Here is a 56,948-nt window from a genome sequence, read left to right as displayed (position 1 = left end):
GCACTTCCACCAGTTCCGGGTTCACGCGTTTGCGGAACTCACCGTCTTCATCCAGGACGTAGGCAAAACCGCCCGTCATGCCCGCGCCAAAGTTCACGCCGGTTTTACCCAGGACGCACACAATTCCGCCCGTCATGTATTCACAGCCGTTATCGCCGATGCCTTCCACCACGGTGATGGCACCGGAGTTACGCACCGCAAAACGCTCGCCCGCACGGCCCGCGGCAAACAGACGACCGCCGGTTGCACCGTACAGACAGGTATTGCCGATGATGCTTGCTTCATGGCTGCGGAAGGCTGAACCAACCGGAGGTCGCACCGCCAGCAGACCGCCCGCCATGCCTTTTCCGACGTAGTCGTTGGCATCACCGGTCAGGTATAACTCAACGCCGCCCGCGTTCCACACACCGAAGCTCTGACCCGCGGTACCGCTGAAGTGCGCGGTAATCGGATCCGACGCCAGGCCCTGGTCACCGTGCGTTTGCGCGATGTAACCGGAGAGGGATGCACCCACGGAACGATCGGTGTTGCGGATATCAAACCAGAACGTTTTGCTCTGCTTCTCGTCCACGTACGGCTTCGCCTGTTGCAGCAGCTGCGCGTTCAGCACGCCGTTGTCGAACGGCGGGTTGTTCTCGGTGCAGTAAACCGCTTTGCCAGGATGCGGCTGAGCGGTTTCCAGCAGCTTAGACAGCTCCAGCTTCTGCTGCTTGGCCGTGAAGCCCTCAAGCTCTTTCAGCAGGTCGGTACGGCCAATCAGATCCACCAGACGCTTCACGCCCAGCTGCGCCATCAGCTCGCGGGTTTCACGGGCGATGAAGTCAAAGTAGTTAGTCACTTTGAACGGGAGGCCGTGATAGTGATTCTTACGCAGCTTTTCGTCCTGGGTAGCAACGCCCGTTGCGCAGTTGTTCAGGTGGCAAATACGCAGGTATTTACAGCCGAGCGCAACCATCGGGCCGGTACCGAAGCCGAAGCTTTCCGCACCCAGAATCGCCGCTTTGATGATGTCGAGGCCGGTTTTCAGCCCGCCGTCTACCTGCAAACGGATTTTGTGACGCAGGCCGTTGGCGACCAGCGCCTGCTGGGTTTCCACCAGGCCAAGCTCCCACGGACAACCCGCGTATTTTACGGAGGAGAGCGGGCTTGCGCCGGTGCCGCCGTCGTAGCCGGCGATGGTGATCAGATCCGCATAGGCTTTCGCCACGCCGGTGGCGATGGTGCCAACGCCCGGCTCGGAAACCAGCTTCACGGAGATCATCGCTTTCGGGTTGACCTGTTTCAGGTCGAAAATCAGCTGCGCCAGATCCTCGATAGAGTAAATATCGTGGTGTGGCGGCGGGGAGATCAGCGTCACGCCCGGCACCGAGTAGCGAAGCTTAGCGATGTACGGGGTGACTTTATCACCCGGCAGCTGACCGCCTTCACCCGGTTTTGCCCCCTGCGCGACCTTAATCTGGATCACGTCGGCGTTAACCAGGTACGCAGGCGTTACGCCGAAACGGCCGGACGCTACCTGCTTGATACGGGACACTTTATTGGTGCCGTAACGGGCAGGATCTTCACCGCCTTCGCCGGAGTTGGAGTTGCCGCCGATGCTGTTCATGGCTTCCGCCAGCGCTTCGTGGGCTTCCGGGCTCAGCGCGCCGATGGACATCGCCGCGGTATCGAAACGTTTGAACAGCTCAGATGCGGGTTCAACCTCGTCAATGCTGACCGCTTCCTCACCCGGATTGAGGGCAATGAGATCGCGCAGCGTCGCCGCCGGACGGTTGTTCACCAGCTCAGCATACTGCTGATAATCGCTGTACTCGCCGCTTTGCACCGCCTGTTGCAGTGTGCGCACCACGTCCGGGTTATAAGCGTGATACTCACCCCCGTGAACGTATTTCAGCAGACCGCCCTGTTCCAGCGGCTTACGTGCCAGCCAGGCGCGTTTCGACAGGTTCACCAGATCCTGCTGGAAGTCAGCAAAGCCTGCGCCACCGATACGGCTGATCACGCCCTGGAAGCAGAGGTTGGCAACGTCGTCATGCAGACCGACCGCTTCAAACAGCTTCGAGCAGCGGTAAGAGGCGATGGTCGAGATGCCCATTTTGGACATGATCTTGTACAGACCTTTGTTGATGCCGTTACGGTAGTTCAGCATCACAGCACGGTAGTCTTTGTCGATCGCGCGGGTATCCACCAGGCGGGCCAGTGTTTCGTAGGCCAGATACGGGTAGATCGCCGTGGCGCCAAAGCCTAACAGCACCGCAAAGTGGTGCGGGTCGCGCGCGCTCGCAGTTTCAACGATGATGTTGGCATCGCAGCGCAGGCTCTTGTCCACCAGACGCGTCTGGATAGCCCCCACCGCCATGGGGGCAGGCACCGGCAGACGGTTTTTCGCGATGTTGCGGTCAGACAGCACCAGCAGAACGGTGCCGTTACGCACCATCTGCTCGGCTTTGTCGCACAGCGCGTTCACCGTCTCTTCGAGGCTCGTTTCGGTCACGTCGAAGGTGATATCGAGCGTGTCGGCGCGATAGTGCTCCTCGGTCATGGTGGTGAGCTGTTTGAAATCGGAGTACAGCAGGATCGGTGATTTAAAGGTCAGACGGTGCGCCTGGCCTTCGGCTTCACAGAATACGTTCATCTCACGGCCGATGCTGGTGGCCAGCGACATGACGTGGGCTTCGCGCAGCGGATCGATTGGCGGGTTGGTGACCTGCGCAAACTGCTGACGGAAATAGTCGTAAATAATGCGTGGCTGGCTGGAGAGCACAGCAAACGGGGTATCGTCACCCATTGAGCCGACCGCTTCCTGGCCGTTTTCGCCGAGCACGCGAATAACCGAGTCCAGCTCTTCCGCGCTGTAGTTAAACTGCTTCTGGAAGCTCGCGAGGGTGTCATCGTCCAGCTCGCGGCTACCCACTTCTTCGTCTGACAGATCTTCAAACGGCACCAGACGACGCACGTTTTTCTCCATCCACTCTTTGTACGGATGGCGGCTCTTCAGATCGTTGTCGGTTTCAGCAGAGTGCAGAATACGCCCACCGCGGGTGTCAATCACCATCAGCTCACCCGGTCCGACGCGGCCTTTCTCGACCACTTCGTCTGGCTGGTAATCCCAGATACCCACTTCAGAGGCACAGGTGATGAGCTTGTCTTTGGTAATGACATAGCGCGCCGGACGCAGACCGTTACGGTCCAGGTTACAGGCGGCAAAACGTCCGTCGGACATAACGATGCCTGCCGGGCCATCCCACGGCTCCATGTGCATGGAGTTAAAGTCAAAGAACGCGCGCAGCTCAGGGTCCATATCCGGGTTGTTCTGCCAGGCCGGCGGTACAAGCAGACGCATGGCGCGCACGATATCCATCCCGCCCGCCAGCAGCAGTTCCAGCATGTTATCCATTGAGCTGGAGTCCGAGCCGGTTTCGTTCACGAACGGCGCGGCATCGTGCAGGTCCGGGATCAGCGGGGTCTGGAACTTATAGGTACGGGCGCGGGCCCACTGGCGGTTACCGGTGATGGTGTTGATCTCACCGTTGTGCGCCAGGTAGCGGAACGGCTGAGCCAGCGGCCAGCGTGGAACGGTGTTGGTGGAGAAGCGCTGGTGGAACAGGCAAATGGCCGATTCCAGACGCAGATCCGCCAGGTCCAGGTAGAAGCGCGGCAGGTCAGCCGGCATGCACAGACCTTTATAGATGTTCACCAGGTTAGAGAGGCTACAGACGTAGAACTCTTTATCGTCCTGAAGACGTTTTTCAATGCGGCGGCGGGCAATAAACAGACGGCGTTCCATATCACGCGGACGCCAGCCCGCAGGCGCGTTGACGAAAATCTGTTCAATACGAGGCAGCGAGGAGAGGGCGATTTCACCGAGCACCCCTTCGTTGGTTGGCACATCGCGCCAGCCGACAATCGACAGGGTTTCACGCTGAAGTTCTTCTTCAACGATGCGGCGTGACGCGGCAGCTTTTTCAGGATCCTGATTCAGGAACAGCATACCGACAGCGTAGTTTTTGGCTAAGCGCCAGCCGCGCTCTTCCGCCACGATGCGGAAGAAACGATCCGGTTTTTGCAGCAGCAGACCGCAACCGTCGCCGGTTTTACCATCGGCAAGGATGGCGCCACGGTGCTGCATACGGGCCAGTGCGTGAATAGCAGTACGCACTACCTTGTGGCTAGGTTCGCCTTCTATGTGGGCGATCAGGCCGAAACCACAGTTATCCTTCTCAAGGGATTTATCGTACAACATATCAGTGAACCTCCCCAGGCTCGTCGGGCTTCCCACTGAACTTTACCGTGGCGCACAGGCGCAGAAAGAGCATGGCGACGGGGTTAGCGTTTCATACGCGGACCTCGCATTCGCCCTCTTTTTCATCCTTTCGCGCAGGTAAACAAGTTTGAGGACTTGCTTCAGAGGGAATCTCAATTACTGCATAAATATGATGAGCAGGCCGCTCATCCAGAAAGCTTCCAGCGGATTTCCAACTTATCGGGAATTGGTACACAGGTCAAATGGCAATCTTATTTATACAAAAATGTGCTAAAGAGTGGTCATATTGTTGTTTTTATTGATTATTTCACTATTTTTACAACCACTTAAAGCGCCGGGAAGGTGCAGGGGAGTGTGATCTGACTCACTATATGAAAGCGGTATTATCAATGCAGCGTGCTGAAATGCAGATTTATAGCAGAATAATAATCTGGGGTGGCATTCAAACCCGCATAAAATCACTGTTTTTCAGACCTGGCGCTATAAATGAAAAAAACCATCAGAACATAAGGAAAAGTAATTACGTTCAGGGTGAATGAAATCTCGGTAATCGTGATTATTTATTCAAATAGATAAAGGCCGTCCAGGGCGATTGATCCAGGTCATCGCCGACAGAGGCTAAAAATGGCAGGCTTGTCCCCTTTCTTCGGGACGGTCTATCAGATTATGCAGTTACAGAAATTAGTCAATATGTTTGGTGGGGATCTTTTGCAGCGCTACGGACAAAAGGTTCACAAACTGACGCTGCACGGCGGCTTTAGCTGTCCGAACCGCGATGGCACCATCGGGCGTGGTGGCTGCACCTTCTGTAACGTGGCCTCGTTTGTTGATGAAGCTCAACAGCATAAATCTATCGCTGAACAGCTCGCCCATCAGGCGAGTCTGGTGAACCGCGCGAAGCAATATCTGGCCTATTTCCAGGCCTACACCAGCACGTGGGCGGAGGTGCAGGTGCTGCGCGCTATGTATCAACAGGCGGTTGCTCAAGCGAACATTGTCGGGCTGTGCGTGGGGACGCGTCCGGACTGCGTGCCGGACGCCGTGCTGGATTTACTTAGCGAGTACAAAGAGAAGGGCTACGAGATCTGGCTGGAGCTGGGCTTGCAGACCGCGCACGACAAAACCCTGCACCGTATCAATCGCGGGCATGATTTTGCCTGCTACCAGCGCACCACGCGTCTCGCCCGCGAGCGTGGATTAAAAGTCTGCTCGCATCTGATTGTCGGCTTGCCGGGAGAAGGGCAGCAGCATGGCCTTGAAACGCTGGAAAAAGTCGTCGAGACCGGCGTGGACGGCATTAAGCTGCACCCGCTGCATATTGTTACGGGAAGCATTATGGCGAAAGCCTGGGAAGCGGGGCGGTTAAGTGGTATCGAACTCGACGACTATACGGTGACGGCGGGGGAGATGATTCGCCACACGCCGCCGGAGATTGTTTACCACCGCATCTCGGCAAGCGCCCGCCGCCCAACGCTTCTGGCACCGCTCTGGTGTGAGAAGCGCTGGACGGGGATGCTGGAAATCGACCGCTATCTACAGGAGAACGGCGTACAGGGGGCGGCGCTTGGCCGCCCGTGGGTTCCACCGCTACCGGCGACGGCCGCCTAACAGACTTCCCAGCATGCCGCGCACTATCTGGTTGGTAATCTGACGCGTCGCGCTTTTTGCCATGGTCTGCACCACGCCATCGCGTTTGCCGCCGCGCGGCCCGGTGCTGCCGAACAGAATATCTTTCAGCCCGCCGAGAATGCCGTCGTCCACGGCTACAGATTGCCCTTTGGCGGCAGGCGCATCCTGCGATTCGGCAGTCGCCTGCACCCCTTTTTGCAGCATCTCGAACGCGGATTCGCGATCCACCTCGTCTTCATACTTCCCGTACACCGGGGAGTGGTTGATCAGGCCGTTGCGTTCATCGTCCGTTACTGGCCCCATGCGCGAGCAGGGCGCAATCACCATCGCGCGCTCGACAACTGTCGGGCTGCCTTTTGCATCGAGGAACGAAATCAGCGCTTCACCGGTGCCCAGCGCCTGAATGGCGGTTTCGGTATCAAAGGCCGGATTGGCACGCATGGTTTGCGCCGCGGCTTTCACCGCTTTCTGATCTTTTGGCGTAAAGGCGCGCAGGGCGTGCTGCACGCGGTTACCCAGTTGCCCCAGTACGTTGTCCGGAATATCCGACGGGTTTTGCGACACAAACCAGACCCCGACGCCTTTGGAGCGGATCAGGCGGATAACCTGTTCAATTTTATCCAGCAGCACCTGCGGCGCGTCGTTAAACAACAGGTGCGCTTCGTCAAAGAAGAACACCAGTTTGGGTTTTTCCAGATCGCCTGCTTCCGGCAGTTGTTCGTAGAGTTCAGAGAGCATCCACAGCAGGCTGGCGGCGTAGAGCTTCGGCATCTGGTAGAGCTTCTCTGCGCTCAGAATGTTGATGATGCCTTTGCCGCTGCTGTCGGTGCGCATCCAGTCTTTGATATCCAGCATTGGCTCGCCGAAGAAATGCTCGGCGCCCTGTTGCTCCAGCGTCAGGAGCCCGCGCTGAATGGCGCCCACCGAGGCGCTGCTGATATTGCCGTACTGGTTCTGGAAGGATTTGGCGTTATCGCCAATGTACTGGGTGATGGCGCGCAGATCTTTGAAGTCGAGCAGCAGTAAGCCCTGATCGTCGGCGATACGGAAGATAATGTTCAGCACCCCGGACTGCACGTCGTTAAGATTAAGCAGACGGGCCAGCAGCAAAGGGCCGAGGTCGGAGACGGTGGCGCGCACCGGATGCCCTTTTTCGCCGAAGATATCCCAGACCACCACTGGATTACCGTGCGGCGTCCAGTCCGTGATGCCGATATTTTTCAGGCGCTCGAGCAGTTTTTCTGACGCCGTGCCTTCCTGAGCCACCCCGGTTAAATCGCCCTTCACGTCAGCCATAAAAACCGGCACGCCAGCCTCGGACAACGACTCAGCCAGCTTTTGCAGGGTGACGGTTTTTCCCGTCCCGGTCGCGCCGGTGATCAGGCCATGACGGTTCGCCATCGCGGGCAGTAAAAACAGCTCTTTTTCCAGCGTCCTGGCGATTAACAATGGTGTACTCATGATGCACGTCCTCTCGTAGTCCTGGGTGGAGTATAGGCAACCTGACGGCAAAATGTCTGCGTAAATTCCTCACTTTGCGGCGCATTATCCAGTGCGGACTATGCTTTTGCATACGGTAAACAAAATTTTGGGAAACTATGTCCAGATTCTTTTTTAACGACCGCAAACAGCTTGTCAACGATGCCATTGAAGGCATACTTCTCTCCGCGCCGCACGGTAATCTCGTCAAACTGGATATCGATCCGGCCATCCGCGTGGTGGCACGCGGCGACTGGGATAAAAGCCGCGTGGCGGTGATCTCCGGTGGCGGCTCCGGCCATGAACCGGCACATGCCGGGTTCGTCGGTAAAGGCATGCTTACCGCAGCGGTGTGTGGCGATTTGTTCGCCTCCCCAAGCGTGGATGCGGTCCTCAATGCCATTGTGGCGGTGACGGGCGATCGTGGCTGCCTGCTGATTGTGAAAAACTACACCGGCGACCGGCTTAACTTTGGCCTGGCGGCGGAAAAAGCCAAACGCTACGGCCTGAAGGTGGAGATGGTTATCGTCGCGGATGATATTGCCCTGCCGGATAACAAGCAGCCGCGTGGTATCGCGGGAACGGCGCTGGTGCATAAGATTGCGGGATATGCGGCAGAGCAGGGGAAATCGCTAAACGACGTGCGGGATATAGCGCAACAGGCCTGCGATAACCTCTGGAGCCTGGGCGTGGCGATGCAAACGTGCAACCTGCCGGGCAGCGATGATGAAGAGGGGCGCATAAAACAAGGCCATGTCGAGCTGGGTTTGGGCATTCACGGCGAGCCGGGGGCATCGGTGGTGGATACGCAAAACAGCAAAGCCATTATCGACACGCTGGTGACGCCGTTACGCGCGCAGGTGGGGGACGGGCGCTTTGCGGTGCTGATCAACAACCTCGGCGGCGTGTCAGCGCTGGAGATGGCTCTGCTCACCAAAGAGCTGGCGCATTCGGCGCTGAAAGAGAACATAGCGTATCTGATTGGCCCGGCGCCGCTGGTGAGTGCGCTGGATATGAAAGGGTTTTCGCTAACGCTGTTAAAGCTCAGCGATTTCTTCGAGAAGGCGATACACGCCGAGGTCGAGACGCTGGGCTGGCAGAAGCCCGTCGCGTTCGCGCCCCTGCGTACCGTCCCCCATAGCGCCCTTCGTGACCGCGTGGAATATACCCCATCGGACAATCCGCAGGTGAGCGAGGCCGTCGCTTCGGTAACGAAGACATTGATCCAGCTGGAAAACCGCCTCAACGCGCTGGATGCCAAAGTAGGCGATGGCGATACGGGCTCCACCTTTGCGCAAGGGGCGCGGGATATTGCGCAGCGACTTGAGGAGAACAACCTGCCCCTTAACGACGTGCCGACATTACTCCTGCTGGTGGGGGAGCGGCTGGCTACGGTAATGGGCGGGTCGAGCGGGGTGCTGATGTCGATCTTCTTCACGGCGGCAGGACAAAAGCTTCACGATGGACAGCCGCTACCAGAAGCATTGTTGAGCGGACTGGCGCAGATGAAGCAGTATGGCGGGGCCGATCTTGGGGATCGCACGCTGATCGACGCCCTGCAACCGGCGCTGGAGGCGTTAAGGGATGGCGATCTGCGGACGGCGGCGCAGGCTGCGCAGCAGGGTGCCGAAGCAACGGCGAAAATGGCGAAAGCCGGCGCGGGACGCTCGTCGTATGTCAATAAAGAGAACCTGGATGGGGTGATGGATCCGGGAGCGGTCGCGGTGGCGGAAGTACTTAACGTATTGGCGCGGCAGTGAAAGTAGGCCGGGTCAGGCGAAGCCACCACCCGGCAAACTCACATCAGAAATCCGCTTTCAACACCACGCGGTAGCGGGCTTTGCCGTCGCGCACGTGCTGGATTGCTTCGTTGATTTTTGACATCGGATACAGTTCGGTGGTCGGCGCCACTTTTGTGCGTCCGGCAAACTTCATCAGCTTGCGTAACTCATATGGCGTGCCGGTAGCAGATCCGGATACGCTGCGATCGCCGCCGATCAGGGTAAACGCCGGAACCGGCAGCGGCTTCATCACCGCACCCACGGTGTGGAAGTTACCACCGTAGGCCAGGGCCTCAAAGTATGGCTGCCAGTCGAGATCGACGTTGACGGTGTTGATGATCAGGTCAAACTGACCTGCCAGGGCGGTGAGCGCCTCGGGATCGCGACTGTTCACCACTTTATCCGCACCCATCGCCAGCACTTCCTGCTCTTTCGCCGGGTTAGAGCTGAACGCTGTCACTTCACAGCCCATCGCGTGCAGCAGTTTGATGGCAATATGCCCCAGCCCGCCAATACCGATCACGCCCACGCGGCTGGTGGCAGTTACGTGATGCATCAGCAGCGGTTTAAATACGGTGATACCGCCACACAGCAGCGGACCTGCTGATTCAATATCAATGCTGTCCGGCAGCGGGATAACCCATTGCCAGTCGGCGCGTAGTTTATCGGCGAAACCACCCTTGTTCAGGATGGTCGGCGTAGCGCCCTCAAGGCAGTTGATCTGGTTACCGCTAATACAGGCGTCGCAGTGGCCGCAGCTGCGTGCCGTCCAGCCGATACCCACGCGCTGGCCCACTTTCAGCCCTTTGTCCTGCGCGGCGCTGCCGAGCGCCACGACGCGGCCAATGACTTCGTGCCCGGCAACCAGCGGATAGCTGGAAAAGCCCCATTCATTGTCGATCATCGAGAGGTCTGAATGGCAGATCCCGCAGTAATCCACCTGTACTTCGACGTCTTCCGCTTTTAGTTCGCCCGCATCGTACTCGTACAGCTCAAGTTCTGCACCCGCCTGCGGTGCGGCGTAGCTTTTTATCTTCGACATCGCGTTTCCCCTGTTTTGGTGTGAACTGTGAGTGTAGAGCATTCAGTTTACAGACGCTTAACAGAAGACGGCAGGAACGAAACTTACAGACTTTTCAGCATCCTGACTTCGCAGTCCACGTGGCCCGTGCAGCCCAGTGGGGCATCGATATGCTCAAAGCCCAGATGCTCATACAGGCCAATGGCCTCTTTAAGGAAAGCGGTGGTTTCAAGGTAGCAACGTTTAAAGCCCTGTGAGCGTGCATGTTCCAGGGCGACCAGCGCCAGCTTTTTCGCCAGGCCTTGTCCGCGTATCGTTGGCAGGAAATACATTTTCTGGAGTTCACAGATATCCGGCTCGCTGCAGAGCAGGGGGGCAATGCCGCCGCCGCCCACGACCTGGCCGTCCTGCTCGATGACCCAATAGGCATGGCCCGGCTGGCTGTACAGCTGAAAAAGTTCGTCCAGATTGGGATCGGCCACGGTGTAGCCTTTGTCGGCGGTCAGGCCATATTCGGCCGATACCGTGCGGATAACGGCGGCGATAGCCGGGTTGTCCTGCTCAGTGATCCGACGCATTGTCGTCGCGACGGGGGTAATCACGCTCATAGCATTACTCATGACAAAAATTGACACACAACTGCTGTTAATAGCACCGCAGAAAGGGGAGTGCAAGCGAGGAGTTTTCAGGAAGGATACCCCTTACGCCCTGAAGCGTAAGGGGTAAAAGCATTACAGGGCTGCGATAACCGCCTGCTGCTCGATCAGTTTGGTCTTCGCATCGGCGAAGGCAACCAGACGCTCACGCTCTTTGGCGATGACCGCTTCCGGCGCGCGGGCCACAAAGCCCTCGTTCGCCAGTTTGCTTTCGATTTTGCCAATTTCCACGTCGACTTTCGCCACTTCTTTCGCCAGACGAGCCAGCTCAGCGTCTTTGTCGATCAGGCCCGCCATCGGGATCAACAGCTCCGCGCCATCGATGATTTTGGTGACGGAAACCGGACCTTTATTATCGGCAGGCAGCACGGTGATGCTTTCCAGACGCGCCATGGTTTTCAGGAAGGTGTTGTTCTCGGTGACGCGACGAACGGCAGCTTCGCTGCAACCGCGCAGCAGCAGCTCCAGTGGTTTACCCGGAGCGATGTTCATTTCCGCGCGGATGTTACGTACCGCAACGATCGCCTGTTTCAGCCACTCGGTATCCGCAGACGCGGCTTCATCCACTTTCGCGGCATCGAATGCCGGGAACGGCTGGAGCATGATGGTATCGGCGTTAATACCGGCAATCACCTTCACGCGCTGCCAGATGGTTTCGGTGATGAACGGAATGATCGGGTGCGCAAGGCGCAGCAGACCTTCCAGAACGGTAATCAGCGTATTACGCGTACCGCGCAGCTCTGCCTCAGTGCCGCCGTTCATGACCGGCTTCGCCAGCTCCAGATACCAGTCACAGAACTGGTTCCAGGTGAATTCGTACAGGATGCCTGCCGCGATGTCGAAGCGGTAACTGTCCAGCGCGTCGCGGAACGCTTTCACCGTCTGGTTAAATTCCGCCAGGATCCAGCGGTCTGCCAGAGACAGGGTCATTTCGCCGCCGTTAAAGCCGCAATCCTGATCTTCGGTGTTCATCAGCACGAAGCGGCTGGCGTTCCACAGCTTGTTACAGAAGTTACGGTAACCTTCGAGACGCTTCATATCCCAGTTGATGTCACGACCGGTGGAGGCCAGCGCCGCCAGGGTGAAGCGCAGGGCGTCGGTACCGTGAGATTCGATCCCGTTCGGGAACTGCTTCTCGGTACGCTTGCGGATTTTCTCCGCCAGCTGCGGCTGCATCATGTTGCCGGTACGTTTTTCCAGCAGCTCTTCCAGAGAGATACCATCAACCATGTCCAGCGGGTCGATAACGTTACCCTTGGATTTGGACATCTTCTGGCCTTCGTCGTCGCGGATCAGGCCGGTCATGTAAACGGTATGGAACGGAACCTGCGGCTTGCCATCTTCGTCTTTGATGAAGTGCATGGTCATCATGATCATGCGGGCGATCCAGAAGAAGATGATGTCGAAGCCGGAGACCATCACGCTGGTTGGGTGGAACTGACGCAGCGCGTCGGTATTTTCCGGCCAGCCGAGGGTCGAGAAGGTCCACAGCGCGGAGGAGAACCAGGTATCCAGCACGTCTTCGTCCTGGCGCAGCGCAACGTCAGCGCCCAGGTTGTTTTCCTGACGCACTTCCTCTTCGGTGCGGCCAACGTAGACGTTGCCTTCATTGTCGTACCACGCCGGGATACGGTGACCCCACCACAGCTGACGGGAGATACACCAGTCCTGAATATCGCGCATCCAGGAGAAGTACATGTTTTCGTACTGCTTCGGCACGAACTGAATGCTGCCGTTCTCAACCGCTTCCACAGCCGGTTTCGCCAGCACGTCGGCACGCACGTACCACTGGTCGGTCAGCATTGGCTCGATAACTACGCCGCCACGGTCGCCGTACGGCACGGTCAGATCGTGAGGTTTAATCTCTTCCAGCAGGCCGAGCGCGTCAACGGCGGCTACGACGGCTTTACGCGCGGCAAAGCGCTCCAGCTTCTGGAACTCAGCCGGGATGTCGCTGGAATAAACGTCGGATTCGTTGCCTTTGGTGTCGTACACTTCTGCGCTTTCGCGGATATCGCCGTCGAAGGTCAGAATGTTGATCATCGGAAGTTGATGGCGACGACCGACTTCATAGTCGTTAAAGTCGTGCGCTGGGGTAATTTTCACGCAGCCGGTGCCTTTTTCCATGTCGGCGTGTTCGTCGCCCACAATCGGAATACGGCGGTTCACCAGCGGCAGCACCACAAATTTGCCGATCAGATCTTTATAGCGCGGATCTTCCGGGTTAACGGCCACGCCGGTATCGCCCAGCAGGGTTTCCGGACGGGTGGTCGCCACCACCAGGTAATCTTTACCGTCGGCGGTTTTCGCGCCGTCGGCCAGCGGATAGCGGATGTGCCACATGGAGCCTTTAGACTCGCGGTTTTCCACTTCCAGGTCAGAGATGGCGGTACGCAGTTTCGGGTCCCAGTTGACCAGGCGTTTGCCACGGTAAATCAGGTCTTCTTTGTACAGGCGCACAAAGACTTCTTTCACGGCGTTGGACAGGCCTTCGTCCATGGTGAAGCGCTCACGCTCCCAGTCCACGGAGTTGCCGAGACGGCGCATCTGACGGGTAATAGTGCCGCCGGATTCCGCTTTCCACTGCCAGATTTTGTCGATAAACGCGTCGCGACCGTAGTCGTGGCGGGTTTTACCCTCTTCAGCGGCAATTTTACGCTCAACCACCATCTGGGTCGCGATACCCGCGTGGTCAGTCCCCGCCTGCCACAGGGTGTTTTTACCCTGCATACGCTGGTAGCGGATCATGGTATCCATGATGGTCTGCTGGAAAGCATGCCCCATATGCAAACTGCCGGTGACGTTCGGCGGCGGGATCATGATGCAGAAGGACTCTTTGCTTTCGTCGCCGTTAGGCTTGAAATAGCCCTGCTGTTCCCAGTGCTCGTAAAGCGGCTGTTCGATATCGCGTGGGTTATATGTCTTTTCCATTATTTCCAGGTTGCCGTATTCAGGTTAAAACCGGCCAGGCGGTACGCTTTGTAGCGTTCGCGCGCCAGCTGTTTCAAAGATTCTTCGTAAGGGACAAAGTCTACCACTTCTGTGAAAGCGGTGGCAAAATCTGCAAAGTCTGTCCGCAGGCTAATGAGAATGTCGCGCGCGCTGCTGTTGCGTTTTTGCGGCCAGGCAATCTCCACCGGTGCCCCGCCGCGTGGACCTTCGCCCGACAGGTTATGCGGAACAAAACTCTCCGGCGGGCGCGCCCATAGCGCTTCATCCAGACGAATCGCCTGCTGCTCATCTTCACAGGCAATCAGGACGCGTTTACCTGCGCGCCAACGTTCTGCAGCAATTTCACACACCAGTTGTTCAACGGCGCTGAGGCCATCCTGATGGGTGTCATTGTCCAGAAGGTAGAACGTTGCATTCTTCATATATGGGGTTTCTTGTCGTGGATTTAAATGCAAAGCCGGGTGGCGCTACGCTTACCCGGCCTACGGTTGAGTGACGTTGTAGGCCGGGTAAGGCGAAGCCGCTACCCGGCGTTTTTCATCACTCGTCGCCGTTAAAACCCGCGCGATTGAGCAGGAACTGCGACAGCAGCGCCACCGGACGTCCGGTCGCGCCTTTGGCTTTACCGGAGCGCCATGCGGTCCCCGCAATGTCCAGGTGCGCCCAGTTGTACTTGCGGGTGAAGCGCGCCAGGAAGCAGCCTGCGGTAATTGCGCCGCCAGGACGACCACCAATGTTCGCCATGTCCGCGAAGTTAGACTCCAGCTGTTCCTGGAACTCGTCCCCCAGCGGCAGACGCCATGCGCGGTCGCCAGCCTGCTCGGACGCGCCGATCAGCTCATGCGCCAGCGGATTGTGGTTCGACATCAGGCCGGTGATGTGATGCCCCAGCGCAATCACGCAGGCGCCGGTCAGGGTAGCTACGTCGATAACCGCTTCAGGTTCGAAACGCTCAACGTAGGTCAGCACGTCGCACAGCACCAGACGGCCTTCGGCGTCGGTGTTCAGCACTTCAACGGTCTGGCCGGACATGGTAGTCAGCACATCACCCGGGCGATAAGCGCGGCCGCCAGGCATGTTTTCGCAGCCCGCCAGCACGCCGATCACGTTGATGGGCAACTGAAGTTCCGCGACCATGCGCATGACGCCGTAAACCGCCGCCGCGCCACACATGTCGTACTTCATCTCATCCATGCCTTCTGAAGGCTTGATGGAAATACCGCCGGAGTCGAAGGTCAGCCCTTTGCCAACGAGCACGATCGGACGCGCGTCATCAGACGGATTGCCTTTGTATTCGATGACCGACATCAGGGATTCGTTCTGGGAGCCGTTACCGACCGCCAGATAAGAGTGCATCCCCAGCTCTTTCATCTGCTGTTCGCCGATAACGCGGGTGATGACGTTCTTGCTGTAGGCGTCAGCCAGCTGGCGCGCCTGTGACGCCAGGTACGCGGCGTTACAGATGTTTGGCGGCATATTGCCAAGATCTTTTGCCGCTTTAATACCGGCAGCAATCGCCAGACCGTGCTGAATGGCGCGCTCGCCGCTGGTCAGCTCGCGACGGGTTGGCACGTTAAAGACCATTTTACGCAGCGGGCGACGCGGCTCGCTTTTGGTGGTCTTCAACTGGTCAAAGCTGTAGAGGCTCTCTTTTGCGGTTTCGACGGCCTGGCGTACTTTCCAGTACGTGTTGCGGCCCTTAACGTGCAGCTCCGTGAGGAAGCAGACGGCTTCCATCGAACCAGTATCATTCAGTGTATTAATGGTTTTCTGAATAACCTGCTTGTACTGGCGCTCATCAAGCTCACGTTCTTTACCGCAGCCAATCAGCAGAATACGCTCGGACAGGACGTTTGGAACGTGGTGCAGCAACAGGGTCTGCCCTGGTTTGCCTTCCAGTTCGCCACGGCGCAGCAGGGCGCTGATATAGCCGTCGCTGATTTTATCGAGTTGCTCGGCGATCGGGGAGAGTCGGCGTGGTTCAAAGACGCCCACAACGATGCAGGCACTCCGCTGTTTCTCCGGGCTACCGCTTTTTACACTGAACTCCATGCACTACGCTCCTGAATCTTAAAGACAACGGCGGCGGCTACGGATAGAATTGAAACCTTTCGTAACTCATGTCCGCCGTTGTGGTGACTTCGTGTTAATCTTACGTTACTACGGTTTCGACACGTCAATAAATGTCATGAAGCGCGAATCCGCCGGGTTTTTTAATCTTAGCGATGATTTCGACGACTCAAGAGAATAAATGACGTTTAAGCCATGAAACAAGCTAAATTCCTGCATAAGACGAGTTTTAACGGGCGTATTTAAAGTGATAATCATAAGATATCTGGTTCGGGAGACGCTGAAGAGCCAACTGGCGATCCTCTTTATCCTCCTTCTGATCTTTTTCTGTCAGAAGCTGGTCAGGATCCTCGGCGCGGCAGTTGATGGCGAAATCCCAACGAATCTGGTGCTTTCCCTGCTCGGGCTTGGCGTGCCGGAAATGGCGCAGCTTATCCTGCCGTTAAGCCTGTTCCTTGGTCTGCTGATGACCCTGGGTAAGCTCTATACCGAAAGTGAAATCACCGTGATGCATGCCTGCGGCCTCAGTAAGGCCGTACTGGTAAAGGCAGCCATGGTGCTGGCGCTGTTTACGGGCATTGTTGCCGCGGTTAACGTCATGTGGGCGGGGCCGACCTCGTCCCGTCATCAGGATGAGGTGCTGGCGGAAGCAAAAGCTAACCCGGGGCTGGCGGCGCTGGCGCAGGGACAGTTCCAGCAGGCGACCGACGGTAACTCCGTGCTGTTTATCGAAAGCGTCGATGGCAACCGCTTCAATGACGTGTTTCTTGCTCAACTGCGCCCAAAAGGTAACGCGCGCCCTTCTGTGGTAGTGGCGGATTCCGGTCAGCTGGCGCAGCGTAAAGACGGCTCTCAGGTTGTCACGCTGAACAAAGGAACGCGTTTCGAAGGCACGGCTATGCTGCGTGACTTCCGTATCACCGATTTCCAGAACTACCAGGCCATCATTGGTCACCAGGCCGTCGCGCTCGATCCAACGGATACTGAGCAGATGGATATGCGCACCTTAATGAATACTGATACCGATCGTGCGCGTGCTGAACTGCACTGGCGTATCACGCTGGTATTCACCGTATTTATGATGGCGCTGATGGTGGTTCCGTTGAGCGTGGTAAACCCGCGCCAGGGCCGCGTGCTGTCGATGCTGCCAGCGATGCTGCTGTATCTGGTGTTCTTCCTGCTGCAAACCTCAATCAAGTCTAACGGCGGGAAAGGAAAAATTGACCCGATGATCTGGACCTGGGTCGTGAATGGTTTGTATCTGCTGCTGGCAGTCGGACTCAACTTGTGGGACACGGTGCCTGTGCGTCGTCTTCGTGCCCGGTTTACGCGTAAAGGAGCCATCTAATGCAGGCGTTTGGCGTACTTGACCGCTATATCGGTAAAACAATTTTTACCACCATCATGATGACCCTGTTCATGCTGGTGTCGCTCTCGGGTATTATCAAATTTGTCGACCAGCTGAAAAAAGCCGGGCAGGGGAGTTACGACGCGTTGGGCGCCGGGATGTACACCCTGCTCAGCGTACCAAAAGATGTGCAGATCTTCTTCCCGATGGCGGCCCTGCTGGGTGCGCTGCTGGGCCTGGGGATGCTGGCTCAGCGTAGCGAACTGGTGGTGATGCAGGCATCGGGCTTTACCCGTATGCAGGTTGCGCTGTCGGTGATGAAAACCGCGATCCCGCTGGTGCTGCTGACCATGGCGATCGGCGAATGGGTCGCGCCGCAGGGCGAACAGATGGCGCGTAACTACCGTGCTCAGGCGATGTACGGCGGTTCTCTGCTCTCCACGCAGCAGGGATTATGGGCGAAAGATGGCCAGAACTTCGTCTATATCGAACGCGTGAAAGGGGATGACGAGCTGGGTGGCGTGAGTATCTATGCTTTCAATAACGATCGTCGTTTGCAGTCAGTGCGTTATGCCGCCTCTGCTAAATTTGATGCAAACAACAAGCTGTGGCGGTTATCCCAGGTTGATGAATCTGACCTGACTAACCCGAAACAGATCACCGGTTCGCAGACCGTTAGCGGTACCTGGAAAACCGACCTGACGCCGGACAAGCTCGGCGTCGTGGCGCTTGACCCCGATGCGCTCTCCATCAGCGGTCTGCATAACTACGTGAAGTATCTGAAATCGAGCGGGCAGGATGCGGGGCGTTACCAGCTCAACATGTGGAGCAAAATCTTCCAGCCGCTGTCCGTGGCGGTGATGATGCTGATGGCGCTGTCGTTCATCTTTGGACCGCTACGTAGCGTGCCGATGGGGGTTCGCGTGGTAACCGGTATCAGCTTTGGTTTCGTGTTCTATGTCCTCGATCAGATTTTTGGTCCGCTGACGCTGGTGTATGGCATTCCGCCAATTATCGGCGCGCTGTTGCCGAGCGCCAGTTTCTTCCTGATCAGCCTCTGGATGCTGCTAAAACGCTCCTGATAAACCTTCTTCCTCGCTCCCGCTTGCCCGGGGGCGAGGCTAATCTCCTGTTTCACCCCGCACTTTTTCTCACAACCTTCAACGCCTCGCCGTGAATTTGAGTATTATTGAGCGATAAAGTCGTGAAGGGATCCTCTATGAAGCAAATTCGAATGCTGGCCCAGTACTACGTCGACCTGATGATGAAGCTCGGGCTGGTGCGTTTTTCCATGCTGCTGGCGCTGGCGCTGGTCGTTCTGGCCATCGTCGTGCAAATGGCCGTGACCATGGTTCTGCATGGTCAGGTCGAGAGCATCGACGTGATCCGCTCTATTTTCTTTGGCCTGCTGATCACCCCATGGGCGGTCTATTTCCTCTCCGTGGTGGTTGAGCAGCTGGAAGAGTCCCGACAGCGTTTATCGAAACTGGTGGATAAGCTGGAAGAGATGCGCGAGCGCGATCTTAAACTCAACGTTCAGCTCAAGGACAACATTGCCCAGCTGAATCAGGAAATTTCAGACCGTGAGAAGGCGGAAGCCGAGCGTCAGACCACGCTGGAGCAGCTGAAAATTGAGATGAAAGAGCGTGAGGTCACGCAGATCCAGCTTGAACAGCAATCCTCTTTCCTGCGCTCGTTCCTCGATGCGTCGCCGGATCTGGTGTTCTACCGTAATGAAGATAAAGAGTTCTCCGGCTGTAACCGGGCCATGGAACTGTTGACCGGGAAAAGCGAAAAGCAGCTGATCCACCTGAAACCTCAGGATGTCTATTCCGAAGAGGCGGCGGCAAAAGTGATGGAGACGGATGAAAAGGTGTTCCGTCATAACGTCTCGTTGACCTATGAGCAGTGGCTGGATTATCCCGACGGGCGCAAAGCCTGCTTTGAAATCCGCAAAGTGCCTTATTACGATCGGGTGGGTAAACGTCATGGTCTGATGGGCTTTGGCCGTGATATCACCGAGCGTAAGCGATATCAGGATGCGCTGGAGCGCGCCAGTCGTGACAAGACCACCTTCATCTCCACCATCAGCCATGAGCTTCGTACGCCGCTAAACGGTATCGTGGGGCTGAGCCGTATTCTGCTGGATACCGACCTGACCAGCGAGCAGGAAAAATACCTCAAAACGATCCACGTCTCGGCGGTCACGCTGGGCAATATCTTCAATGATATTATCGACATGGATAAGATGGAGCGACGTAAGGTTCAGCTCGACAACCAGCCGGTTGATTTTACCGGCTTCCTCGCGGACCTGGAGAACCTGTCAGGTTTGCAGGCCCAGCAGAAAGGGTTGAGCTTCGTGATGGAACCGACGCTGCCGCTGCCGCATAAAGTGGTGACGGACGGCACGCGTCTGCGTCAGATCCTGTGGAATCTCATCAGCAACGCCGTGAAGTTTACCCAGAAGGGACAGGTTGCGGTGCGCATTCGCTATGATGAGGGGGACATGCTGCACTTTGAAGTTGAGGACTCGGGTATCGGCATTCCTCAGGATGAGCAGGATAAGATCTTCGCCATGTATTATCAGGTTAAAGACAGCCACGGCGGTAAACCGGCGACCGGCACGGGCATTGGCCTGGCGGTGTCGAAACGTCTGGCGAAAAGTATGGGTGGGGATATCACCGTTGCCAGCCAGCCGGGTAAAGGCTCCACCTTTACGCTTACCATCCACGCCCCTGCAGTTGCTGAAGAAGTGGAAGATACGTTTGAGAACGATGATATGCCGCTTCCAGCCCTGCACGTCCTGCTGGTTGAAGATATTGAGCTGAACGTCATTGTCGCCCGGTCGGTACTGGAAAAACTCGGTAACAGCGTGGATGTCGCGATGACCGGCAAAGCCGCGCTGGAGATGTTCACGCCGGGCGAGTACGACCTGGTGCTGCTCGATATTCAGCTACCGGACATGACCGGGCTGGATATCTCCCGCGAGCTGACGCGCAAATATGCTCCTGACGAGTTGCCGCCGCTGGTTGCGTTGACCGCAAACGTGTTGAAAGATAAAAAAGAGTACCTCGAGGCCGGTATGGACGACGTGCTCAGCAAGCCGCTGGCAGTACCTGCCCTGACGGCGATGATCAAGAAGTTCTGGGATACCTGTGATGAAGAGGAGAGCACCATGACGTCTGTTGATAGCGCTAAAACCCAAACGATACTGGATACCGCCATGCTGGAGCAGTATATCGATCTGGTGGGACCCAAACTGATCACCGATGGCCTGGCCGTGTTCGAAAAAATGATGCCGGGCTATCTGAACGTGCTCGAATCCAACCTGACGGCGCGTGACCAGAAGGGCATCGTCGAAGAGGGACATAAAATCAAAGGCGCAGCTGGTTCAGTCGGGTTACGCCATCTCCAGCAACTGGGCCAACAGATTCAGTCGCCTGATTTACCTGCCTGGGAAGATAACGTAGGTGATTGGGTTGAAGAGATGAAACAAGAGTGGCAAAACGATGTGGCAGTGCTGAAAGCCTGGGTAGAATCCCGAAAAAAATGACCCCGGCTATACCGGGGTGCGCGAATACTGCGCCAACACCAGGGAAATCGTGGCTGCGCCTGATTTTTATGGGTTGTTTTCGCATGGACGCCGCCTGAAAATTAAGGCCGCACGCAGATAAGATAGCAAATCTTAAACAGTTTGTTACATGAATCAGTGAAATGTGTGAAGCATAGCGTTTTAATCAGAATTTTTAATGTGCTTCAGCGAGTTGCATAGAAGGATCGTCAGAATGAAGAAAGTGGGTGTCGTGCTGAGCGGATGTGGCGTTTACGATGGTTCAGAGATACATGAAACCGTATTAACGCTGCTGGCATTATCGCGCCAGGGGGCCGACGTTATCTGCTTCGCTCCGGATAAAACGCAGGCAGACGTGGTTAATCATCTTACCGGCGAGTCAATGGCGGAAAGCCGTAACGTGCTGATTGAAGCGGCGCGTATTGTGCGCGGGGATATTCATCCGCTGGTACAGGCCGATGCGGCTGAGCTAGATGCGCTCATCGTGCCGGGCGGCTTTGGCGCGGCGAAAAACCTGAGCACGTTTGCAACGCAAGGCGCGGCGTGCCATGTCGATCCCGATTTGAAAGCGCTATCGCTGGCGATGCATGCGGCAGGTAAGCCGCAGGGCTTTATCTGCATTGCGCCAGCCATGCTGCCGAAGATTTTTGATTTCCCGCTGCGGCTCACGATCGGAACCGACATTGATACTGCTGAAATTGTCGAAGATATGGGCGGCGAACACGTGCCATGTCCGGTAGACGACATTGTGGTGGATGAGGACAATAAAATCGTCACCACGCCGGCGTATATGCTGGCGCAGAACATTGCCGAGGCTGCTGCAGGCATTGAAAAGCTGGTGGACAGAGTGCTGGTTCTTACCGAATGAGCCGTAAATTATCCCCTGGCGGGTGGTTAAAACGGATCCTGCTGCGTATTGTGCTGGTCCTGGCCGTTTTTTGGGGCGGAGGCATTGCGCTGTTCAGCATCCTGCCCGTCCCGTTCTCGGCCGTGATGGCAGAGCGGCAGATTAGCGCCTGGCTCTCGGGTGATTTTGGCTATGTTGCCCACTCAGACTGGGTCGGCATGGATGAAATCTCCCCGTGGATGGGGCTGGCGGTCATTGCGGCAGAAGATCAGAAATTCCCGGAGCACTGGGGTTTTGACGTGGCGGCTATCGAGAAGGCGCTGGATCATAATGAACGTCATGAAAACCGCGTCCGCGGTGCGTCGACGCTTTCTCAGCAGACGGTAAAAAATCTGTTCTTATGGGACGGTCGCAGCTGGGTGAGAAAAGGGCTGGAGGCCGGGCTGACGCTGGGCGTCGAGACGGTGTGGAGCAAAAAACGCATTTTGACCGTCTACCTGAATATCGCGGAGTTTGGTGACGGCGTGTTTGGCGTCGAAGCGGCATCGCAGCGCTATTTTGGCAAGCCCGCCAGCAGGCTGACTATGTCCGAAGCGGCACTGCTTGCCGCCGTGCTGCCGAACCCGCTGCGTTTTAAGGCCAGCGCGCCGTCAGGCTACGTGCGAAGCCGCCAGGCGTGGATTATGCGCCAGATGCGTCAGCTGGGTGGGGAAGGGTTTATGGAGCGAAATAATCTTATGTAAAGCGGGTAAGCGCAGCGCTACCCGCCGACGTGGCGAACGTTAATCTTCGTCAAACCCGGCGTTAAACAGGGCAATCACTGCCGCCAGCGCTTCTTCTTCCTGCGGGCCGGTGGCTTCAACTTCAATCTGGCGGCCTTTGGCAGAATCCAGCATCAGCAGCGCAATCACGCTGTTGGCTTCTGCCTCGGTTCCCTCATCGTTGCGCAGCAGCACCTCAGCATCAAAACCCTGCATCAGTTCAAACAGCTTCATCGCCGGGCGCGCATGCATGCCCAGCTTATTGGTGATTTCGACGGTCTGTTTTACGGTCATGTTTTGCGTTTTTCCAGCGTGCGATGACGGGACTGAACGTTCTTCCCGCGTGAGCGGAAGTAATCGGCCAGCTGTTCGGCAATGTAGACCGAACGATGTTTACCGCCGGTACAGCCAATCGCCACCGTCAGGTAGCTACGATTGTTTGTCTCCAGCATAGGTAACCATAGCTCAAGGTAGCTTCGCGTCTGGTAGATAAAATTGTGTACTTCTGTGTGTCGGTCGAGGAACGCCGCCACCGGCTTATCCAGACCGGTCATCGGACGCAGTTTCGGATCCCAGTGTGGGTTCGGCAGGAAACGCACATCAAAAACGTAATCCGCATCGATAGGGATACCGTGCTTAAAGCCGAAGGATTCAAACACCATCGTCAGTTCGCGCTCGCGCTTGCCGAGTAAGCGAGTACGCAGCATTTCCGCCAGCTCGTGGACGGACATTTCTGAAGTGTCGACAATCAGGTCGGCCCGGGAACGCAGCGGCTCAAGCAGATCGCTCTCTTTATCGATGGCGCTTTCCAGCGAAAGATTTTTACTCGAGAGCGGATGCAAACGACGTGTATCGCTGTAACGGCGGATCAGCGTGTTGCGGTCAGCGTCCAGGAACAAGAGCTGAGGCGAGAAGCACTCCGGCAGGCTGTTCATTGCCTGCTCGAAGATTTCCGGCGATTCCGGCATGTTACGCACGTCAATACTGACGGCGGCAGAGATTTGCCTGTCCGCCAGCGTCCGCGCCAGATCGGGTAACAGCACTACCGGCAGGTTATCTACGCAGTAAAATCCCATGTCTTCCAGCGCGCGCAGGGCCACGGACTTCCCGGACCCCGAACGACCGCTGACGATCATCAGCACCATGTTCCGTTTCTCCTCAGGGAAGCCGTTCTGAAGGCCCTTTCCCGATTATGCCTCATCCTGATTGCCTTCTGCTTCAGTGATAATTTGATAAAGCTCTTCATCACTTTGAGCTGAGCGCAGTCGACGACAAATGGTTTTATCCGCCAGACGTTTGGCAACCAGCGACAGCGTGTGCAGGTGGGTTTTGGTCTGATCGGCAGGAACCAGGAGCGCGAAGAGCAGATCCACAGGCTGGTTATCGATGGCGTCAAAAGCGATAGGCGTTTCCAGTTGCACAAACACCCCCACGGCACGCAGCGTATCTTCTTCCAGCTTGCCATGCGGGATCGCAATGCCATTGCCGATGCCGGTACTGCCCATTTTTTCACGGGTCAGAATGGCTTCAAACACGATCTGCGGCGGCAGACCCAGCTGTTTTGCGGCCAGCTCACTGATGATTTCCAGCGCACGTTTTTTGCTCTGGCAGTGAACGCCACTGCGGGTACAATCCTGGTTAAGGACATTGCTCAGTTGAAGAGCGGAATCGTTGTTTATCATAATTTCACCTAAGCGCTAACTGTACAAATGGCCTGTTGTGTTTCACAACAGGCCGTCCTGCACCCGTTAACTGCCCGGACAATTAGTGTTGTTTCAGTTTATCTTTATGTTTATTGAGCTGTCTCGCAAGCTTATCAATCAAGCCGTCGATAGCCGCGTACATGTCTTGCCCTTCCGCACTGGCATGAAGTTCCCCTCCGTTGACGTGCAGGGTCGCATCCGAGATATGCGTCACTTTCTCCACTTTCAACACAACATAGACCTGGTTGATCCTCTCGAAATACTGCTCGAGTTTCGCGAACTTAGCGTTTACAAAATCGCGTAAAGCCTCAGTAATTTCGACGTTATGTCCGGTGATATTGAGCTGCATAGTGTCTTCCTTATCGGTTGTGTCAAACCAGTTGTTTACGCTGGTTAGACGGCGGAATGGATAAAGACTCTCGATACTTCGCGACAGTACGGCGTGCCACCATAATACCCTGATCGGACAGCATGGTGGTTAACTTACTGTCACTGAGTGGCTTCGCGGGGTTCTCCGCGGCGATCAACTTCTTCACCAGTGCGCGAATAGCTGTTGACGAGGCTTCGCCGCCGCCTTCGGTGTTCACGTGGCTGGAGAAGAAATACTTAAGCTCAAAAATACCGCGTGGGCTGTGCAGATACTTCTGCGTGGTCACGCGGGAAATGGTTGATTCATGCATCTCGACGGCCTGGGCGATGTCCGCCAGCACCATCGGTTTCATAAACTCTTCGCCCTGCTCAAAGAATGCCTGCTGCTGTTCGACAATACAGCGGCTGACGCGCAGCAGCGTGTCATTACGGCTTTCCAGACTCTTAATCAACCAGCGTGCTTCCTGAAGGTTGCTGCGAATGTATTGATTATCAGCGTCGTTACGGGCGCTGGTGCACATGGAGGCGTATTGCTGGTTGATTTGCAGGCGAGGAATGCTGTCGGCGTTCAGTTCAACGACCCAGCGGCCATTGTGTTTTCTCACCAGCACATCAGGAATAACGTATTCCGGTTCGCTGGTCTGGATAGATTGCCCCGGACGCGGATCGAGTGACTGGATCAGATTCACCGCTTCCTTCAGCACCTCTTCTTTGAGGCGCGTGACGCGCATCAGGGTGCGGAAGTCGTGATTTGCCAGCAAATCCAGATGCTCGCTGATGATGAGCCGGGCTTCGTCAATCCACGGTGTCTCTTTGGCAAACTGCGAAAGCTGGATCAGAAGGCAGTCGCGCAGATCTTTCGCAGCAACGCCAATCGGGTCGAAACGCTGAACGCGTTTCAGGACGGCTTCGATCTCTTCCAGTTCAATCTCGTCATCGCCGATGCTTTCCAGAATCTCGTCCAGCGTCACGGTCAAATAGCCCGTGTCGTCAACGGCATCGACAATCGAGGTGGCAATGGCGCGATCGGTATCGGAGAAAGGCGTCAGCTCCACCTGCCACATTAAGTAGTCCTGAAGCGACTGGGTAGTTTCGCCCTGGTAGACCGGGAGTTCATCGTCCTGGTAATCTGCACGCGTCCCGGAAGGGGTACCCGCGGTGTAGATTTCATCCCAGCTGGCATCCAGCGGCAGTTCCTCCGGCATCTCTTTCTGTTCGAGCGCATCTACGGAGTCGAGCGTTTCTGTGTCCTGCGTCTGCTGAGCGTCTACCTCGTCATGAAGATCGGTTTGCTCCAGCAGCGGATTGCTGTCCAGCGCCTGCTGGAGCTCCTGCTGGAGTTCTAACGTGGACAGCTGCAACAGACGGATTGCCTGTTGTAGCTGCGGCGTCATGGCCAGTTGCTGGCTGAGCCGTAATTGCAAACCTTGCTTCATGTTCAGAGCGTTTTTCTCCGGTTCGGCGTGACTTAACCTCTACCCTATCAGAGTCTGAAGTCTTCCCCAAGGTACACGCGCTTAACATGCTCATCTTCGAGGATTTGCTGCGGCGTACCGTGGGCAATCAGATGGCCCTGGCTCACTATGTAGGCGCGCTCACACACGGCCAGCGTTTCACGAACGTTGTGGTCCGTGATCAGTACGCCAAGCCCGCTGTCGCGCAGGTGCTCAATAATACGTTTGATATCGATAACGGAGATGGGGTCAACGCCCGCAAACGGTTCATCCAGCAGGATAAATTTCGGGTTTGCTGCCAGCGCGCGCGCAATCTCAACGCGGCGGCGTTCACCACCGGACAGCGCCTGACCGAGGCTGTCACGCAGATGTTCGATATGAAACTCTTCCATCAGCTCGTTCGCACGGTCAGTGCGCTGCTCGCTGGTCAGATCGTCACGGATCTGGAGCACGGCCATCAGGTTGTCGAACACGCTTAAGCGGCGGAAGATGGAGGCTTCCTGCGGCAGATAGCCGATGCCACGACGCGCGCGGGCATGCAGTGGCAGCAGACTGATATCTTCATCATCGATGATGATGTTGCCGGCGTCACGCGGGACGATGCCCACCACCATGTAGAAAGTCGTGGTTTTACCCGCCCCGTTAGGGCCAAGCAAACCCACGATTTCGCCGGAGTTGACGGTCAGACTGACATCTTCGACGACGCGGCGGCCCTTATACGCTTTCGCGAGGTTTTTTGCAGTTAAAGTTGCCATAACGAATTAGTTACTCTTTTTCTGTGCCGGAGCCTGGCCGTTGTTCTTGTCCTGCAATTGCGAAGGCACAAGAACGGTCGTGACGCGTTTGCCTTTTTCACTGGAGGCCTGCATTTTCTGCTCTTTCACCAGATAAGTGATCTTGTCGCCTTTGATATTGCTGTCCAGCTGTTCCAGGTAAGCATTACCGGTCAGGATGACCAGATCCTTCGCCAGTTCATAGTGCATATGCGAGGCATGGCCTTTCACCGGCTTGCCGTTGTCCTGCATCTGGTAGAAGGTGGCCGGGTTGCCATAACCATCGATAATCTCTTTGCCCTGCTCGCCGCCCGGTCGGGTAACGACCACTTTGTCGGCGTTGATTTTGATGGTGCCCTGGGTCATGACCACGTTGCCGGTAAAGGTGACGACGTTACCCTGCATATCCAGAGACTGGGTATCGGATTCAATATGAATCGGCTGTTCGGTGTCGCCAGTCACAGCAAGCGCGGGAAGACTGGCCGCCAGCAGCGCGCTGGCGATAACAACTTTAAGGCTGAGTTTGTTTGTTTTGAATTTCATAGGAGGTTCTAACCTTTTCAATCAGCTCGGCGTTTTTGCTGCGTAAGTTCCCGCGCATTCTTAAACCGCTGGAATTAAATGTTGTGCCATACAGGGTGACTAAATCCTGCGACGTGACATCCTGGGTGACCAGGTTGATCTGGGCGTTATCCGTCGTAATTTTTCGCAGTTGCGCGTCAGCGGTCAGGGCGTTGACTTCAACGTGACCATACAGGTAAAGCATACGGTCATTTGTCAGTTTTGCCCGGTCAGACTTGATAGACCACGTCGGCACTTTGTCCGTATCAAAGGTGGTCATGACCGGTTGGGTAAACCACGAAGTACCGTCATCTGAAAAATATTCTACATGCTGAGCAACGAGGCGATAGTTCAGCGCGCCTTCCGGGCTATAGACCACGGTGTCGCTGTGATCGCTTTTATAGGTCGGGTCGCTCGTGTTAACCACTTCCGCTTGCGTATCTTCGCGGTCAGCGAGGTTTACGCCAATCAGTACCAGGGCGACAAGCGCAAGCAGAATGATAACCCAACGTCTGGTTTTACTCATATCGATTGCCCTTTCGCCTCATCAAGCTTGCCCTGCGCCAGCAGAAGCAGATCGCAGACTTCACGGACGGCGCCGCGGCCACCGTGAATATGGGTAACATAATCAGCACGCGGGATCAGCAGCGGGTGCGCGTCAGCCACGGCGATGCTCAGACCCACCTCCGCCATGACTGGCCAGTCGATCAAATCATCCCCGACGTATGCCACATTCTCTGGTGCAATGGCCAGTTTTCCCAACAGATCCCGGAAGGCTACCATCTTATCAGACTGCCCCTGATAGAGATGGGTAATGCCCAGCGTTTCACACCGATCTTCTACCAGTTTAGCTTTCCGCCCGGTGATGATTGCAACTTCAATACCGGACGTGAGCGCACAGCGGATACCGTAACCGTCGCGAACGTTAAAGGCTTTCAGCTCTTCGCCGTTATTGCCCATATAAATCAGACCGTCGGAGAGCACACCATCCACATCGAGGATCAGCAGGCGGATATTTTCCGCCTTTGCCATCATGTGGGCGCTCACCGGGCCATAACAGGTTGCAAGGGATGCACCCGCATTACTCATTGTCTTATCCTTCATTACACTACGCCAGCGCGCAGCAGATCATGCATATGTACCACACCCAGCAGTTGGTCGCCATCGGCAACCATCACTGAGGTAATATGACGGGACTGCATCAGGTTCAGTACATCTACCGCCAGCGTGCCCGGACGGACGCGGATCCCGCCTGGTGTCATTACATCAGCGATGCCCAGCGTTCGGACATCCACACCCATATCGAATACCCGGCGCAGGTCGCCGTCGGTGAAAATGCCCTGAATCTTCATCAGATCGTCGCAGATAACCGTCATGCCCAGGTTTTTACGGGTGATCTCCAGTAACGCGTCGCGCAAAGAGGCCTCTTTGCTGACGTGCGGGATCTCATCCCCGGTGTGCATAATATCGTTGACCCGCAGCAGCAGTTTGCGCCCGAGCGCGCCGCCGGGGTGAGACAGGGCGAAATCTTCTGGCGTAAAACCGCGGGCTTCCAGCAGCGCAACGGCAAGGGCATCGCCCATCACCAGCGCGGCGGTTGTGCTGGAGGTCGGCGCCAGCCCCAGCGGACAGGCTTCTTTCGGCACCTTCACGCACAGGTGAATATCTGCCGCACGCGCCATGCTGCTTTCCGGGCGGCTGGTCATGCAAATCAGCGGTACGTGCAGACGCTTCAGCACCGGGATCAACGCCAGGATTTCATTCGATTCCCCGGAGTTGGACAGCGCAATAACCACGTCCTGCGGCGTAACCATGCCGAGGTCACCGTGCGCGGCTTCACCGGGATGAACGAAGAATGACGACGTGCCGGTACTGGCAAAGGTCGCCGCCATTTTGCGCCCGATATGGCCGGATTTGCCCATCCCCATCACCACGACTTTACCGGCGCAGTAGAACATCTTCTCACAGGCCAGACTAAAATCCTGATTAATGTACTGATCTAACTGCGCCAGACCTTCACGTTCAATCTCCAGAACGTCTTTGCCTGCTTTCTGAAAGTCAAAACCCGGCTGCAATTCTATTTGCGACATAATGCGTTTCCGTTTACCCAGAGAGAAGTGGCGAGAGCCAGTACAGCATCGCCAGCCATACGATAAATCCACCCGTCAGCAGCGCGCCCGCGCCTTTGCCGATCTGCTCTTTTCGCCGCCAGCAGAGCAGGGCGAAAATTACGCTGACCAGCAGCATCACACCGTAATCGCGCGTGAAGACCATAGGGTTAAACGGCCCCGGTGAGATTAATGCCGGCAGCCCCGTCACGATCGCGATATTGAAAATATTCGAGCCAATGATATTGCCGATGGCGATATCATCTTCCCCTTTACGCGCCCCGGCGATGGCGGTAGCCAGCTCTGGCAGGCTGGTGCCGATGGCGATGACCGTCAGACCGATTGTCAGTTCGCTCATCGCAAACGCGTTCGCCAGCACCGTCGCGTTATCGACCACCATCCGCGTGGCCATTGGCATTATAATCAGCGCGACGCCCAGCCACAGCAGGGCGACGGGTAAGGTCCCTTCCCGTGGCAGTTCGGCGAGATGCTCACGCGTGAGGCTATCGTTACCCTGTTTTTCCGCCAGACGTGCGATCTTCACGCTGTAAAGCAACCAGATCACGGCCAGGGCGAGCAGGAATATACCGTCACCGACGCTCAGCACCCCGTCATAAAGCACATAGCCTGCCAGCAGACTGACGACTAACATTAGCGGCAATTCACGACGCAAAACATCGGAATGTACGCGAAATGGATGCAGTAATGCGGCTAAGCCTAAAATCAGCAAGATATTGACGATGTTAGAGCCAATCGCGGTGCCAATAGCGAGGTCGACCTGGCCATGCAACGAGGCTGAAACAGAAACGATGATTTCAGGAAGCGATGTGCCTACACTGACCACCGTCATCCCAATAATGATGGGCGGCATGCCAATGAGTCGACAGAGAATGGATGCGGCAAAGACCAAACGGTCAGCACTGTAGACCACCAACAGTAAACCAATTATTAACAGTGCTGTTGCTAAAAGCATCAAAAGTCCTTTCTTCAGGTATACTCGCTGGTCCACTGCGCACGAATTTTAGCGCCAGATGAAGTCTGAGACGTGACGAATTCCTAATTTTGACTTTATGCGCCGGAAAAGTAAAACAAATGCCAGCTTTCGCTAACCCCAATAGTGAATATTCTGTAAAAATGCGGGGTTTAGGGCTGATTTACGCTTCATGCCAGCAGTGAAGCAAGGTAAGTAAGGAACCATAAATGAGCCAAACGATGGCGAATATAGTCGATGTCCGGGGCGTCAGTTTTTCTCGCGGCAACCGGGTGATATTTGATGATATTTCGCTGACCGTGCCGCGCGGTAAAATCACCGCCATCATGGGGCCGTCAGGGATCGGTAAAACGACGTTGCTGCGTCTTATCGGCGGGCAAATCCCCCCTGATAGCGGCGAAATTCTCTTCGACGGTGAAAACGTCCCGGAGATGTCTCGCTCGCGCCTCTACACGGTTCGCAAACGAATGAGCATGCTCTTTCAGTCGGGTGCGCTATTCACCGATATGAACGTATTTGACAACGTGGCCTATCCGCTGCGTGAGCATACCCATCTTCCTCCTGCGCTGTTGCACAGCACGGTGATGATGAAGCTCGAAGCCGTGGGGTTGCGGGGGGCTGCGAAACTTATGCCGTCCGAACTCTCGGGTGGGATGGCGCGCCGCGCCGCGCTGGCGCGTGCTATTGCCCTGGAACCCGATTTAATCATGTTCGATGAACCGTTCGTTGGGCAGGACCCTATCACCATGGGCGTGCTGGTGAAGTTAATCTCGGAGCTGAACAGCGCCCTTGGCGTCACCTGCGTGGTGGTTTCCCACGACGTGCCGGAAGTGCTGAGTATTGCTGATTACGCCTATATTGTGGCTGACAAAAAGATCGTCGCCCACGGCAGCGCTCAGGCGTTGCAGGAGAATGGCGATCCGCGCGTGCGGCAGTTCCTGGACGGTATCGCAGATGGGCCGGTGCCTTTCCGCTATCCGGCGGGCGACTATCATGACGATTTACTGGGAATAGGGAGTTAATCCACTCATGCTGTTAAATGCGTTGGCGGGTCTTGGACACCGTGGCCTAAAAACCATCAGTACGTTCGGGCGTGCCGGATTAATGTTGTTCAACGCGCTGGTTGGCAAACCGGAGTTCCGCAAGCATGCGCCGTTACTGGTGCGGCAGCTTTATAACGTCGGCGTGCTGTCGATGCTTATCATCATCGTGTCGGGTCTGTTTATTGGCATGGTGCTAGGGTTGCAGGGGTATCTGGTGCTGACAACCTACAGCGCGGAAACCAGCCTTGGCATGCTGGTGGCGCTCTCGCTGCTGCGTGAACTCGGGCCGGTTGTAGCAGCGCTGCTGTTCGCCGGGCGTGCCGGATCAGCGCTGACGGCTGAAATTGGCCTGATGCGCGCCACAGAGCAGCTCTCCAGTATGGAGATGATGGCGGTCGATCCGCTGCGCCGGGTGATCTCGCCGCGCTTCTGGGCCGGGGTTATCTCCTTACCGTTACTGACTATCCTCTTTGTGGCGGTAGGTATCTGGGGAGGCGCGCTGGTTGGCGTCAACTGGAAAGGCATTGATGCCGGGTTCTTCTGGTCTGCCATGCAGGACGCCATCGATCTGCGGATGGATCTGGTGAACTGTCTGATCAAGAGCGTGGTTTTCGCTGTGACGGTTACCTGGATTGCGTTGTTTAATGGTTACGATGCCATTCCGACGTCGGCGGGCATTAGCCGTGCAACGACGCGTACTGTCGTACATTCGTCGCTGGCCGTTTTAGGTCTGGATTTTGTGCTCACCGCACTGATGTTTGGGAATTGAGTTCATGCAAACGAGAAAAAATGAAATTTGGGTTGGCGTGTTTTTGCTTCTGGCGCTGCTGGCCGCGCTGTTTATCTGCCTGCGCGCGGCGGACATCACCTCTGTTCGCACCGAGCCGACGTATCGCGTCTACGCGACTTTCGATAATATCGGCGGCCTGAAGGCGCGCTCACCGGTCCGTATTGGTGGCGTCGTTATTGGACGTGTCGCTGACATTACGCTTGATGAGAAAACCTATCTGCCGCGCGTCGCAATGGATATCGAAGAACGCTATAACCACATTCCGGACACCAGCTCGCTCTCTATCCGCACCTCTGGCCTGCTGGGGGAGCAATATCTGGCCCTTAACGTTGGTTTTGAAGATCCTGAGCTGGGAACGTCTATCCTTAAAGACGGTAGCGTAATCCAGGATACCAAGTCAGCGATGGTGCTGGAAGATATGATTGGTCAGTTCCTTTACAACAGTAAAGGGGATGATAAAAAGTCTGACGATGCCCCTGCGCAGAGTGAAGACCACACCAACGTCGAACCGACGCCAGGCGCGACGAATTAATTTCAGGAGAAGTCATTCATGTTTAAACGACTGTTAATGGTTGCCATGCTGGTCATTGCCCCTCTAACCGCGGCGCACGCTGCGGATCAGAGTAACCCGTACAAACTGATGGATGAGGCCGCGAAGAAAACCTTCGACCGTCTTAAAAACGAACAGCCCAAAATCCGTTCTAACCCTGATTATCTGCGTGATGTGGTGGATCAGGAGCTGCTGCCGTATGTGCAGATCAAGTACGCGGGCGCACTGGTGCTGGGCCGTTACTACAAAGACGCGACCCCGGCGCAGCGCGAGGCTTACTTTGCGGCGTTCCGTGAATACCTGAAACAGGCTTACGGCCAGGCGCTGGCGATGTACCACGGGCAGACCTATCAGATTGCCCCTGAACAGCCGCTGGGCGATGCCACCATCATTCCTATCCGCGTGACGATTATCGATCCAAACGGTCGTCCACCGGTACGCCTGGACTTCCAGTGGCGTAAAAACAGCCAGACCGGAAACTGGCAGGCGTACGACATGATCGCTGAAGGCGTCAGCATGATCACCACTAAACAGAACGAGTGGAGCGATCTGCTGCGCACCAAAGGCATCGATGGCCTGACGGCTCAGCTTCAGTCCATCTCTCGTCAGAAAATTACCCTGGACGAGAAGAAGTAATGTCACAGCAGCTTAGCTGGGCGCGTGACGGCGAGACGTTGACGCTGACGGGAGAGCTGGATCAGGATCTGCTTAACCCGCTGTGGGACGCTCGCCATAACGCGATGCAGGGCGTGACGTTGATTGATCTCCATGGCGTCACGCGGGTAGATACCGCCGGTATCGCCCTGCTGGCGCACCTGGTGGCCACGGGCAAAAAGCAGGGGAGTAGCGTCACCCTGACGGGGGTAAGCGATAATGTCGTAACCCTTGCACAGCTTTACAATTTGCCTGAAGACGTATTACCTCGCTAACTTTTTCAGTACGTTACTTCCGAAAGCCCCGACAGTTTACGCGTCGGGGCTTTTTGCTTGTTTAAGACCGCGCCACTTTACTCTAAGATGTTGAGCTTGTTTTCACTATCAGATGATGTAGACCCCATGGAAAATAATGAAATCCAGACAGTGCTGATGAATGCACTCTCCCTTCAGGAAGCCCACGTCTCTGGCGATGGCAGTCACTTCCAGGTTATTGCTGTGGGTGAGATGTTCGACGGAATGAGTCGCGTGAAGAAACAGCAGGCTGTGTACGCGCCGCTGATGGAATACATTGCGGATAACCGCATCCACGCCCTGTCGATTAAAGCGTTCACCCCACAGGAGTGGGCACGCGATCGCAAACTAAACGGTTTTTGAGCTGAGGGCGAAGCGCCCGCAGCACGGTTGAATTTATAAGAGAGCAAACGATGGATAAATTTCGTGTACAGGGACCCACGCGTCTCCAGGGCGAAGTCACAATTTCTGGCGCTAAAAACGCCGCGCTGCCCATTCTTTTCGCTGCGCTGCTCGCAGAAGAGCCGGTAGAGATCCAGAACGTACCGAAGCTGAAAGATATCGACACGACCATGAAGTTGCTCGGCCAGTTGGGCACTAAAGTGGAGCGTAACGGTTCCGTCTGGATCGATGCCAGCAACGTGAACAACTTCTCAGCGCCGTATGAGCTGGTGAAAACCATGCGTGCTTCCATCTGGGCGCTTGGCCCGCTGGTTGCGCGTTTCGGTCAGGGACAGGTTTCACTGCCGGGCGGATGCGCTATCGGCGCCCGTCCAGTCGACCTGCATATCTTCGGTCTGGAAAAGCTGGGCGCGGAGATCAAGCTGGAAGAGGGGTACGTTAAAGCGTCCGTCAATGGTCGCCTGAAAGGCGCGCACATTGTCATGGACAAAGTGAGCGTGGGCGCAACGGTAACCATCATGTCGGCTGCTACGCTGGCAGAAGGCACTACCATCATCGAAAACGCCGCCCGAGAGCCGGAAATCGTGGATACCGCGAACTTCCTGGTCGCGCTGGGGGCGAAGATCAGCGGGCAGGGCACAGACCGTATCACCATCGAAGGCGTTGAACGTCTGGGTGGTGGTGTGTACCGCGTACTGCCAGACCGTATCGAAACCGGTACTTTCCTGGTAGCGGCTGCCATTTCTGGCGGTAAGATTGTTTGTCGTAACGCACAACCGGATACCCTGGATGCGGTGCTGGCGAAACTGCGCGATGCGGGTGCGGACATTGAAATCGGTGAAGACTGGATCAGCCTCGATATGCACGGGCAGCGTCCTAAAGCCGTTAACGTGCGCACTGCGCCACATCCGGCATTCCCGACGGATATGCAGGCACAGTTCACCCTGTTGAACCTGGTGGCCGAAGGCACAGGCTTCATCACGGAAACTATCTTCGAAAACCGTTTCATGCACGTACCGGAACTGATCCGTATGGGTGCGCATGCTGAGATTGAAAGCAACACGGTCATTTGCCACGGCGTTGAAAAACTGTCCGGTGCGCAGGTGATGGCGACCGATCTGCGCGCGTCTGCGAGCCTCGTACTGGCAGGTTGTATTGCAGAAGGGACTACCGTTGTCGATCGTATCTACCACATCGATCGTGGTTACGAGCGTATTGAAGACAAACTGCGCGCGCTGGGTGCGAATATCGAGCGTGTGAAGGGCGAGTAATCGTTCCGGCACCCCCCTGCCAGAACAGGCCGGGGGATTGCTGTTCCTGTAAATCCGGGTGCATCAGTCCTGATGTGCTTTCTTCGCTTTGCTCTGGCGCATCATGCGCGTTCTGTCGATAAATTCATGGGTAATGGGATCGTGATATCGTGACGGCCATATCACCCACGGATGCGTATCCAGCGCCGTCGCAATAATCAGTTCCCCCTTCGGCCATGGGCGGGTCAGGGCGTTTGCCAGCGTCGACGAGCTCAGCCCATGACGACGTGATTCGGCAGCCAGCGATGTCCCTTTTTTACGCAGTGCCGCAATAATGTCAGCAGAATGCCAGTCGATGAATTTTGTATCCATAATGCTGTCCTTGTGTTCGTTATCGTCCACGTCGTTTCGTGTGAAAAGACAGCATTACTATACTCACTTCGAACATCTGTTCTAAAAAGTTCATGTTACGAGAAGCAATATTCAGAATAAGGCACGGCTTTATACATACGGCCTGTAACCTGATGAGTTTACGCGTAAATGTAATTTATTGGTGCGTACTGGAACCTCCCTACGAAATCGCAGGGAGATGAGGAGGGGATTAACGGTCGCGCTGGACGGCGATGTGCGCGAGGCCGATTAGCGCATCACGCCATGGGCTGTCGGGAATGACCTGAATTGCGGCGATGGCTTTGTCTGCTTCTTCTTCAGCACGCTGACGCGTCCATTCAAGGGAACCACAGATGGCCATTGTTTCCAGTACCGGTTCCAGAAGATGGCGACCATTTCCCTGCTCGATAGCCTCCCGGATCATTTTCGCCTGCTCTGGTGTGCCATTGCGCATCGCGTGGAGCAGCGGCAGCGTTGGCTTGCCTTCGTTCAGGTCATCGCCAACGTTTTTACCGAGCGTTTCGCCATCCGCGCTGTAGTCCAGCAAATCATCAATCAGCTGGAACGCGGTGCCGAGGTAACGGCCGTAGTCCTGAAGCCCTTTTTCCTGAGCTTCGCTACAGCCTGCCAGAATGCCGGAGCACTGCGCGGCGGCTTCAAACAGACGTGCGGTCTTGCTGTAAATCACCCGCATATAGTTTTCTTCGGTGATATCCGGGTCGTTGACGTTCATCAACTGTAGGACTTCGCCTTCAGCGATAACGTTTACGGCTTCTGACATCACTTCCAGCACCTTCAGCGAGCCAAGGCTGGTCATCATCTGGAAGGCTCGGGTATAGATAAAATCCCCTACCAGAACGCTTGCCGCATTACCAAACGCGGCATTGGCGGTGGCTTTGCCACGACGCATGTCTGATTCATCCACAACATCGTCATGAAGCAGGGTGGCGGTGTGGATAAATTCGATCAGCGCCGCGATCGTGACGTGGGCATTTCCCTGATAGCCAACCGCGCGTGCGGCCAGAATGGCAATCATCGGACGAATACGTTTACCGCCGCCGCTGACGATGTAATAGCCCAACTGATTGATCAGCTGAACGTCAGAGTTGAGTTGCTCCAGGATTGCTGCATTCACACCCGCCATATCTTGCGCGGTTAACTCATTGATTTTTTCTAAATTCATCGCAAAAGCCGGGCTTTTTATCCTGTTTATCCCACACGAGATGGGTACACAAAGGGTTTCGGTTTATAAATAGTATTGCTGATTGTACTGAAAAAATGGCTCAGATAAACGTTACCGTACGTGTTGTGTTTTTTTTCTTCATGTATTGATGGTAGCACTTGTCAAAGGCTCGCGTTTTGCGTAATATTCGCGCCCTATTGTGAATATTTATAGCGCACTCTGAATCATACGAGGATGTGCGCGGAAGCGGAGTTTATATGTACGCGGTTTTCCAAAGTGGTGGTAAACAACACCGAGTAAGCGAAGGTCAGACCGTTCGCCTGGAAAAGCTGGACATCGCAACTGGCGAATCTGTTGAGTTCGCTGAAGTTCTGATGATCGCAAACGGTGAAGAAGTCAAAATCGGCGTTCCTTTCGTTGATGGCGGCGTTATCAAAGCTGAAGTTGTTGCTCACGGTCGTGGCGAGAAAGTTAAAATCGTTAAGTTTCGTCGTCGTAAACACTATCGTAAGCAGCAGGGCCACCGTCAGTGGTTCACTGATGTGAAAATTACTGGCATCAGCGCCTAAGACCTGAGGAGAGATTTAAATGGCACATAAAAAGGCTGGCGGCTCCACACGTAACGGTCGCGATTCAGAAGCTAAACGCCTGGGCGTTAAGCGTTTCGGTGGCGAATCCGTTCTGGCGGGTAGCATCATCGTTCGTCAGCGTGGCACCAAGTTCCACGCGGGTACCAACGTAGGTTGCGGTCGTGACCACACTCTGTTTGCTAAAGCAGACGGTAAAGTGAAATTTGAAGTTAAAGGCCCGAACAACCGTAAATACATCAGCATCGTTGCTGAGTAAGGTTTTCTCGGTCCGGTAACGGATTAAAGCCCCGCAACGTGTTGCGGGGCTTTTTACATTGGAAACCCGGAAAATTTTCTGTAGGGAAAACGGGCATGAAGCAGCAGGCCGGCATTGGTATTCTTTTGGCGCTCACTACCGCGATGTGCTGGGGGGCGCTGCCAATTGCAATGAAGCAGGTACTGGAAGTGATGGAACCGCCCACGGTGGTGTTTTATCGCTTCCTGATGGCAAGTATAGGCCTGGGCGCCATTCTGGCCGTCAAAGGTAAGCTGCCGCCGCTGCGCATCTTCCGAAAACCGCGCTGGCTGGTGTTACTGGCTATCGCGACGGGCGGTCTGTTCGGTAACTTCATTCTGTTCAGCTCTTCCCTGCAATATCTTAGCCCTACAGCGTCGCAGGTGATTGGTCAGCTATCACCGGTCGGCATGATGGTCGCCAGCGTATTCATCCTCAAGGAGAAGATGCGCGGTACGCAGATCATCGGGGCAAGCATGCTGCTTTGCGGTCTGGTGATGTTCTTTAACACCAGTCTGATCGAGATTTTTACCCGCCTGACGGATTACACCTGGGGTGTCATTTTTGGGGTGGGTGCAGCAACGGTCTGGGTGAGTTATGGCGTCGCGCAAAAGGTGTTATTGCGTCGTCTTGCCTCACAGCAGATCCTCTTTTTGCTGTACACTTTGTGTACACTGGCATTATTGCCGTTAGCTAAGCCGGGGGTGATTACCCAGCTCAGCGACTGGCAACTGGCGTGCCTCATTTTTTGTGGGCTGAACACGCTGGTCGGTTATGGCGCGCTGGCTGAAGCCATGGCGCGCTGGCAGGCAGCACAGGTGAGCGCCTTAATCACGCTTACCCCGCTGTTTACGCTGTTATTTTCAGATTTGTTATCAATGGCCTGGCCCGATGTCTTCGTCAAGCCGATGCTCAACCTGTTGGGTTATCTCGGTGCGTTTGTCGTGGTTGCGGGCGCGATGTATTCCGCCATTGGTCATCGTCTCTGGGGGCGTTGGCGCAAAAATGAAGCGGTTGTAATAGTCCCCCGCTCAGGCGAATGAGTTACGGAGAGTAAAATGAAGTTTGTTGATGAAGCGACGATTCTGGTCGTGGCAGGTGATGGCGGTAACGGTTGTGTAAGCTTCCGCCGTGAAAAATATATTCCTCGTGGCGGTCCTGACGGCGGTGACGGTGGGGACGGTGGCGACGTGTGGCTGGAGGCGGATGAAAACCTCAACACGCTGATCGACTACCGTTTCGAAAAATCTTTCCGCGCCGAACGTGGGCAGAACGGCCAGAGCCGCGACTGTACCGGTAAACGCGGTAAAGACGTGACGATCAAAGTGCCGGTAGGTACGCGTGTCATCGATCAGGGCACGGGCGAAACCATGGGTGATATGACCAAACACGGTCAGCGCCTGATGGTGGCGAAAGGCGGCTGGCACGGTCTGGGTAACAGCCGTTTCAAATCTTCCGTTAACCGTACCCCGCGTCAGAAAACCATGGGTACCCCGGGTGATAAGCGCGACCTGCAACTGGAACTGATGCTGCTGGCGGATGTGGGGATGCTGGGTATGCCAAACGCCGGTAAATCGACGTTTATCCGTGCGGTCTCTGCGGCGAAACCAAAAGTGGCGGATTATCCGTTTACGACACTGGTACCGAGCCTGGGCGTTGTCCGTATGGATAACGAGAAGAGCTTCGTGGTCGCTGACATCCCGGGTCTGATTGAAGGGGCAGCAGAAGGCGCCGGTCTGGGGATTCGCTTCCTGAAGCACCTTGAGCGTTGTCGCGTACTGTTGCACCTCATCGACATCGATCCAATCGACGGTTCCGATCCGGTTGAAAACGCCCGTATCATTATCGGTGAGCTGGAGAAATACAGTGAAAAACTGGCGCAAAAACCGCGCTGGCTGGTATTTAACAAGATCGACCTGATGGATAAAGCGGAAGCTGAAGCGAAAGCTAAAGCGATTGCCGAAGCGATGGGTTGGGAAGATAAGTACTACCTGATCTCTGCCGCCAGCCAGGTTGGCGTGAAAGATCTCTGCTGGGATGTGATGACCTTTATCATCGAGAATCCGGTTGTTCAGGCAGAAGAGGCGAAACAGCCTGAAAAAGTTGAATTCATGTGGGATGACTACCACCGCCAGCAGCTCGAAGAGCTGGAAGCGGATGAAGATGATGAAGACTGGGACGATGACTGGGATGAAGACGACGAAGAAGGCGTCGAGTTCATCTACAAGCACTAACCTCAGTATAAAGCCCCTTAACGGGGCTTTTTTTTATCCTATTTTCGCCGGTAACCAACAGCTGGCGATGAGGCCGCCCTCAGCGCCGTTCTCCAGCGTTAAATAGCCATGATGGAGCTGAACGATACGCTGTACGATGCTCAGCCCAAGGCCGCTGCCGCCGTAGCGCTGGTCGAGACGTCGGAAAGGTTCGGTGATCGACTGGCGGTGTGCCTCATCAATACCCGGCCCCTGATCGGTAACGCTCACCCGGGTACCGCTCTCCGTCGCTGTTAATGCCACTTCAATGGTTGTGCCTGCCGGGCTGTAGCGGGCGGCATTCTCCAGAAGGTTCCTTAGCATCAGACGTAACAGGACGGCGTCCCCCTGAACCGTCAGCGCGCTGTGGGCCGGCCATATCACCGTATGCTCTCTGGCTTCATGCTCCAGGCTAAGCGGAGCAATGATCGTCTCAGTCCAGTTCACGGTATCGTAATGGCCGCTGGCCATCGCCTGTCCGGCACGCGCCAGCATCAGCAGCTGTTCCACCGTGTGCATCAACTGATCGATCCGGTTTATCAGTGGCGTGGCCTGCGGGGAACCGGACTGAGCCATCAGTTCCAGATGGAGCCTGATCCCCGCAAGCGGCGTACGTAACTCGTGTGCCGCATCGGCGGTAAACAGGCGTTCCTGTTGAATAGTGTGGTCCAGCCGGGCGAGGAGTTGGTTGAGGGACGTGGTTACTGCGCCTATCTCTTCCATATCAGAATACATCGGCAGGGGAGTCAGATTATCCGCCGAACGGTTCGCAAGGCTGGCGCGAAGTTTGTTGAGTGGTCGGGTGATCCAGGTGACGGCCCAGAATGAGAAGAGCAGGGTAAAACCGACCATCACCAGAGAAGGGACTAGCAGGGAGGCAATGGCTTCGCGGATCTCTTTTTCGACATGGTTGTTGCGCGCTTTCGCAGACAACGTTTCATTCACCAGAAAACCGATTTGCTCGCGGCTCTCATGCCACAGCCAGACTACGCTAACCAGTTGAAAAAATAGCAGTATAACCGCCAGCAACACCATTAATCGCCGGCGCATACTGTTCATTTCTGGCTCTCCAGACGGTAACCCACGCCACGTACGGTTTTGATGCGATCTTTACCGAGCTTGCGGCGCAGATTATGAATGTGAACTTCAAGCGTGTTTGATCCTGGATCGTCCTGCCAGGAGTAGATGTCCTGTTGCAGCGTTTCACGGTGCACGGTCTGCCCGCTGCGCATGATCAGACGCGTCAGCAGAGCGAACTCTTTTGGGGTCACTTCCACAGGCTGAGACTGGCGCAGCACCTGCTGAGTTTGCAGATTGAGGGTGATATCCCCGTCCGTCAGCATGTTGTCGCTGTGGCCCTGATAGCGGCGGATTAACGCCCGTACGCGAGCCTGTAGCTCGGCAAGGGCGAAGGGTTTTACCAGATAATCGTCAGCGCCAGAATCCAGCCCGTTAATTCTGTCTTCAATGGCATCGCGGGCGGTGAGAATCAATACGGGATTCTCCACTCCGCGACGACGCCACTGGCAGAGCAGCGTCGCGCCGTCTTTATCCGGCAGTCCCAAATCCAGAATCACAAGGCTGTATTCTCCGCTCTGGATCAAGGCATCTGCTTCAGCCGCCGTGGCGGCACAATCCAGGGCGTAGCCCTCATTCCCCAGTGCCAGCGCTAACCCTTCCTGTAATAACAGATCGTCTTCAACTATAAGTAGTTTCATCGCTAGTTATTCTGGTAGATGTCCTTATAGAGCCTGCTTTCGAAACGCACCAGTGGAATACGACGATTGCGCTGGTCAGCCGGTTCGACGGCATAGCCGGACAGATACTGCACAAAGGCCATGCGTTGCCCGCTGGCTGTCGTGATAAAACCGGCAAGGTTGTAAACGCCCTGCAGGGAACCCGTTTTGGCTGACACTTTGCCATCCACGCCTGCAGCGTGAAGGCCCGCACGGTACTGAAGTGACCCATCGTGTCCGGCGAGCGGCAGCATTGTAATAAAGTTTAGCTCAGCGTCATGCTGAGCGATGTACTGCAACACCTGCATCATGGTGGCCGGTGAGATCAGGTTATGGCGCGATAAACCGGAACCGTCGACAGCGATCGTATTGCCCAGATCGATACCCGCCTGCTGGCGCAGGATCTGACGTACGGCATCAGAACCGGCCCGCCAGGTTCCTGGCACACCAAAGCGCGCGTGCCCGATCATACGGAACACCGTGTCGGCAATCATGTTATCCGACTTTTTCAGCATAATCTTAAGCAAATCATGCAGTGGCGCGGACTGTTTGCTGGCAATCACCGTGCCTGGTTCATTCACCTGCGTCTGGCGCAGCAGCGTTCCGGTGTAGGTTATGCCCGCCTGCTTCAGTTCATCTTTAAAAATGGCACCGGCATAGCCTGCGCCATCCTGAATGGCAAAGGCCAGCGGGAGGGGATCGGCCCGCTGGGTCAGGCAGCCGGTGAGCGTATAGCGATTGAGATCGCCCGGTACCACGTCGAGCTCACAATACTGTGCCTCCGGGGAGCCTTTCGCCAGCGTCCGCACCTGGCTGAACATCGTGACCGGGTAGTAAGACGCCACGCGGATAAACGCTAAGTCATTGGGTTTTGGCGCGCTGTAAAGCGATACGGAGAAGCAGTTACGGTCAACGATGGCGGCGGCTGGCGGGGCGCTAAAGCACTGCGTCATGTCGTTCCATGGCCAGCCAGGCGCTTTATCGTGGCTGGCGAAAATGGAGGTGTCGATCAGCACGTTGCCATCAATTTTTGTTACGCCGGATTTTTTCAGTACCGCCACCATGTTGCGGACATCCTGGCGCTTAAAGGTGGGATCGCCACCAAAACGGGCGATAAGATCGCCTTTCAGTTCGCCACCCTCAACGTTACCTCTGGTTTCAAGGGTGGTAGTAAAACGGAAGTCAGGCCCGAGCTGGAGCAGGGCGGCGAGGGCAGTGATCACCTTCTGGGTACTGGCAGGCAGCGCCATCTGTTGACTGTGATAGTCAATCTCGGGAGCCTGCGCGCCAACCTTCTGCACCATCAGGGCAAGGTTCGCGCCGGCGGGCAGTTGATTAATGTACTCATCAACATTCGCGGCCTGAACGGTGAACGTTATACTGGTAGTCAATCCGATGATAAAACTGGAAAATCGCATAATCTCGCGCTAACAACCCGAAAACAAACCGTCATACTACGGTGCATGGCACTGTAAAGTAAACGATGACCCATAGTGAACTTCGCGGTAAAATGCGTATCAAATTGAAAAATTGCTGCTGACCTGGGGCGTTGCTCCCGGGTCGGTTTTCTTTTTGCTTCTGGCCTGTTCAGGTGGGCTGGAGCAGGGAACACTGCTCCCAACAGGAATGTTTAAGAGGTATAACAAATGCAAGCTATTCCGATGACCTTACGTGGTGCCGAAAAACTGCGCGAAGAGCTGGATTTTCTGAAATCCGTACGTCGCCCTGAAATCATCGCCGCTATCGCGGATGCGCGTGAGCATGGCGACCTGAAAGAGAATGCTGAATACCACGCGGCGCGTGAGCAGCAGGGTTTCTGCGAGGGGCGCATCAAAGATATCGAAGCGAAACTGTCCAACGCGCAGGTTATCGATATCACTAAAATGCCAAACAACGGTCGCGTGATCTTCGGCTCTACCGTCACCGTCCTGAATCTGGACAACGACGAAGAGCAAACCTATCGCATCGTGGGTGATGATGAAGCGGACTTCAAACAGAACCTGATTTCGGTGAACTCCCCGATTGCTCGCGGCCTGATTGGCAAAGAGCAGGATGATGTTGTGATTATCCGCACCCCGGGTGGCGAAGTGGAATACGAAATTATTAAGGTTGAATACCTGTAATTCGCTTCTCTTCTAAGATGTTGATACATTGTAAAGAAAAGAAAAAGGCCGCATAGCGGCCTTTTATCAACTCAAGGAGCATGGCATTTTGCTCGCCTGCTGAAAGAAATCCCTCGTTTCACACAGAAAATGTGTTTGATTCAGGATATCCTTAACGTGGCAGCGAGATTTTGCGCTCTTTAGATGGGCGATAGAGCACCAGCGTTTTACCGATGACCTGTACATTACAGGCGCCGGTTTCGCGCACGATGGCTTCCACGATCAGGTTTTTAGTGTCTCTGTCTTCAGAGGCGATTTTCACCTTGATCAGCTCGTGGTGTTCCAGCGCTTGTTCAATCTCGGCAAGCACCCCTTCGGTCAAACCATTGTTGCCAAGCATCACTACAGGCTTGAGCGGATGTGCCAGACCTTTAAGGTGCTGTTTTTGTTTAGTACTCAGATTCATCGTATATTTTTGCTTACGTTGGGATTGAAAACGGTTCATTCTACCGCCATCTCCCTAATATCGCCAAATAGCTGCGTAGAAATTTACGTCACAGGCAAGTAACGATGAACCAGGACGGAAATGTTAAATGACAGGTAAAAAGCGTTCTGCCAGCTCCAGCCGCTGGCTTCAGGAACACTTTAGCGATAAATATGTTCAACAGGCGCAGAAAAAGGGGTTACGTTCCCGCGCCTGGTTTAAACTTGATGAAATACAGCAAAGTGACAAACTTTTTAAACCGGGAATGACGGTGGTCGACCTCGGTGCGGCACCTGGCGGATGGTCTCAGTATGCGGTTACGCAGATCGGCGGAACGGGCCGAATCATCGCATGCGATCTTTTACCAATGGATCCCATCGTCGGTGTCGACTTCCTTCAGGGCGACTTTCGTGATGAATTAGTGCTTAAAGCATTACTTGATCGTGTAGGTGACAGTAAGGTCCAGGTTGTCATGTCGGATATGGCACCAAATATGTGTGGAACACCGGCGGTGGATATCCCCCGCGCCATGTATCTGGTGGAACTAGCGTTAGAAATGTGTCGTGATGTACTAGCGCCTGGTGGTAGTTTTGTTGTGAAGGTGTTTCAGGGCGAAGGTTTCGAGGAGTATCTTAAGGAAATTCGCTCCCTGTTTGCGAAGGTCAAAGTTCGTAAGCCGGACTCTTCCCGGGCCCGTTCCCGTGAAGTGTATATTGTAGCGACCGGGCGAAAATGATAACCGGTAGATTTCAGGCGAAAGTTTGAATGAAACTGGATATAGAGTATCCTGACGCTGTTTTTAACACAGTTGTAATATGAGGTTAATCCCTTGAGTGACATGGCGAAAAACCTAATACTCTGGCTGGTCATTGCCGTTGTGCTGATGTCAGTTTTCCAGAGCTTTGGGCCCAGCGAGTCGAATGGCCGCAAGGTGGATTATTCTACCTTCCTGCAAGAGGTCAATCAGGACCAGGTTCGCGAAGCGCGTATCAACGGACGTGAGATCAACGTTACCAAGAAAGATAGTAACCGTTACACGACTTACATCCCGGTGAACGATCCTAAGCTGCTTGATAACCTTCTGACCAAAAACGTCAAAGTGGTAGGCGAGCCGCCGGAAGAACCAAGCCTGTTGGCTTCTATCTTCATTTCCTGGTTCCCGATGCTGCTTCTTATCGGCGTCTGGATCTTCTTTATGCGCCAGATGCAGGGCGGTGGTGGCAAAGGTGCCATGTCGTTCGGTAAGAGCAAGGCGCGTATGCTGACGGAAGACCAGATCAAGACCACCTTTGCTGACGTAGCAGGTTGTGACGAAGCAAAAGAAGAGGTGGGTGAACTGGTTGAATACCTGCGCGAGCCGAGCCGTTTCCAGAAACTGGGCGGTAAGATCCCGAAAGGCGTCCTGATGGTCGGCCCTCCGGGTACCGGTAAAACCCTGCTGGCAAAAGCCATCGCGGGTGAAGCGAAGGTCCCGTTCTTTACTATTTCAGGTTCTGACTTCGTTGAAATGTTCGTGGGTGTCGGTGCATCTCGTGTGCGTGACATGTTCGAGCAGGCTAAGAAGGCAGCACCGTGCATCATCTTCATCGATGAAATCGACGCCGTTGGCCGCCAGCGTGGCGCAGGCCTGGGCGGTGGTCACGATGAACGTGAGCAGACCCTGAACCAGATGCTGGTTGAAATGGACGGCTTTGAAGGTAACGAAGGTATCATCGTTATCGCGGCAACTAACCGTCCAGACGTACTCGACCCTGCGCTGCTGCGTCCAGGCCGTTTCGACCGTCAGGTTGTGGTCGGTCTGCCGGATGTTCGTGGTCGTGAACAGATCCTGAAAGTGCATATGCGTCGCGTACCGCTGGCGCCAGATATCGACGCGGCAATCATCGCGCGTGGTACTCCAGGCTTCTCCGGTGCGGATCTGGCTAACCTGGTCAACGAGGCAGCACTGTTTGCCGCTCGCGGTAACAAGCGTGTAGTGTCCATGGTGGAATTTGAGAAAGCGAAAGACAAAATCATGATGGGTGCGGAACGTCGCTCCATGGTGATGACGGAAGCGCAGAAAGAGTCCACGGCATATCACGAAGCGGGCCACGCGATTATCGGTCGTCTGGTGCCGGAACACGATCCGGTACACAAGGTGACGATCATTCCACGCGGTCGTGCGTTGGGTGTGACCTTCTTCCTGCCTGAAGGCGACGCGATCAGCGCCAGCCGTCAGAAGCTGGAAAGTCAGATTTCAACCCTGTACGGCGGTCGTCTGGCAGAAGAGATCATCTACGGTGCGGAACATGTTTCCACCGGTGCGTCGAACGATATTAAAGTGGCGACAAACCTGGCACGTAACATGGTGACCCAGTGGGGCTTCTCCGACAAACTCGGTCCGCTGCTCTATGCAGAAGAAGAGGGCGAAGTATTCCTGGGCCGCTCCGTGGCAAAAGCGAAACATATGTCCGATGAAACGGCTCGTATCATCGACCAGGAAGTGAAAGCGCTGATTGAGCGTAACTACGCTCGCGCCCGTCAGATCCTGAATGACAATATGGACATCCTGCATTCGATGAAAGATGCGCTCATGAAATATGAGACCATCGATGCGCCGCAGATTGACGACTTGATGGCTCGCCGCGAAGTGCGTCCGCCAGCAGGCTGGGAAGACCCAGGCGCGTCTAACAATTCTGACAACAATGGCACCCCGCGTGCACCGCGTCCGGTCGATGAACCGCGTACGCCAAACCCGGGCAACACCATGTCAGAGCAGTTGGGCGACAAGTAAGTCACTGCTGTTGAAGCGTTTGTCTGTACATCAAACCCTGGAGCGTGCTCCGGGGTTTTTCTTTTTTATATAACCATGCAAATAACAGGGATTTAGCCATGAAACTCTTCGCCCAGGACTCGCATCTCGACCTTTCACATCCGCATGTGATGGGGATCCTGAATGTCACGCCTGATTCCTTCTCTGACGGCGGCACGCATAACTCGCTTATCGACGCGGTTAAACACGCGAATTTAATGATCAACGCGGGTGCCACCATCATTGACGTTGGAGGGGAGTCAACGCGGCCTGGCGCGGCGGAGGTTTCGGTGGAAGAAGAGCTGGCGCGCGTGGTGCCGGTGGTGGAGGCTATCGCCCGGCGCTTTGAAGTGTGGATCTCCGTTGATACCTCCAAACCCGAAGTGATCCGTGAAGTGGCGAGAGTGGGCGCTCACATTATCAATGATATCCGCTCGCTGACCGAGCCGGGCGCAATTGAAGCCGCCGCTGAAACCGGGCTACCGGTGTGTCTGATGCATATGCAGGGCCAGCCTAAGACAATGCAGGAGGCGCCAAAATATGAAGATGTGTTTGCCGACGTCACCCGCTTCTTTATTGAGCATATCGAACGCTGTGAACGTGCGGGTATCGCAAAAGAGAAATTGCTGCTCGACCCGGGCTTCGGTTTCGGTAAAAATCTCTCACACAATTACGCGTTGCTTGCGCGCTTATCAGAGTTTCATCAGTTCGGCCTGCCACTGCTGGTGGGAATGTCGAGAAAATCGATGATTGGTCAGTTGTTGAATGTCGGGCCGAACGAACGTCTGAGCGGCAGTCTGGCCTGCGCGGTGATTGCCGCGATGCAAGGTGCACACATCATTCGCGTCCATGACGTAAAAGAAACAGTAGAAGCCATGCGTGTGGTGGAAGCCACACTGGCAGCGAAGGAAAACAAACGCTATGAGTAATCGTAAATATTTTGGTACCGATGGCATCCGTGGGCGCGTAGGCGATGCGCCAATTACCCCTGACTTTGTCCTGAAGCTGGGCTGGGCGGCGGGTAAGGTACTGGCGCGTCATGGCTCCCGTAAGATCATTATTGGTAAAGATACCCGTATTTCGGGTTATATGCTTGAGTCCGCGCTGGAAGCCGGGCTGGCGGCGGCGGGGCTTTCAGCTTCCTTTACGGGGCCAATGCCGACCCCTGCTGTTGCCTATCTGACTCGTACCTTCCGTGCGGAAGCGGGCATCGTCATTTCAGCTTCTCATAATCCGTTCTATGACAACGGTATCAAATTCTTCTCCATCGACGGCACTAAACTGCCGGATGACGTGGAAGAGGCGATTGAAGCGGAAATGGAGAAAGAGATCACCTGTGTCGACTCCGCTGAGCTGGGTAAAGCCAACCGTATTGTCGATGCCGCAGGCCGCTACATTGAATTCTGCAAAGGCACGTTCCCGAATGAACTGAGCCTGGCACACCTCAAAATTGTGGTGGACTGTGCAAACGGTGCGACCTATCACATTGCGCCGAATGTTTTCCGCGAGCTGGGCGCGAAAGTGATCACCATCGGCTGCGAGCCGGACGGTCTGAACATCAATGAAGAAGTCGGCGCGACAGACGTGCGTGCCTTGCAGGCGCGTGTACTGGCTGAAAAAGCCGATCTGGGTATTGCCCTGGATGGCGATGGCGACCGTGTGATCATGGTTGACCACGAAGGTAACAAGGTCGACGGGGATCAGATCCTCTACATCATTGCGCGTGAAGGCCTGCGTCAGGGGCAACTGCGCGGTGGCGCGGTGGGCACGCTGATGAGCAATATGGGTCTGGAGCTGGCGCTGAAACAGCTGGGCATCCCGTTTGTTCGCGCGAAAGTGGGTGACCGCTACGTGCTGGAAAAACTTCAGGAAAAAGGCTGGCGCATTGGCGCGGAAAACTCCGGCCACGTGATCCTGCTCGATAAAACCACCACCGGTGACGGCATTGTGGCGGCGCTTCAGGTTGTTGCCGCGATGGCGCGTAACCATATGAGCCTGCACGATCTGTGCAGCGGCATGAAAATGTTCCCGCAGATCCTGGTGAACGTGCGTTTCACCGCTGGTAAAGGCGACCCGCTGGAAAATGATAACGTGAAAGCGGTGATGGCAGAGGTGGAAGCGACGCTTGGCAGCCGTGGACGCGTCCTGCTGCGTAAGTCGGGTACCGAGCCGCTGATCCGCGTGATGGTGGAAGGTGAAGACGAAGCGCAGGTAACTGAATTTGCGCACCGCATTGCGGATGCAGTGAAAGCTGCATAATCTTTCAGAATAAGTGTTTAAAAAGGCGGCGTTTGCCGCCTTTGTTTTAAGCAATTAATGGCTTTTTGCTGTTTTTTTCCGCAGTTGATACAATGCCTCGAAAATGCCCTTGCGAAGGTGATTCGCTTTGGTTAGTATTCACACCCGCTTCAGTGGGAAACAAAATCCTGCTAATTGGTCGAAGCATTGGTATGCGGCAAATCCGCAAGGAACAGGTTGATTATGTACGAAGCTCTTTTAGTTATTTTCCTTATTGTAGCCATCGCTCTCGTAGCGCTGATTATGCTGCAGCAAGGTAAAGGCGCTGATATGGGAGCCTCCTTCGGAGCAGGCGCTTCCGGTACGCTGTTCGGTTCAAGTGGTTCTGCGAACTTCATGACCCGTACGACGGCGATTCTGGCTACGCTGTTCTTCATCATCAGTCTGGTGTTGGGCAATATCAATAGCAACAAGACCAGTAAAGGAAGCGAGTGGGAAAACCTGAGCGCGCCAGCAAAAAGTGAGCAAACTCAGCCAGCTGCACCGGCTAAGCCAACCAGCGATATCCCGCAGTAAGTATTCAGTACCGAGGTGGTGGAATTGGTAGACACGCTACCTTGAGGTGGTAGTGCCCTAACGGGCTTGTGGGTTCGAGTCCCATCCTCGGTACCAATATTCCAGAAGAAAGACGTCGCAAGACGTCTTTTTTTTCGTCTGTACATTCTGTGTTTCCGATCTATTGTAGGGCGGGTAAGCGCAGCGCCGCCCGCCGTTTTGCCCGGTGGCGCTGCGCTTACCGGGCCTACGAAGACCACAAAAAAGGCGCCCATTGGGCGCCTTTTACATGTCTTGCTGTCGATTACTTCTTATCGCTGTGTTCCAGGTTCTCAACCTGCGGCAGACCATTACCGGAATTCGCGGAGAGCAGGCCATTCTCAACATAGTTGAACAGCTTCTCACGGGTATCGGTGATGTCCAGGTTACGCATGGTCAGTTGACCGATACGGTCATCCGGAGAGAATACTGACTCACCTTTCTCCATGGTCAGACGCTCTGCTTTATAGGTCAGGTTGTCAGACACGGTATTGAGGATGGAGTAATCATTGCCGCGACGCAGTTCCAGCGTCACTTCGCCGGTGATTGCGCTCGCCACCCAACGTTGCAGGGCGTCACGCAGCATCAGCGCCTGTGGATCAAACCAGCGACCCTGATACAGCAGTTTGCCCAGCTGACGGCCATGAGCGTGATACTGCTCAATGGTGTCTTCGTTGTGAATACCGGTCAGCAGACGCTCGTAAGCGATGTGCAGCAGCGCCATCCCTGGAGCTTCGTAAATGCCACGGCTTTTCGCTTCGATGATACGGTTTTCGATCTGATCGCTCATACCCAGACCGTGACGACCGCCGATGCGGTTTGCTTCCAGCATCAGTTCAACATCGTCTGAGAAGGTTTTACCGTTCAGGGCAACCGGATGACCGCGTTCGAAACGCACGGTCACTTCTTCCGCCGGGATCTTCACGTTCTCATCCCAGAATTTTACGCCCATGATCGGGTTAACAATTTTTACGCTAGAGTTCAGGAATTCCAGGTCTTTCGCTTCGTGCGTCGCACCCAGCATGTTGGAGTCGGTTGAGTAGGCTTTCTCAACGGACATCTTATAGTCAAAGCCGCAGGCAATCATAAACTCAGACATTTCATGACGGCCACCCAGTTCGTCGATGAAGTCGGTATCCAGCCACGGTTTGTAGATCTGCAACTCGGCGTTGGTCAGCAGACCGTAACGATAGAAACGTTCAATATCGTTGCCTTTATAGGTACTGCCATCACCCCAGATGTTCACGCCATCTTCTTTCATGGCGGCGACCAGCATGGTGCCGGTGACAGCACGACCCAGCGGAGTGGTATTAAAATAGGTCAGGCCGCCGGTAGTGTTATGAAAAGCACCGCACTGGATAGCGGCAATGCCTTCAGCGACCAGTTGCTTACGGCAGTCAATCAGACGTGCGTTCTCTGCGCCATACTCCATGGCACGACGAGGGATCGCGTCATAATCTTCCTCGTCCGGCTGACCCAGGTTCGCAGTATATGCATACGGAACCGCTCCCTTCTGGCGCATCCACAGCAGTGCAGCGCTGGTATCCAGGCCGCCTGAGAAAGCGATGCCAATACGTTGTCCTACCGGAAGATGCTTGAGAATCGTCGTCATAGAATAAAACCCTGCTTGATTGACTGTTTAGAGACCGCTTTCGCTCTCTTGTGCATTTTTATGCAAAATAAGTGAGTATTCATTTAATCATCTTTTGTCGAAGACCGGAAGAGACTCGTGCGTTTTTTGTAAAAAATTTGGTCTGTTCTGTCTGGCAGAAGCTGGGTTGACAGGTGGGGTCAACTATCAATATACTAAACGCCGATTTTACGTCCCGTCTTCGGTACCAAATCCCAGCATTATTTGCAAATTCTGTCCAAAACGCGTAGAATTTGCCACGTTTCAGGCGCGGGGTGGAGCAGCCTGGTAGCTCGTCGGGCTCATAACCCGAAGGTCGTCGGTTCAAATCCGGCCCCCGCAACCACTTTCCTATAAAGTTTTTTTTCAAATATACTGTGAAGACTTAGAGCCTTCGTAGCTGGATTTGAAAAAATTCTTTCGGAAAGTGCTCCAGGCCACAGTTGTGGCTATAGGGTTCAGTTATCTAAAGCCCCGATTTATCGGGGTTTTTTGTTATCTGACTACAGAATAACTGGGCTTTACGCCCTTTTTTTATGTCTTGGGGGTGGGCTTGTCCACATTAGAGCAAAAATTAACAGAGATGATTACTGCACCGGTCGAAGCACTGGGCTACGAACTGGTCGGCATCGAATTCGTTCGCGGCCGCACATCGACGCTGCGCATCTATATTGATAGTGAAGATGGCATCAATGTTGATGATTGTGCTGATGTCAGCCACCAGGTGAGTGCGGTTCTTGATGTTGAAGATCCGATTACCGTTGCGTACAACCTGGAAGTTTCCTCACCTGGCCTCGATCGTCCGATGTTCACGGCCGAGCACTATGTGCGCTTTACCGGTGAAGAAGTGGCTCTCGTTCTGCGTATGGCCGTACAGAACCGCCGTAAATGGCAGGGAATTATCAAAGCCGTTGATGGTGAAATGATCACGGTGACAGTCGAAGGCAAAGATGAAGTGTTCGCGCTGAGTAATATCCAGAAGGCGAACCTGGTTCCCCACTTTTAACAGTCTGGATTGAGGTGAAAAGCCCGCGATGAACAAAGAAATTTTGGCTGTTGTTGAAGCCGTCTCCAACGAGAAATCACTGCCGCGTGAGAAGATTTTCGAAGCGCTGGAAAGTGCACTGGCTACAGCAACCAAGAAAAAATACGAACAAGAGATCGATGTTCGCGTAGAAATCGATCGTAAAAGCGGTGACTTCGATACATTCCGTCGTTGGGTAATCGTTGAAGAAGTGACCCAACCGACCAAAGAGATCACACTGGAAGCGGCACGTTTTGAAGACGAAAGTCTGAACGTGGGTGACTACGTTGAAGATCAGATTGAATCTGTCACCTTCGACCGTATCACCACCCAGACCGCGAAGCAGGTTATCGTGCAGAAAGTTCGCGAAGCCGAGCGCGCGCTGGTTGTCGATCAGTTCCGCGATCAGGAAGGCGAAATCATCACTGGCGTGGTGAAGAAAGTGAACCGCGATAACATCTCTCTGGAGATCAAATCCGAAGGGCTGCCGGGTAACGCTGAAGCCGTTATCCTGCGTGAAGACATGCTGCCGCGTGAAAACTTCCGCCCAGGCGACCGTATTCGTGGTGTGCTTTATGCCGTACGTCCTGAAGCACGTGGTGCACAGCTGTTCGTGACGCGTTCTAAACCAGAAATGCTGGTTGAACTGTTCCGTATCGAAGTGCCGGAAATCGGCGAAGAAGTTATCGAAATCAAAGCGGCGGCCCGCGATCCGGGCTCCCGTGCGAAAATTGCGGTGAAAACCAACGACAAGCGTATCGACCCGGTCGGTGCTTGCGTCGGTATGCGTGGCGCACGTGTTCAGGCGGTTTCTACCGAACTGGGCGGCGAGCGTATTGATATCGTTCTGTGGGACGACAATCCGGCGCAGTTCGTGATCAACGCAATGGCACCGGCTGATGTGGCGTCTATCGTTGTTGACGAAGACAAACACACCATGGATATCGCTGTAGAAGCGGGCAACCTGGCGCAGGCGATTGGCCGTAACGGTCAGAACGTACGTCTGGCGTCACAGCTGAGCGGCTGGGAACTCAACGTGATGACCGTTGATGACCTTCAGGCCAAGCATCAGGCTGAAGCCCACGCGGCGATCGATACCTTCACCAAATACCTGGACATTGACGAAGACTTCGCCACTGTGCTGGTTGAAGAAGGTTTCTCTACGCTGGAAGAACTGGCCTACGTGCCAATGAAAGAGCTGCTGGAAATTGACGGTCTGGATGAACCAACCGTTGAAGCCCTGCGTGAACGCGCTAAAAACGCACTGACCACCCTGGCGCTGGCTCAGGAAGAAAGCCTTGGCGATAAGAAGCCGGCTGATGACCTGCTGAATCTGGAAGGTCTTGATCGTGCGATTGCGTTCAAGCTGGCTGCCCGTGGTGTTTGTACGCTGGAAGATCTCGCTGAGCAAGGCGTTGATGACCTGGCTGATATCGAAGGTTTAACCGACGAGAAAGCCGGCGAACTCATCATGGCCGCACGTAATATTTGCTGGTTCGGCGACGAAGCGTAATAAACTGTAGCAGGAAGGAACAGCATGACTGATGTAACTGTAAAATCGCTGGCTGCTGAGATTCAGACCTCCGTGGACCGCCTGGTACAGCAATTTGCTGATGCAGGGATCCCGAAGGCCGCTGATGACTCGGTGACCGCGCAAGAAAAACAAACCTTGTTAGCGCACCTGAACCGTGAACACGGCTCTACGCCTGACAAGTTAACGCTGCAGCGCAAAACGCGTAGCACGTTGAACATCCCTGGTACCGGTGGCAAAAGCAAATCGGTACAAATTGAAGTCCGCAAGACGCGCACCTTTGTAAAACGTGATCCGCAAGAGGCAGAACGCCTTGCTGCGGAAGAGCAGGCACAGCGTGAAGCGGAAGAACAAGCTCAGCGTGAGGCAGAAGCCACTGCCAAACGCGAAGCAGAATTAAAAGCTGAACGTGAGGCCGCAGAAAAAGCGAAACGCGACGCCGGTGAAAAAGCGAAGCGTGACGCTGCGGAAAAAGACAAAGTGAGCAATCAACAGACCGACGAAATGACCAAAACTGCCCAGGCTGAAAAAGCCCGCCGTGAAAATGAAGCTGCCGAGCTGAAGCGTAAAGCGGAAGAAGAAGCCCGCCGCAAGCTTGAAGAAGAAGCTCGCCGCGTCGCCGAAGAAGCGCGTCGCATGGCAGAAGAAAACGAGAAGAACGGTGTGAATACCGCTGAACCAACTGAAGACAACAGCGATTATCACGTAACCACTTCTCAGCATGCGCGCCAGGCAGAAGACGATAACGACCGTGAAGTTGAAGGTGGTCGTGGCCGTACTCGCAGTACAAAAGCGGCGCGTCCTGCGAAAAAAGGTAACAAGCACGCTGAATCTAAAGCTGACCGTGAAGAAGCACGTGCAGCGGTTCGCGGTGGTAAAGGCGGTAAGCGTAAAGGTTCCGCTCTGCAGCAGGGCTTCCAGAAGCCAGCTCAGGCCGTTAACCGTGATGTTGTGATCGGCGAAACCATCACCGTTGGCGAACTGGCTAACAAGATGGCGGTGAAAGGCTCTCAGGTCATCAAAGCGATGATGAAGCTGGGCGCAATGGCCACCATCAACCAGGTCATCGACCAGGAAACCGCACAGCTGGTTGCCGAGGAGATGGGCCACAAAGTTATCCTGCGTCGTGAAAACGAGCTGGAAGAAGCAGTAATGAGCGACCGTGATACGGGCGCAGCGGCTGAACCGCGCGCACCGGTTGTGACCATCATGGGTCACGTTGACCACGGTAAAACCTCTCTGCTTGACTACATTCGTTCTACTAAGGTTGCCTCCGGCGAAGCGGGTGGTATTACCCAGCACATCGGTGCTTACCACGTAGAAACCGAAAACGGCATGATCACCTTCCTGGATACCCCAGGCCACGCAGCGTTTACCTCAATGCGTGCTCGTGGTGCTCAGGCAACGGATATCGTTGTTCTGGTTGTTGCTGCCGATGATGGCGTGATGCCACAGACCATTGAAGCTATCCAGCACGCGAAAGCGGCGCAGGTGCCTTTGGTTGTTGCAGTCAACAAAATCGATAAGCCAGAAGCCGATATGGATCGCGTTAAGAACGAACTGTCACAGTACGGCGTTATGCCGGAAGAGTGGGGCGGTGAAGCGCAGTTCATCCCTGTATCTGCAAAAGCAGGTACCGGTATCGACGACCTGCTGAACGCTATCCTGCTTCAGGCTGAAGTTCTGGAGCTGAAAGCGGTTCGTAAAGGTATGGCGAGCGGTGCGGTAATCGAATCCTTCCTGGATAAAGGTCGTGGTCCGGTTGCAACCGTTCTGGTTCGCGAAGGTACTCTGCACAAGGGCGACATCGTTCTGTGTGGTTTCGAATACGGTCGCGTTCGTGCGATGCGTAACGAACTGGGTCAGGAAGTGCTGGAAGCGGGTCCGTCCATCCCAGTGGAAATCCTCGGCCTGTCCGGTGTTCCGGCTGCCGGTGACGAAGTAACCGTGGTACGTGACGAGAAGAAAGCACGTGAAGTGGCGCTGTATCGTCAGGGTAAATTCCGTGAGGTGAAACTGGCTCGCCAGCAGAAATCTAAACTCGAGAACATGTTCGCCAACATGACTGAAGGCGAAGTTCACGAAGTGAACATCGTTCTGAAAGCGGACGTACAGGGTTCTGTGGAAGCGATCTCCGACTCCTTGCTGAAACTGTCTACCGACGAAGTGAAAGTGAAGATCATCGGTTCTGGCGTAGGTGGTATCACCGAAACCGACGCAACCCTGGCAGCCGCGTCCAACGCTATCCTGGTTGGCTTCAACGTTCGTGCTGACGCATCTGCGCGTAAAGTTATCGATGCTGAAAGCCTGGATCTGCGTTACTACTCCGTCATCTATAACCTGATTGACGAAGTGAAAGCAGCGATGAGCGGCATGCTGTCTCCTGAGCTGAAACAGCAGATCATCGGTCTGGCTGAAGTACGTGACGTGTTCAAATCACCGAAATTCGGTGCGATCGCGGGCTGTATGGTTACCGAAGGGACCATTAAGCGTCACAACCCAATCCGCGTACTGCGCGACAACGTGGTTATCTACGAAGGTGAGCTGGAATCCCTGCGCCGCTTCAAAGATGACGTTAACGAAGTTCGTAACGGCATGGAATGTGGTATCGGTGTTAAGAACTACAACGACGTTCGCGTTGGCGATATGATCGAAGTGTTCGAGATCATCGAAATTCAGCGTACCATCGCGTAATCTTCGTCAACTGAAGATTAATTAGCGTAGGCCGGGTAAGCGAAGCGCCACCCGGCAGTAATTTTAAAAAGGGGCTTAAGCCCCTTTTTTGTCTGGAGAATTTATTATGGCGAAA

General features: G+C 55.1%; 53 protein-coding genes and 2 tRNA genes (2 of these 55 only partly in view). 30 read left to right on the top strand and 25 right to left on the bottom strand.

What is annotated here, in order from left to right:
• Nucleotides 1-4,243, bottom strand: the 5' portion of a protein-coding gene (gene gltB / locus ACQG1K_RS19900; protein ID WP_022649542.1) for a glutamate synthase large subunit. The gene continues 218 nt to the left of window position 1, outside the view; the window shows 4,243 of its 4,461 coding nt (coding positions 1-4,243); its start codon is at nt 4,241-4,243; the stop codon falls past the left edge of the window.
• A 687-nt stretch (nt 4,244-4,930) separates the two neighbouring features.
• On the opposite strand from gltB, the gene ACQG1K_RS19895 reads away from it, so the two are divergent.
• Nucleotides 4,931-5,872, top strand: a complete 942-nt coding sequence (locus ACQG1K_RS19895) for a TIGR01212 family radical SAM protein (protein WP_367075026.1) — start codon at nt 4,931-4,933, stop codon at nt 5,870-5,872.
• Here ACQG1K_RS19895 and ACQG1K_RS19890 read toward each other — a convergent pair.
• Nucleotides 5,852-7,354: a helicase HerA-like C-terminal domain-containing protein gene (locus tag ACQG1K_RS19890; protein ID WP_038416799.1), complete on the bottom strand. Its 1,503-nt coding sequence runs from the start codon at nt 7,352-7,354 to the stop codon at nt 5,852-5,854. The two genes, ACQG1K_RS19895 and ACQG1K_RS19890, sit on opposite strands and share 21 nt — an antisense overlap.
• A 137-nt stretch (nt 7,355-7,491) precedes the next feature.
• Between ACQG1K_RS19890 and ACQG1K_RS19885 the strand changes: the two genes are divergently transcribed.
• On the top strand, nt 7,492-9,132 hold the full coding sequence (locus ACQG1K_RS19885) for a dihydroxyacetone kinase subunit DhaK (protein WP_367074914.1): 1,641 nt from the start codon (nt 7,492-7,494) through the stop codon (nt 9,130-9,132).
• 43 nt (nt 9,133-9,175) lie between these two features.
• Here ACQG1K_RS19885 and ahr read toward each other — a convergent pair whose 3' ends face one another.
• The 5 genes from ahr to pepA form a co-directional block, all read right to left on the bottom strand.
• Nucleotides 9,176-10,195 (bottom strand): NADPH-dependent aldehyde reductase Ahr, encoded by a 1,020-nt coding sequence (ahr, locus tag ACQG1K_RS19880; protein WP_022649538.1) that lies wholly within the window; start codon nt 10,193-10,195, stop codon nt 9,176-9,178.
• An 83-nt stretch (nt 10,196-10,278) separates the two neighbouring features.
• Complete coding sequence (locus tag ACQG1K_RS19875) at nt 10,279-10,782, bottom strand: GNAT family N-acetyltransferase (RefSeq protein WP_003861887.1); 504 nt, start codon at nt 10,780-10,782, stop codon at nt 10,279-10,281.
• A gap of 123 nt (nt 10,783-10,905) precedes the next feature.
• Entirely contained in the window at nt 10,906-13,761 is a 2,856-nt protein-coding gene (locus ACQG1K_RS19870) for a valine--tRNA ligase (RefSeq protein WP_045308040.1), read from the bottom strand.
• Nucleotides 13,761-14,204 (bottom strand): DNA polymerase III subunit chi, encoded by a 444-nt coding sequence (gene holC / locus ACQG1K_RS19865; protein ID WP_003861884.1) that lies wholly within the window; start codon nt 14,202-14,204, stop codon nt 13,761-13,763. Before holC ends, ACQG1K_RS19870 begins: the two co-directional genes overlap by 1 nt.
• A 118-nt stretch (nt 14,205-14,322) precedes the next feature.
• A complete protein-coding gene (pepA, locus tag ACQG1K_RS19860; RefSeq protein WP_367074918.1) occupies nt 14,323-15,834 on the bottom strand; it encodes a leucyl aminopeptidase in 1,512 nt (503 codons plus the stop codon).
• A gap of 265 nt (nt 15,835-16,099) precedes the next feature.
• Here pepA and lptF point away from each other — a divergent pair, with 265 nt between their 5' ends.
• From lptF to mtgA, 5 genes are all read left to right on the top strand, one after another.
• Nucleotides 16,100-17,200, top strand: a complete 1,101-nt coding sequence (lptF, locus tag ACQG1K_RS19855) for an LPS export ABC transporter permease LptF (RefSeq protein ID WP_000584142.1) — start codon at nt 16,100-16,102, stop codon at nt 17,198-17,200.
• Nucleotides 17,200-18,282 (top strand): LPS export ABC transporter permease LptG, encoded by a 1,083-nt coding sequence (gene lptG, locus ACQG1K_RS19850; protein WP_022649534.1) that lies wholly within the window; start codon nt 17,200-17,202, stop codon nt 18,280-18,282. The genes lptF and lptG overlap by 1 nt, the downstream gene beginning before the upstream one ends.
• A gap of 137 nt (nt 18,283-18,419) precedes the next feature.
• Nucleotides 18,420-20,753, top strand: a complete 2,334-nt coding sequence (gene arcB / locus ACQG1K_RS19845) for an aerobic respiration two-component sensor histidine kinase ArcB (RefSeq protein WP_367074920.1) — start codon at nt 18,420-18,422, stop codon at nt 20,751-20,753.
• A gap of 232 nt (nt 20,754-20,985) precedes the next feature.
• The gene (gene elbB / locus ACQG1K_RS19840) at nt 20,986-21,639 is read left to right on the top strand and encodes an isoprenoid biosynthesis glyoxalase ElbB (protein WP_063152475.1); all 654 of its coding nucleotides are present in this window, start codon (nt 20,986-20,988) and stop codon (nt 21,637-21,639) included.
• A complete protein-coding gene (gene mtgA, locus ACQG1K_RS19835; RefSeq protein ID WP_023298721.1) occupies nt 21,636-22,361 on the top strand; it encodes a monofunctional biosynthetic peptidoglycan transglycosylase in 726 nt (241 codons plus the stop codon). Before elbB ends, mtgA begins: the two co-directional genes overlap by 4 nt.
• Before the next feature lie 39 nt (nt 22,362-22,400).
• Here mtgA and npr read toward each other — a convergent pair whose 3' ends face one another.
• The 11 genes from npr to ACQG1K_RS19780 all read right to left on the bottom strand — a co-directional run bounded on the left by npr (nt 22,401) and on the right by ACQG1K_RS19780 (nt 30,320).
• Nucleotides 22,401-22,673 (bottom strand): PTS phosphocarrier protein NPr, encoded by a 273-nt coding sequence (gene npr / locus ACQG1K_RS19830; protein WP_003861872.1) that lies wholly within the window; start codon nt 22,671-22,673, stop codon nt 22,401-22,403.
• A complete protein-coding gene (rapZ, locus tag ACQG1K_RS19825) occupies nt 22,670-23,524 on the bottom strand; it encodes an RNase adapter RapZ (RefSeq protein ID WP_003861870.1) in 855 nt (284 codons plus the stop codon). Before rapZ ends, npr begins: the two co-directional genes overlap by 4 nt.
• A gap of 45 nt (nt 23,525-23,569) precedes the next feature.
• Complete coding sequence (ptsN, locus tag ACQG1K_RS19820; RefSeq protein WP_003861869.1) at nt 23,570-24,061, bottom strand: PTS IIA-like nitrogen regulatory protein PtsN; 492 nt, start codon at nt 24,059-24,061, stop codon at nt 23,570-23,572.
• 82 nt (nt 24,062-24,143) lie between these two features.
• Nucleotides 24,144-24,431 (bottom strand): ribosome hibernation promoting factor, encoded by a 288-nt coding sequence (gene hpf / locus ACQG1K_RS19815; RefSeq protein WP_014171818.1) that lies wholly within the window; start codon nt 24,429-24,431, stop codon nt 24,144-24,146.
• Between the two features lie 22 nt (nt 24,432-24,453).
• On the bottom strand, nt 24,454-25,887 hold the full coding sequence (rpoN, locus tag ACQG1K_RS19810; protein ID WP_022649530.1) for an RNA polymerase factor sigma-54: 1,434 nt from the start codon (nt 25,885-25,887) through the stop codon (nt 24,454-24,456).
• 47 nt (nt 25,888-25,934) lie between these two features.
• Nucleotides 25,935-26,660, bottom strand: a complete 726-nt coding sequence (gene lptB / locus ACQG1K_RS19805; protein WP_003861862.1) for an LPS export ABC transporter ATP-binding protein — start codon at nt 26,658-26,660, stop codon at nt 25,935-25,937.
• 6 nt (nt 26,661-26,666) lie between these two features.
• The gene (gene lptA / locus ACQG1K_RS19800) at nt 26,667-27,221 is read right to left on the bottom strand and encodes a lipopolysaccharide ABC transporter substrate-binding protein LptA (protein WP_006812136.1); all 555 of its coding nucleotides are present in this window, start codon (nt 27,219-27,221) and stop codon (nt 26,667-26,669) included.
• The gene (lptC, locus tag ACQG1K_RS19795) at nt 27,190-27,765 is read right to left on the bottom strand and encodes an LPS export ABC transporter periplasmic protein LptC (RefSeq protein ID WP_022649529.1); all 576 of its coding nucleotides are present in this window, start codon (nt 27,763-27,765) and stop codon (nt 27,190-27,192) included. The genes lptA and lptC overlap by 32 nt, the downstream gene beginning before the upstream one ends.
• Complete coding sequence (kdsC, locus tag ACQG1K_RS19790) at nt 27,762-28,328, bottom strand: 3-deoxy-manno-octulosonate-8-phosphatase KdsC (RefSeq protein ID WP_017382729.1); 567 nt, start codon at nt 28,326-28,328, stop codon at nt 27,762-27,764. Before kdsC ends, lptC begins: the two co-directional genes overlap by 4 nt.
• Before the next feature lie 14 nt (nt 28,329-28,342).
• Nucleotides 28,343-29,329 carry an arabinose-5-phosphate isomerase KdsD gene (kdsD, locus tag ACQG1K_RS19785; RefSeq protein WP_003861853.1) on the bottom strand — a complete coding sequence of 329 codons (987 nt, stop codon included), beginning with the start codon at nt 29,327-29,329 and terminating at the stop codon, nt 28,343-28,345.
• 13 nt (nt 29,330-29,342) lie between these two features.
• Nucleotides 29,343-30,320, bottom strand: a complete 978-nt coding sequence (locus ACQG1K_RS19780; RefSeq protein WP_003861852.1) for a calcium/sodium antiporter — start codon at nt 30,318-30,320, stop codon at nt 29,343-29,345.
• A gap of 227 nt (nt 30,321-30,547) precedes the next feature.
• Between ACQG1K_RS19780 and mlaF the strand changes: the two genes are divergently transcribed.
• From mlaF to murA, 7 genes are all read left to right on the top strand, one after another.
• The gene (gene mlaF, locus ACQG1K_RS19775) at nt 30,548-31,360 is read left to right on the top strand and encodes a phospholipid ABC transporter ATP-binding protein MlaF (protein ID WP_022649527.1); all 813 of its coding nucleotides are present in this window, start codon (nt 30,548-30,550) and stop codon (nt 31,358-31,360) included.
• A gap of 7 nt (nt 31,361-31,367) precedes the next feature.
• Entirely contained in the window at nt 31,368-32,150 is a 783-nt protein-coding gene (mlaE, locus tag ACQG1K_RS19770; protein WP_003861848.1) for a lipid asymmetry maintenance ABC transporter permease subunit MlaE, read from the top strand.
• A gap of 4 nt (nt 32,151-32,154) precedes the next feature.
• Complete coding sequence (mlaD, locus tag ACQG1K_RS19765; protein WP_022649526.1) at nt 32,155-32,703, top strand: outer membrane lipid asymmetry maintenance protein MlaD; 549 nt, start codon at nt 32,155-32,157, stop codon at nt 32,701-32,703.
• An 18-nt stretch (nt 32,704-32,721) separates the two neighbouring features.
• On the top strand, nt 32,722-33,357 hold the full coding sequence (mlaC, locus tag ACQG1K_RS19760) for a phospholipid-binding protein MlaC (RefSeq protein ID WP_006812130.1): 636 nt from the start codon (nt 32,722-32,724) through the stop codon (nt 33,355-33,357).
• Nucleotides 33,357-33,650: a lipid asymmetry maintenance protein MlaB gene (gene mlaB, locus ACQG1K_RS19755; RefSeq protein ID WP_022649525.1), complete on the top strand. Its 294-nt coding sequence runs from the start codon at nt 33,357-33,359 to the stop codon at nt 33,648-33,650. The genes mlaC and mlaB overlap by 1 nt, the downstream gene beginning before the upstream one ends.
• Nucleotides 33,651-33,776: 126 nt before the next feature.
• Entirely contained in the window at nt 33,777-34,031 is a 255-nt protein-coding gene (gene ibaG / locus ACQG1K_RS19750; protein WP_003861840.1) for a BolA family iron metabolism protein IbaG, read from the top strand.
• Between the two features lie 50 nt (nt 34,032-34,081).
• Complete coding sequence (gene murA / locus ACQG1K_RS19745; protein ID WP_006812128.1) at nt 34,082-35,341, top strand: UDP-N-acetylglucosamine 1-carboxyvinyltransferase; 1,260 nt, start codon at nt 34,082-34,084, stop codon at nt 35,339-35,341.
• Between the two features lie 63 nt (nt 35,342-35,404).
• On the opposite strand, the gene sfsB is transcribed toward murA, so the two are convergent.
• Both sfsB and ispB read right to left on the bottom strand, forming a co-directional pair.
• Nucleotides 35,405-35,692, bottom strand: a complete 288-nt coding sequence (sfsB, locus tag ACQG1K_RS19740) for a DNA-binding transcriptional regulator SfsB (protein WP_022649524.1) — start codon at nt 35,690-35,692, stop codon at nt 35,405-35,407.
• A 229-nt stretch (nt 35,693-35,921) separates the two neighbouring features.
• On the bottom strand, nt 35,922-36,893 hold the full coding sequence (gene ispB / locus ACQG1K_RS19735) for an octaprenyl diphosphate synthase (RefSeq protein WP_006812126.1): 972 nt from the start codon (nt 36,891-36,893) through the stop codon (nt 35,922-35,924).
• Between the two features lie 257 nt (nt 36,894-37,150).
• Here ispB and rplU point away from each other — a divergent pair, with 257 nt between their 5' ends.
• The 4 genes from rplU (at nt 37,151) to cgtA (ending at nt 39,991) form a co-directional block, all read left to right on the top strand.
• Nucleotides 37,151-37,462 carry a 50S ribosomal protein L21 gene (gene rplU / locus ACQG1K_RS19730; protein WP_003025032.1) on the top strand — a complete coding sequence of 104 codons (312 nt, stop codon included), beginning with the start codon at nt 37,151-37,153 and terminating at the stop codon, nt 37,460-37,462.
• A 19-nt stretch (nt 37,463-37,481) separates the two neighbouring features.
• On the top strand, nt 37,482-37,739 hold the full coding sequence (gene rpmA, locus ACQG1K_RS19725; protein WP_003861831.1) for a 50S ribosomal protein L27: 258 nt from the start codon (nt 37,482-37,484) through the stop codon (nt 37,737-37,739).
• Nucleotides 37,740-37,834: 95 nt separating this feature from the next.
• Complete coding sequence (locus tag ACQG1K_RS19720; protein WP_003861826.1) at nt 37,835-38,800, top strand: DMT family transporter; 966 nt, start codon at nt 37,835-37,837, stop codon at nt 38,798-38,800.
• A 15-nt stretch (nt 38,801-38,815) separates the two neighbouring features.
• Complete coding sequence (cgtA, locus tag ACQG1K_RS19715; RefSeq protein ID WP_046620879.1) at nt 38,816-39,991, top strand: Obg family GTPase CgtA; 1,176 nt, start codon at nt 38,816-38,818, stop codon at nt 39,989-39,991.
• Nucleotides 39,992-40,024: 33 nt separating this feature from the next.
• Here the strand turns inward: cgtA and pmrB are convergent, their stop codons facing one another.
• The 3 genes from pmrB to dacB are packed head-to-tail and all read right to left on the bottom strand — an operon-like array spanning nt 40,025 to nt 43,163.
• Nucleotides 40,025-41,068: a two-component system sensor histidine kinase PmrB gene (pmrB, locus tag ACQG1K_RS19710; protein ID WP_046620878.1), complete on the bottom strand. Its 1,044-nt coding sequence runs from the start codon at nt 41,066-41,068 to the stop codon at nt 40,025-40,027.
• Entirely contained in the window at nt 41,065-41,727 is a 663-nt protein-coding gene (gene pmrA, locus ACQG1K_RS19705) for a two-component system response regulator PmrA (protein WP_046620875.1), read from the bottom strand. The genes pmrB and pmrA overlap by 4 nt, the downstream gene beginning before the upstream one ends.
• A 2-nt stretch (nt 41,728-41,729) precedes the next feature.
• Nucleotides 41,730-43,163 carry a serine-type D-Ala-D-Ala carboxypeptidase gene (dacB, locus tag ACQG1K_RS19700; RefSeq protein WP_003861817.1) on the bottom strand — a complete coding sequence of 478 codons (1,434 nt, stop codon included), beginning with the start codon at nt 43,161-43,163 and terminating at the stop codon, nt 41,730-41,732.
• 228 nt (nt 43,164-43,391) lie between these two features.
• Here dacB and greA point away from each other — a divergent pair, with 228 nt between their 5' ends.
• Complete coding sequence (gene greA / locus ACQG1K_RS19695; protein ID WP_023298719.1) at nt 43,392-43,868, top strand: transcription elongation factor GreA; 477 nt, start codon at nt 43,392-43,394, stop codon at nt 43,866-43,868.
• Between the two features lie 151 nt (nt 43,869-44,019).
• Here greA and yhbY read toward each other — a convergent pair whose 3' ends face one another.
• Nucleotides 44,020-44,313: a ribosome assembly RNA-binding protein YhbY gene (yhbY, locus tag ACQG1K_RS19690; protein ID WP_003861814.1), complete on the bottom strand. Its 294-nt coding sequence runs from the start codon at nt 44,311-44,313 to the stop codon at nt 44,020-44,022.
• 127 nt (nt 44,314-44,440) lie between these two features.
• On the opposite strand from yhbY, the gene rlmE reads away from it, so the two are divergent.
• The 6 genes from rlmE (at nt 44,441) to ACQG1K_RS19660 (ending at nt 50,032) form a co-directional block, all read left to right on the top strand.
• Nucleotides 44,441-45,067 carry a 23S rRNA (uridine(2552)-2'-O)-methyltransferase RlmE gene (rlmE, locus tag ACQG1K_RS19685; RefSeq protein WP_003861812.1) on the top strand — a complete coding sequence of 209 codons (627 nt, stop codon included), beginning with the start codon at nt 44,441-44,443 and terminating at the stop codon, nt 45,065-45,067.
• A gap of 102 nt (nt 45,068-45,169) precedes the next feature.
• Complete coding sequence (gene ftsH / locus ACQG1K_RS19680; RefSeq protein ID WP_003861810.1) at nt 45,170-47,104, top strand: ATP-dependent zinc metalloprotease FtsH; 1,935 nt, start codon at nt 45,170-45,172, stop codon at nt 47,102-47,104.
• 98 nt (nt 47,105-47,202) lie between these two features.
• On the top strand, nt 47,203-48,051 hold the full coding sequence (folP, locus tag ACQG1K_RS19675) for a dihydropteroate synthase (RefSeq protein WP_022649520.1): 849 nt from the start codon (nt 47,203-47,205) through the stop codon (nt 48,049-48,051).
• Nucleotides 48,044-49,381: a phosphoglucosamine mutase gene (gene glmM / locus ACQG1K_RS19670; protein WP_003861804.1), complete on the top strand. Its 1,338-nt coding sequence runs from the start codon at nt 48,044-48,046 to the stop codon at nt 49,379-49,381. Before folP ends, glmM begins: the two co-directional genes overlap by 8 nt.
• Nucleotides 49,382-49,603: 222 nt before the next feature.
• Entirely contained in the window at nt 49,604-49,936 is a 333-nt protein-coding gene (gene secG, locus ACQG1K_RS19665; RefSeq protein ID WP_022649519.1) for a preprotein translocase subunit SecG, read from the top strand.
• Nucleotides 49,937-49,945: 9 nt separating this feature from the next.
• A tRNA-Leu gene (locus ACQG1K_RS19660) sits at nt 49,946-50,032 on the top strand.
• 187 nt (nt 50,033-50,219) lie between these two features.
• Here ACQG1K_RS19660 and argG read toward each other — a convergent pair.
• On the bottom strand, nt 50,220-51,566 hold the full coding sequence (gene argG, locus ACQG1K_RS19655; RefSeq protein WP_022649518.1) for an argininosuccinate synthase: 1,347 nt from the start codon (nt 51,564-51,566) through the stop codon (nt 50,220-50,222).
• A 287-nt stretch (nt 51,567-51,853) separates the two neighbouring features.
• Between argG and ACQG1K_RS19650 the strand changes: the two genes are divergently transcribed.
• The 5 genes from ACQG1K_RS19650 to rbfA form a co-directional block, all read left to right on the top strand.
• Nucleotides 51,854-51,930: transfer RNA gene (locus ACQG1K_RS19650), tRNA-Met, on the top strand.
• Between the two features lie 207 nt (nt 51,931-52,137).
• The gene (rimP, locus tag ACQG1K_RS19645; RefSeq protein WP_014833432.1) at nt 52,138-52,590 is read left to right on the top strand and encodes a ribosome maturation factor RimP; all 453 of its coding nucleotides are present in this window, start codon (nt 52,138-52,140) and stop codon (nt 52,588-52,590) included.
• A 28-nt stretch (nt 52,591-52,618) separates the two neighbouring features.
• Nucleotides 52,619-54,121, top strand: coding sequence for a transcription termination factor NusA (nusA, locus tag ACQG1K_RS19640; protein WP_003861798.1), 1,503 nt, complete (start codon nt 52,619-52,621; stop codon nt 54,119-54,121).
• Between the two features lie 24 nt (nt 54,122-54,145).
• Nucleotides 54,146-56,833, top strand: a complete 2,688-nt coding sequence (infB, locus tag ACQG1K_RS19635; protein WP_022649517.1) for a translation initiation factor IF-2 — start codon at nt 54,146-54,148, stop codon at nt 56,831-56,833.
• Between the two features lie 106 nt (nt 56,834-56,939).
• Nucleotides 56,940-56,948, top strand: the 5' end (the start) of a protein-coding gene (gene rbfA, locus ACQG1K_RS19630) for a 30S ribosome-binding factor RbfA (RefSeq protein ID WP_003861793.1). 396 nt of this gene lie beyond the right edge of the window; only the first 9 of its 405 coding nucleotides appear in the window; it begins with the start codon at nt 56,940-56,942; its stop codon lies beyond the right edge, outside the window.

The organism is Enterobacter cloacae complex sp. 402C9, assembly GCF_050030745.1.
In the GTDB taxonomy this organism is placed as follows: domain Bacteria; phylum Pseudomonadota; class Gammaproteobacteria; order Enterobacterales; family Enterobacteriaceae; genus Enterobacter; species Enterobacter intestinihominis.
Note: the sequence above shows the minus strand (reverse complement) of the source record. Positions and strands in the feature narration are given on the sequence as shown.

Excerpts from the sequence above, each read along its gene's own strand:
- ACQG1K_RS19890 (WP_038416799.1), bottom strand. The coding sequence starts at position 7,354 with ATGAGTACACCATTGTTAATCGCCAGGACGCTGGAAAAAGAGCTGTTT.
- rlmE (WP_003861812.1), top strand. The coding sequence starts at position 44,441 with ATGACAGGTAAAAAGCGTTCTGCCAGCTCCAGCCGCTGGCTTCAGGAA.
- ACQG1K_RS19720 (WP_003861826.1), top strand. The coding sequence starts at position 37,835 with ATGAAGCAGCAGGCCGGCATTGGTATTCTTTTGGCGCTCACTACCGCG.
- ACQG1K_RS19780 (WP_003861852.1), bottom strand. The coding sequence starts at position 30,320 with ATGCTTTTAGCAACAGCACTGTTAATAATTGGTTTACTGTTGGTGGTC.
- mtgA (WP_023298721.1), top strand. The coding sequence starts at position 21,636 with ATGAGCCGTAAATTATCCCCTGGCGGGTGGTTAAAACGGATCCTGCTG.
- glmM (WP_003861804.1), top strand. The coding sequence starts at position 48,044 with ATGAGTAATCGTAAATATTTTGGTACCGATGGCATCCGTGGGCGCGTA.
- nusA (WP_003861798.1), top strand. The coding sequence starts at position 52,619 with ATGAACAAAGAAATTTTGGCTGTTGTTGAAGCCGTCTCCAACGAGAAA.
- ptsN (WP_003861869.1), bottom strand. The coding sequence starts at position 24,061 with ATGATAAACAACGATTCCGCTCTTCAACTGAGCAATGTCCTTAACCAG.
- holC (WP_003861884.1), bottom strand. The coding sequence starts at position 14,204 with ATGAAGAATGCAACGTTCTACCTTCTGGACAATGACACCCATCAGGAT.
- dacB (WP_003861817.1), bottom strand. The coding sequence starts at position 43,163 with ATGCGATTTTCCAGTTTTATCATCGGATTGACTACCAGTATAACGTTC.
- yhbY (WP_003861814.1), bottom strand. The coding sequence starts at position 44,313 with ATGAATCTGAGTACTAAACAAAAACAGCACCTTAAAGGTCTGGCACAT.
- ACQG1K_RS19875 (WP_003861887.1), bottom strand. The coding sequence starts at position 10,782 with ATGAGCGTGATTACCCCCGTCGCGACGACAATGCGTCGGATCACTGAG.
- npr (WP_003861872.1), bottom strand. The coding sequence starts at position 22,673 with ATGACCGTAAAACAGACCGTCGAAATCACCAATAAGCTGGGCATGCAT.
- greA (WP_023298719.1), top strand. The coding sequence starts at position 43,392 with ATGCAAGCTATTCCGATGACCTTACGTGGTGCCGAAAAACTGCGCGAA.
- ahr (WP_022649538.1), bottom strand. The coding sequence starts at position 10,195 with ATGTCGAAGATAAAAAGCTACGCCGCACCGCAGGCGGGTGCAGAACTT.
- kdsD (WP_003861853.1), bottom strand. The coding sequence starts at position 29,329 with ATGTCGCAAATAGAATTGCAGCCGGGTTTTGACTTTCAGAAAGCAGGC.
- mlaC (WP_006812130.1), top strand. The coding sequence starts at position 32,722 with ATGTTTAAACGACTGTTAATGGTTGCCATGCTGGTCATTGCCCCTCTA.
- murA (WP_006812128.1), top strand. The coding sequence starts at position 34,082 with ATGGATAAATTTCGTGTACAGGGACCCACGCGTCTCCAGGGCGAAGTC.
- kdsC (WP_017382729.1), bottom strand. The coding sequence starts at position 28,328 with ATGAGTAATGCGGGTGCATCCCTTGCAACCTGTTATGGCCCGGTGAGC.
- ACQG1K_RS19895 (WP_367075026.1), top strand. The coding sequence starts at position 4,931 with ATGCAGTTACAGAAATTAGTCAATATGTTTGGTGGGGATCTTTTGCAG.
- ACQG1K_RS19885 (WP_367074914.1), top strand. The coding sequence starts at position 7,492 with ATGTCCAGATTCTTTTTTAACGACCGCAAACAGCTTGTCAACGATGCC.
- mlaD (WP_022649526.1), top strand. The coding sequence starts at position 32,155 with ATGCAAACGAGAAAAAATGAAATTTGGGTTGGCGTGTTTTTGCTTCTG.
- sfsB (WP_022649524.1), bottom strand. The coding sequence starts at position 35,692 with ATGGATACAAAATTCATCGACTGGCATTCTGCTGACATTATTGCGGCA.
- hpf (WP_014171818.1), bottom strand. The coding sequence starts at position 24,431 with ATGCAGCTCAATATCACCGGACATAACGTCGAAATTACTGAGGCTTTA.
- ACQG1K_RS19870 (WP_045308040.1), bottom strand. The coding sequence starts at position 13,761 with ATGGAAAAGACATATAACCCACGCGATATCGAACAGCCGCTTTACGAG.
- pmrB (WP_046620878.1), bottom strand. The coding sequence starts at position 41,068 with ATGAACAGTATGCGCCGGCGATTAATGGTGTTGCTGGCGGTTATACTG.
- argG (WP_022649518.1), bottom strand. The coding sequence starts at position 51,566 with ATGACGACGATTCTCAAGCATCTTCCGGTAGGACAACGTATTGGCATC.
- rplU (WP_003025032.1), top strand. The coding sequence starts at position 37,151 with ATGTACGCGGTTTTCCAAAGTGGTGGTAAACAACACCGAGTAAGCGAA.
- mlaB (WP_022649525.1), top strand. The coding sequence starts at position 33,357 with ATGTCACAGCAGCTTAGCTGGGCGCGTGACGGCGAGACGTTGACGCTG.
- rpmA (WP_003861831.1), top strand. The coding sequence starts at position 37,482 with ATGGCACATAAAAAGGCTGGCGGCTCCACACGTAACGGTCGCGATTCA.
- secG (WP_022649519.1), top strand. The coding sequence starts at position 49,604 with ATGTACGAAGCTCTTTTAGTTATTTTCCTTATTGTAGCCATCGCTCTC.
- lptA (WP_006812136.1), bottom strand. The coding sequence starts at position 27,221 with ATGAAATTCAAAACAAACAAACTCAGCCTTAAAGTTGTTATCGCCAGC.
- elbB (WP_063152475.1), top strand. The coding sequence starts at position 20,986 with ATGAAGAAAGTGGGTGTCGTGCTGAGCGGATGTGGCGTTTACGATGGT.
- pepA (WP_367074918.1), bottom strand. The coding sequence starts at position 15,834 with ATGGAGTTCAGTGTAAAAAGCGGTAGCCCGGAGAAACAGCGGAGTGCC.
- lptC (WP_022649529.1), bottom strand. The coding sequence starts at position 27,765 with ATGAGTAAAACCAGACGTTGGGTTATCATTCTGCTTGCGCTTGTCGCC.
- ftsH (WP_003861810.1), top strand. The coding sequence starts at position 45,170 with ATGGCGAAAAACCTAATACTCTGGCTGGTCATTGCCGTTGTGCTGATG.
- ispB (WP_006812126.1), bottom strand. The coding sequence starts at position 36,893 with ATGAATTTAGAAAAAATCAATGAGTTAACCGCGCAAGATATGGCGGGT.
- rpoN (WP_022649530.1), bottom strand. The coding sequence starts at position 25,887 with ATGAAGCAAGGTTTGCAATTACGGCTCAGCCAGCAACTGGCCATGACG.
- infB (WP_022649517.1), top strand. The coding sequence starts at position 54,146 with ATGACTGATGTAACTGTAAAATCGCTGGCTGCTGAGATTCAGACCTCC.
- ibaG (WP_003861840.1), top strand. The coding sequence starts at position 33,777 with ATGGAAAATAATGAAATCCAGACAGTGCTGATGAATGCACTCTCCCTT.
- lptB (WP_003861862.1), bottom strand. The coding sequence starts at position 26,660 with ATGGCAACTTTAACTGCAAAAAACCTCGCGAAAGCGTATAAGGGCCGC.
- pmrA (WP_046620875.1), bottom strand. The coding sequence starts at position 41,727 with ATGAAACTACTTATAGTTGAAGACGATCTGTTATTACAGGAAGGGTTA.
- mlaE (WP_003861848.1), top strand. The coding sequence starts at position 31,368 with ATGCTGTTAAATGCGTTGGCGGGTCTTGGACACCGTGGCCTAAAAACC.
- folP (WP_022649520.1), top strand. The coding sequence starts at position 47,203 with ATGAAACTCTTCGCCCAGGACTCGCATCTCGACCTTTCACATCCGCAT.
- lptG (WP_022649534.1), top strand. The coding sequence starts at position 17,200 with ATGCAGGCGTTTGGCGTACTTGACCGCTATATCGGTAAAACAATTTTT.
- rapZ (WP_003861870.1), bottom strand. The coding sequence starts at position 23,524 with ATGGTGCTGATGATCGTCAGCGGTCGTTCGGGGTCCGGGAAGTCCGTG.
- mlaF (WP_022649527.1), top strand. The coding sequence starts at position 30,548 with ATGAGCCAAACGATGGCGAATATAGTCGATGTCCGGGGCGTCAGTTTT.
- arcB (WP_367074920.1), top strand. The coding sequence starts at position 18,420 with ATGAAGCAAATTCGAATGCTGGCCCAGTACTACGTCGACCTGATGATG.
- cgtA (WP_046620879.1), top strand. The coding sequence starts at position 38,816 with ATGAAGTTTGTTGATGAAGCGACGATTCTGGTCGTGGCAGGTGATGGC.